Here is a 56,908-nt window from a genome sequence, read left to right as displayed (position 1 = left end):
AATCTGAAGAACAGACAGGCACCACCTTTTATTTAACTTTGCCAAATCTTCAAACTGAGCATGAAATAACGCAGAGCGATGATATAGAACCTCTTTAGTATTCGCTTTTATAGAACGTTAGATGCTTATTTTACTCATGGTTGTTAGTTAAAATAGCGCCTAAAATCACTTCATACAATTTACGGGAGTAAAGTTATGAAAGTGATTCAACAATTAAATAGCCATGCCACACAAGATGGTGATGGTGTAAACATCAGCCGTATTCCAGGTTTTGATGGCAAGTACTTAGACCCTTTCTTAATGATCGATGAGCTTAAATCCGATGATCATAGTGATTTTATGGGCGGCTTTCCTGCGCACCCTCACCGTGGTATCGAAACCTTTACTTATATTATTAAAGGTGGCTTTGAGCACCAAGATCAAATGGGTAACAAAAAAGCAATTCGTGCTGGCGATGTGCAGTGGATGAGTACCGGTTTTGGTGTGATCCACAGTGAAATGCCATTAGCAGATGCTAAAGAAGGTATGCATGGCTTTCAGATTTGGTTAAATATGCCAAGTGCCGAGAAGCTAAGAGCGCCGCGATATCAAGATACCACTGAAGCGCCAGCACCAACGACTCAAAATGAGCAAGGTGTTGAGCTAAAAGCATTAGCTGGAAGCTGGCAATTTGCAGGTGAAAAGCAGGACTCTAGCCTACAAGATCTCGCCGCTGATGGCATGCTTGCTGATGTGACTTTACCGGCTGGCACGCAGTTTTACCATACACCGCTTACACAAACTAAGGTGATGATCTATATCCATACCGGAGAAATTCATACTGAACAGGGCGGACCAGTTAAAGCAGGTAGCTTATTGATTTTAGAGCCTGGTAGTGACATTGAGTTTAACTCGCAAACGGGTGCAGGGGCGTTAATTCTGGCCGGTGAGCCGCTTAAGCAACCAATCGCTCATATGGGCCCGTTTGTAATGACAACCCAAGCTGAGTTACAACAAGCAGTACGTGACTATCAGCTAGGTAAATTTGGCACACTATAGGAGGTTATTGTGGGATTACTAGTAAATGGCCAATGGCAAGATAAATGGTACGACACCGATAACAATCAAGGTGAGTTCAAACGTGAGGCAGCCCAGTTACGCAACTGGGTTACAGCTGATGGTAGTGCAGGGCAAAACGGTGATGCGGGCTTTAAAGCTGAGAAAGATCGTTACCATCTATATGTCTCTTTAGCTTGCCCGTGGGCTCATCGCACTTTGATTTTTCGCCATTTAAAAGGCCTTGAAGATTATATCAGTGTGTCGGTTGTCAGTCCTGACATGTTAGAGCATGGCTGGACCTTTGATAAAGACAGTCACAGCACCGGTGATGCACTTTTCGATAGCGAATTTATGCATCAAATTTATACGCGTAACAAAGCCGATTATTCAGGTCGTGTTACGGTTCCCGTGCTTTGGGATAAAAAAACGCAGCGTATTGTTAGCAACGAATCTGCTGAAATTATCAGAATGTTTAATAGCGCGTTTAATTCCCTAACAGGTAATGAACGCGACTTTTATCCGCAATCGTTACGTTCTGAAATTGATGAAGTTAATGAGTTTGTTTATCACAACATTAATAATGGGGTGTATCGTGCTGGCTTTGCGACAACGCAAGAAGCTTACACTGAAGCCTTTGATGATCTCTTTGCAGCTCTTGATAAAATTGAGCAACGATTATCAGCTAATCGTTATTTAGTGGGGGACACACTGACTGAGGCCGACTGGCGTTTATTTACCACTTTAATTCGCTTCGACAGTGTTTATGTGGGCCACTTTAAATGTAATTTGCGTACTATTGAGAGCTATCCGGCGATCAGCAACTATTTACGTGAGTTATATCAAGTTGAAGGTGTAAGTAAGACTGTTGATTTTTATCATATAAAACGTCATTACTATTTTAGCCACACCATGATCAACCCAACTCAAGTTGTGCCAAAAGGGCCTGATATAGACTACGCTCGGTCTCATAACCGTGGTTAATAAACCTTGATAACTAACAGTTTAATGACTTGATTGAACTGTTAGTTATAACTATCCATGACCTTGCGGATAGTGTCGATGCCAAACACCACCTTTTGGATAAATGACTCAGAACTTTTCACCAAATTAAAATTAGGGTGCTGAGACCAAACTGCTTGCAGTTTGTCATCAAGCAATATGGCTTGCTGATCAGATTCGTTTCTAACTGGGTTATTAGAATGAATACTTTGCCCAGACTTCGCTGCTGTTTCAAAAAAAATCACTGCATCATATTGATTAAGCTCGGTATGTAGGTTGGTATTCAGACACTCAAAAAACTCATCTTGCTCACCGGGCCAATAGGCAAGCCCATCTAAACTACCACGATCGCAAAGCATTAAACGATCTGGGTGCATGGTTCGCTGAATATGTTCAAGGTGTTTTTGTAAGCTGAAGATAACTTGTTGGTGAGCTTTGATCAGGTGAGTTGCATCACCACGTTCTATACCACCGCTGAACAGCATGGTCGCAGATTCTGGTACAACAACAATTTGATTAGAAAATTCACGTCTTAATAGATCGATGGCTGTTGTTTTACCACCGCCAGGGCCACCAGTTAGTACAATCCTTTTCTTCACCTTACATCCTCACAAATTGCTCGTTTGTGTTTAAGGTAATGAAAATAGGTGGCAAAGAGAAGTAAAAAGCAAACATTACATGATAATGATCACAACAAACGCAGTAACCAGCTGAAGCGGCTGACTTGTTTCAATTTACTGTCCTTGTGGTCTGAGTTATTAAGTGCTTCATAACCCATACCCGCAGTGAAGGCACTGGCAACACCCACTTTACTTACCGCAAAGCGTTTTAAACGGTATTTGAACGCTTGATGGTGTTGACGTTTAAGCTCATCTTGTAAATCCATTTGCTGGCTTAGCTTAGTTACTCTGTGTTGCGGTTTATTAATAAAATAATCAATTAACATCATTCATCCTTACTAATATTCAATAATTGACGAATACTTTTTAGCGTATGATCAAAACCTATTTTACTGCTGACATAACCAATGTTCTTCCAAAGCCATGCAAGACAAAGCAATTGTAATGCAATCAGTGAAATAGCGGCTAACCACAATGATTGGCTAAAGCTGAATATCGCGATACCGACAGTAGCAAGTAAACCAGCCCAAAGTAACACTAAACCACCGGCAAAACAGACAAGTAGTATAATAGTTAAGGCGAGTGAACGTGTTGATAAGCGCCACTCAGCAGCTGCAAGCTTTTTGCAAGTCCCAGTTTGTTTGCGATAGTCAATGTATAGCTGTTTGCCGTAGTCAGATAATTTAGCAAGGTGATCTTGCCACTGATCAGCGTTTAATGGCTGATCAGTGGCATCTTGCGTTTTCTCATCTGTAGATTGAGAAGTTTGCATAACAATTACTTACGACGAATAAGTGCAGTTACTAACATGCCTGCAGCAAATGCAATACCTGCTGTTGCAAGTGGGTTTTCTGATGCAAGTTTACGAGTTTTACCACTGTATTCATTAATTTTAGCGCGTGCTATTGCTTGCTTTTCCGAAAGCGTTTGAGCAGAGCTAGATGCACCCTGACGTACACTATGTTCAGCACTAGCAGCGCGTGTTGATAATGCATCTACTGCGTGGTGAGCTGCCTCTGTCGCTTTTTCTGTGAATGGCGCCTCTACTTGAGCCGCGTTCGAGTTTGCACTGTTACTTGTTGCCGTGCTTGAATTCGATTTTGAAGTTGCGGTAGTCATAATCATTCCTTAAAAATTGCCATTTAATTGGTGATTAATTCATCGCAACCTTCATACCAAAATATAAAATCAATAATTTTCAGCTGTTTATTCTTTTTATTGCGTTCTTGGTTAGTGGTTTTTCGTAACTCTTGCAGGGTGATTAAGTAAAAATTACAGAATAAGATAATTTTGTAATTGTTCATTGGTTATTCATTAACCATTTTTCCCCATTAGATTGCCAATAAAATTGGAAAAAAAATTTTTTTCTATGTTTTCCACTTTTTCCCACGTAATTCAGAGGCTTTGCTTGAGGCCTTATTTTTTCTGGCTTTAGAAGGCACTGAAGATGATCTAGTTACTTGACAAAATAGCTTGTCAAGCCCTAAACTGGAGCACTGTGGTAAAAAGTGGTTTTTAGTGGATCAAATTGGATCAGAGATAGTCAGTTACAATAAATAACCTAATTTAAGGCATGTTATGTTTCGGGGTGCGAGCTCACTGAGTTTGGATGATAAAGGACGTTTTGCGGTACCAACTAAGTACCGAGATGCGATCTTGTCTGAAGATCAGGGAACGGTTATTTGCACTGTTGCTTTAAACGAGCCCTGCTTGTGGTTATACCCGTTAGCCGAGTGGCTTGAAATAGAAGAGCGACTATTAAAAATTTCAAATATGAATCCACGCGCTCGCCGCATGCAACGAATGTTGCTCGGCAATGCCACAGAATATCAATTAGATAAAAATGGCCGAATTTTGCTGGCACCTTCGTTACGAGCCCATGCAGAACTAGGAAAAAAAATTATGTTGGTTGGCTTGATGAACAAGTTCGAAATTTGGGATGAAGATCGTTGGCATGAACAAATGCGCCAAGATACTGAAATAGAACGCCTAGGCGATTTTGAGGCGAATCCTGAGTTCGATAACTTCTCACTCTAACGACACAAAGAAAAAGGCAAATAATAGCTAATGACAGCGCAATTTGAACATGTCTCTGTACTGATGGACGAAACCATAGATGCTTTGGATATTAAACCTGAAGGCATTTACATGGATGGCACATTTGGTCGCGGTGGGCACTCGGGGCAAATTCTTGCGCGTTTAAGTGAACAAGGTCGCTTACAGGCGATTGATCAGGATCCACAAGCTATTAAAGCCGCCGAAAAATTTGCCGATGATGCGCGTTTTTCAATTGCTCACACTCGTTTTTCAAACCTAAAAGCGGTTGCTGAAGATAACGATTTAATCGGTAAAGTTGACGGTATTTTGTTGGATATCGGTGTTTCTTCACCACAGCTTGATGATGCTGAACGCGGTTTTAGTTTTATGAAAGATGGCCCACTTGATATGCGTATGGATCCAACTAGTGGTCGCAGTGCTGCACAATGGCTAGCTGAAGCTGAACTAGAAGATATCACGCATGTGATTAAAACCTATGGCGAAGAAAAATTTGGTCGTCGAATTGCTCATAAGATCATTGAAACACGTGAGCACACTGCAATCACAAGTACTAAGCAGCTTGCTGATTTAGTCGATGAAGCTGTGCCAGTTAAAGATAAGCACAAACACCCAGCTACACGCACATTCCAAGCGATCCGTATTTATATCAATAGTGAGCTCGAAGAAATCCAAACTGCATTGCAAGCCGCTGTTGAGGTTTTAAAACCAGGGGGACGTTTAGTGGTTATTTCGTTCCACTCGTTAGAAGATCGCATTGTTAAGCAGTTTATTAAAAAACAGAGTAAGGGAGAGGCGATACCCAGAGGTCTGCCTTTGACGGACGCACAAATAAACAAAAACCTGACGTTAAAGGCAGTGGGTAAAGCCATTAAGCCGAGTAAGGCGGAGATTGAAGCAAACCCGCGTTCACGTAGTTCAGTGTTAAGGGTTGCGCAGAGGTTGTAATGAAAGCTAAAGCGACACATCGCCAACCAAATTTATTTACAGAAATTTTCAAAGGCCTAGGAGCTAATAAGCTGACCTTGGCCTTGTTGGTTGTGATCCTCGCATCTAGTTTGAGTGTGGTTCAGGTGACGCATCTAGCGCGTCAGCAATTGATTGAACAAGACAAATTATTGCAAGAGCGTGATGAGCTCGATCTTGAGTGGCGTTACTTGCTCGTAGAAGAAGAGTTTTATTCACAGCATGCGCGCATTGAAGAAGTCGCGACTATGCAATTAGAAATGAAACGGCCAACTAGCCAAGACGAACAGGTGGTAATACTGCGATGAGAAGCAGAGGGAAAAAGCCAACAAATACCTTAATCACATGGCGTTTTTTGCTGGTGTGCTCAGTGGTGTTTTTAGTCTTTATGACGCTGGTTGCGCGTGCTGCTTTTTTACAGGTTATTGAACCAGATAAAGCGCGTTCTGAAAGTGATAAACGAACTGTGCGTGTTGAAAAACAACATGTGCAACGTGGCATGATCTTCGATCGCAATGGCAAAGAGTTGGCGGTCAGCGTACCTGTGGTAAGTGTGTATGCGGATCCGAAAGCGCTGCATAAATCACTGATCAGTAAGGTACTGCGTCAAGCTAGAAAAAATGGTGAAGATCAACAAGCACTGGCTGAAAATACGGTTGAGTTAGATAAACGTATTGCCGCTTATTACAATAATGATATTCGCTGGCGTGAACTTGCGGATGTATTACGTATTGACCCAAGTAAAGTTAACTCTCGCCTTCGTGATAATCCAAAGCGTCGTTTTGTCTACTTAAAACGTCAGGTTACCCCTGCTGTTGCTAACTATATTGGTGATCTTCGTTTACCAGGTATCCACTTACTTGATGAGTCAAAACGTTATTACCCTGCCGGTGAAGTAACAGCCCATGTTATTGGATTTACTAACATTGATGGTCATGGTATTGAGGGAATCGAAAAGCTTTATGAAAAGGCGTTAACGGGTGTTGAAGGTCAGCGCACCATTCGTAAAGATGCCCAAGGCCGTGAAGTAGAAGTGCTTGATGAGCGTGAACGTGTTGAGCCTGAAAACATTCATTTAAGTATTGATCAGCGCATTCAAGCGATTGCTTATAAAGCAGTAAAATCAGCAGTTCTAACCTATAAAGCTACTTCGGGTTCAGCCATGGTTGTTGATGTAAAAACCGGCGAAGTATTAGCTATGGTGAATAGCCCATCGTTTAACCCTAATAACTTGAATGATGCCGCACCGCATAAGCGTCGTAACCGTGCTATCACCGATTTGTTTGAGCCAGGCTCTACTGTTAAGCCACTAGCCATTTTAGCTGGTTTAGACTACGGCGCAATTCAACCGGATTCAATTATTGATACTTATCCTGGCTGGATGCGTGTGGGTGGCAGCCTTGTGCAAGATACCCGTAACCATGGTGAGATGACCTTAAGAGAAATCTTAAAGTATTCAAGTAATATGGGTGTAACTAAGGTCAGTCAAGAAGTACCAAAAGACTATTTTGTAGGGCTTTACCAAAAGGTGGGGTTTGGCAGTGATAGTGGTACAGGCATGGTTGGTGAAAGCAGCGGTTTATTTTACCCAAATCGACGCTGGTCAGATCATGAAATTGCTGCATTATCATTTGGTTATAACTTAGCTGTAAGTACCGCTCAAATGGCTCGTTTTTATGCAATGTTAGGCTCTGGTGGCGTTATGCGCCCGCTAACAGTTCTTAAACAAGAGTCAGTGCCAGAGGGTGAACGTATTTTCCAACAAAAAGACGTTGAAGCAGTTGTTCACATGATGGAAAGCGTATTCGAAAAAGGTGGTACTGCACAAAAAGTTCATGTTGATGGCTATCGTGCTGCTGCCAAAACAGGTACCTCTAAGAAAGCCGCTGTGGGCGGGTATGGTGACGAATATGTTGGCTATTTTGCTGGTATTGCGCCAGCGAGTAACCCACGTTTAGCGGTAGTAGTAATGATTAATGAACCGGGTGGAGATGTTTATTACGGCGGTGCGACGGCAGGCCCTGCATTTGCAGAGATTGTCTCCAATGCCTTAAGAATTCTAAACGTTGCACCGGACAAAGATGCGGTTGCGTACGTAGAAGGCAAAGATAACGATGCGTGATTTAAAACCGATTCTTAATCAAATTGATGTTGAGGCCAATAGTTTATTGGTTAACCAACTACGTCTTGATAGTCGAGATGTAAAAGCTGGCGATGTGTTTGTCGCCATTAAAGGCCATCAGCTTGATGGCGGACAGTTTATTGACAAAGCCATTGAAAATGGTGCGGTGGCAGTTATTGCTGACCGTTTATGTGAGTTCGAAAGTGAGTTTGAACCACTTTACTTAGTTACCGATTTAGCGAAAAAGCTGCCAGCACTTGCAGCAGCTTTTTACCAGCAACCATCAAAGCAGCTTGAGTTAGTGGGTGTGACAGGCACCAATGGCAAGTCAACAACCACAGCAATGATTGCGCACTTAGCACAGCACTGTCATAAACGCGCAGCAGTGATTGGTACGCTCGGTTATGGGCACCCTGATAATCTAACTGAGCTTGCAAATACCACGCCATCGAGCGTTGATTTACAGCGTATTTTATCTGAGCTTGTCGCAGAGCAGAATGATGTTGTGGCCATGGAAGTCTCGTCTCATGGTTTAGTGCAGCATCGCGTTGATAATTGTCAGTTTAAAGCAGCAGTATTTACTAATCTTACACGCGATCACTTAGATTATCACGGCACCATGGATGCTTACGCTGATGCCAAGTTAATGTTAATGCGTGACCATATGCCACAGCTTGTGGTGCTTAATCAAGATGATGCGCAAGTTGAAGCATGGTTAGAAAAATACGACTTCAATAATCTAATTTGTTACGGCCATAAAAACCTCACGCCTGAAAATGCGCGTTTTGTTTATTTTAGCGATGTAACTTATGATAACAGCGGTATTTCGGCGAAGTTTGATACCAGCTGGGGGCTAGCCGAAGTTAATTGCACACTGTTTGGCGAGTTTAACTTATATAATTTAGCCGCTGCTATGGCCACTTTATTAGGCATGGGTTACCCACTTGATTTACTCGTTGAAGGGTGTAAGTCATTGCAGCCTGTTGCTGGTCGCATGCAGGCATTTAGTGCACCAGGTCAACCGACTTGTATTGTTGATTATGCCCACACTCCTGATGCATTAGCACTGGCATTACAAGCATTGCAAAAGCACGTTCCAGGTGGCGTTAGCTGTGTGTTTGGCTGTGGTGGTGACAGAGACAAAGGCAAACGCCCGATGATGGCAAAAGCAGCTGAAGGCAATGCAGACCGTATTATTGTCACCAGCGATAACCCAAGAAGTGAAGACCCTGACGAAATTATTGCTGATGTGGTTGCGGGGCTTGAGCAGCCTGGACGCGCACATTGTGAAGCAGACCGAGCGCAGGCTATTAGTTATGCCATTGCGCAAGCGAGTGCTGATGATGTCATCCTTATTGCGGGTAAAGGCCACGAAGATTATCAAATTATTGGCGACCAACGAATCGACTTCTGCGATCGTCAGTATGTACAACAACAATTAAAAGAAAAATCGCAAGGGGCGCAGTTATGATCCCTATGGATTTTGATTGGCTAGCTAAAGTTCTAGCAACCGATTACCAAGGTGGTAATCAAACGGTAAAAAATATTAACACTGACACCCGTACTTTGTGTGACGGTGAAGTGTTTTTAGCGCTACAAGGGCCTAATTTTGATGGCCATAAATTTGTTGCGCAAGCAAAAGAAAAAGGCGCGACAGCTGCTATTGTAGCGCGCCCTGTTAATGTCGATATTGTGCAGTTTGTGGTTAGTGACACACGTATTGCGCTAGGTCACATCGGCGCAGCTGTGATGGCACAGGTTGCACCGAAAACAATTGCTATTACTGGTAGCGTGGGTAAAACGACCGTAAAAGAAATGTGTGCGGCGATTTTATCTGGTCATGGTGAAGTACTCGCAACAAAAGGCAACTTTAATAATGACATTGGCGTACCACTCACGTTATTACGCCTTGAACCACAACACCAATATGCGGTGATTGAGTTAGGTGCAAACCACATTGGTGAAATTGCTTACACCGTTGCAATGACGAAACCTGATGTTGCTGTGGTATGTAATGTTGCAGCTTCTCACTTAGAGGGCTTTGGCTCATTACAAGGTGTAGCAACGGCCAAAGGCGAAATCTATGATGGCTTAAAGCCTGATGGTGTTGCTATCGTCAATTGCGATAGCGATTATGCCGATTTTTGGCTTGAAAAGTTAACTAATCGCAATGTAAAACGTTTTTCTACTAGCCAACAATTAGATTATTGGGCAGAAGATGTGGTGCTTGGTGAACAAGCCCGTGCTTCTTTTGTGCTTTGCAATAAAAATAAAAAAGTACCTGTCACTCTGGCATTACCGGGCAAGCATAATATTGCTAATGCATTAATTGCCACCGCCTTAACCACTGAGCTCGGTGTAAGCCTCGAAAGTGTCGCATCGGCGCTGGCAACCATGGGTGAAGTTAAAGGTCGTGTAAACGTCCTTAAAGTGTCAGACTCATTGACGGTGATTGATGATACCTACAACGCGAATGTGCAATCGGTTAAAGCAGCAATTGATTTATTAAGTGATATGCCGGGGCGTCGTATTTTTGCGTTAGGTGATATGGGCGAGCTGGGTGAAGAAGCGCGTTTTTATCATCAACAAGTCGGTGAATATGCACAGCAAAAAGGCATTGATGAGCTTTACAGCCTAGGCGTATTAAGCAAGTCAGCCAGTGATGTATTTGAAAAGCCAAACCGCCACTTCTCAAGCCGTGAACAATTATTACAACAATTACAAAGCGAACTAGCTCAATCGACGCAAAAAACCACAGTTGTTGTAAAAGGCTCGCGCAGTTCTCGTATGGAGCTTGTGGTCACAGATTTAGTAAATAGCCAGCAAAATGGCAATAATGGAGTATCGTCATGTTAGTTTGGCTGGCAGAGTATTTAACACAGTATTACAGTGGTTTTAATGTTTTTTCTTACCTAACGCTGCGCGCAATTTTAGGTATTTTAACAGCGCTACTTATCTCACTTTATTTTGGTCCTAAGCTAATTCGTGCATTGCAAAAAATGCAGATTGGTCAGGTGGTTCGTCACGATGGTCCAGAATCTCACCTATCTAAAAAAGGTACGCCAACTATGGGCGGTATTTTGATTTTAGGGGCGATTTTTACCAGCACATTACTGTGGGCAGACCTTTCAAATAAATATGTTTGGGCAACCTTATTTGTCGTGGGCTCGTTAGGTGTGGTTGGTTTTATTGATGACTACCGTAAAGTGATCCGCAAAGACCCTAAAGGCTTAATTGCTAAATGGAAATACTTTTGGCAATCAGTGATTGCGTTAGTGGTTGCCAGTGCACTTTATTTTACCTCGCAGCAAGGCAGCGAAACCTCGTTAGTTGTGCCGTTTTTTAAAGACGTGCTACCACAGCTAGGGTTGTTTTATATCGTGATGACTTACTTTGTAATTGTAGGTACGTCGAACGCGGTAAACCTAACAGATGGCCTTGATGGTTTAGCGATTGTACCAACCATTTTAGTGGCGGCAGCACTTGCTATTATTGCTTATTTAACAGGTAACGTTAATTTCTCAAGCTACCTACATATTCCGCATTTGCCACTCGCCAGTGAGCTTGTGGTTGTGTGTACAGCAATTGTGGGAGCTGGACTTGGTTTCTTATGGTTTAACACCTACCCAGCACAGGTTTTTATGGGTGATGTAGGCTCATTAGCCCTCGGTGGTGCACTGGGTATTATTGCGGTGCTGGTTCGCCAAGAACTAGTACTTATCATCATGGGTGGTGTGTTCGTAATGGAAGCATTGTCGGTGATTTTACAAGTAGGCTCTTACAAATTACGTGGTCAACGTATTTTTAGAATGGCGCCTATTCACCACCATTATGAATTAAAAGGTTGGCCTGAGCCGCGCGTAATTGTGCGCTTTTGGATTATTTCAATCGTGCTAGTGCTTGCTGGCCTTGCGACATTAAAGATCAGGTAAATGACAGTTATTAACGAGATTAAAAATAAACAAATTTCAGTGCTCGGACTCGGTGTAACCGGTCTGGGCATTGTGCGTTTTTTATTATCTCAGAATATTAAGCCAATTGTTGTTGATAGCCGCACAGCGCCGCCGGGTGCTGATTGGCTAAATGAGCATGCCAGTGAGTTAACGACTCACTTTGGTGATTTAGAACAGGCAGACTTAGCCAGCAATGACATTATTATTATCAGCCCAGGTTTAAGCCTCGCGACACCCGCTGTAGCAAAAGCGATTGATGCTGGTGTTGAAGTGATTGGTGACGTGGAGCTTTTTGCCCGTTTAACCGATAAACCAATTGTTGCGGTGACAGGTTCAAATGGTAAGTCGACAGTGGTCACATTGGCGTTTGAAGTACTGAAAGCGGCCGGTTATAAAGTTGGCCTTGGTGGCAACATTGGTACTGCGGTACTTGATTTACTATCGCAAGACTATGATGTGTATGTACTTGAACTGTCGAGTTTTCAACTTGATACCACGCATAGCTTAAAAGCGAAAAGTGCCTGTGTGTTGAATGTGAGTGAAGACCACCTCGATCGTTATTCAAGTTATCAAGCATACATAGACTCTAAACAAAGTATTTATAATGGCTCAGAGCTTGCTGTAGTTAATGCCATTGATGTGGCAACACACACTGCAAAGCAACCCCAAGTAAGCTTTGCGCTCGCCAATGCAGATTTTGCCTTGGTTGAACATCAAGGCGAACAATACTTTGCAGCACACGGTAAACCAGTATTACCAGCAAGCTGCTTAAATGTTGTTGGTTCACACAATCAACAAAACGCTTTAGCGGTGATGGCATTACTGAGCCCGTTTGATATTGCTAAAGGGCATTACCAGCAAGCGTTTAGTGCTTTTACTGGGCTTGCACACCGTTGCCAGTTTGTCGCTGAAATTAATGAAGTAAAATACTTTAACGATTCAAAAGCGACCAATGTAGGTGCAACTATCGCAGCGATTGAAAGCTTAGCTGATCAAGCAAAGCAATTGGTTGTGATTGCCGGTGGTGATGCAAAGGGGGCTGATTTAGATGCCTTAAAACCATACTTAAACAACAAAGTGAAAGCGCTTATTTGTTTTGGTAAGGATGCTAAAGCTCTCGTAGCATTAACCGAAAAAGGCCACCTAACCACCAACATGCATGAAGCTGTGCAACTAGCAAAACAGTTAAGCAGCAGTGGCGATATCGTTTTATTAGCACCTGCATGTGCCAGCATTGATATGTACAACAATTACATGCAACGTGGTGATGATTTTGCGCAGTGCGTATTGGCGGAGGCAGTATGATTGCATTTGCTGACATCCGTGACGCATTAACACCAAAGCAATCGCCACAGCTTTATGATGTGCCGTTATTGTATTGCATGTTGATGTTGATTGGCGTTGGCTTTGTGATGGTAACCAGTGCCTCTATGCCAACAGCAGAGCGATTATTTGATAATCCGTATCACATTATTATTCGCCACGGCATGTTCTTAATTATGGGCTTTTTCTTATTTTGGATTGCCACAAACGTGCCTATGGATTGGTGGAAGCGCAGTAACGCCTATTTATTGTTGCTGGGTTTAGGTTTGCTGGTTTTAGTGCTGATTGTTGGCCGTGAAGTGAACGGTGCAAAGCGTTGGATACCTATTGGCCCAGTTGGCTTTCAGGTCGCTGAAGCCGCCAAGTTGTATTTCTTTAGCTATATTGCCGGTTACTTGGTACGTAAACGTGAAGAAGTACAAGAGAACTTAAAAGGTTTTTTCAAGCCATTAGCTGTATTTGGTGTGTATGCATTTTTGATTTTGATGCAACCAGATTTAGGGACCGTAGTTGTACTGTTTGTGACGACAGTTGGTTTGTTGTTTTTAGCGGGGGCTAAGTTATGGCAGTTTTTTGGCCTTATTTTAACGGGTATTGCTGCCGTAGTAGTGCTAATTATCGCTGAACCATACCGTATGGCTCGTGTCACTGGCTTTTTAGAGCCGTGGGAAGATCCATTCGGTAAAGGTTATCAGTTAGTGCAATCGCTAATGGCATACAGTCAAGGTGGTTGGTTTGGTCAAGGCTTAGGAAATAGCGTGCAAAAACTTCAATATCTTCCTGAAGCACATAATGACTTTATCTTTGCAGTGATTGGTGAAGAGCTTGGCTTTTTTGGCGTATTAAGTATTTTGATTGTGCTTGCTGTGTTTGTATTCAGAGCCCTGTTAATTGGTCAAAAAGCATTGAAATGCGGCAAAGAGTACGAAGGCTATTTTGCTTTTGCTATTGGTATCTGGTTTGCGTTTCAAACCATGGTAAATGTTGGCGCAAGTGCGGGTATTTTGCCAACCAAAGGTTTAACACTGCCGTTTGTTTCTTACGGTGGCTCTAGTTTATTAATTATGACCATAGCAACAGGTGTACTTTTGCGAATAGATTTTGAGACAAAAATGGCAACTAAGCAGGCAACCTCTCGAGGAGGTAAGCGATGAGTAAAAAATTACTTGTTGTTGCAGGCGGTACTGGTGGTCATATTTTCCCGGGTATTGCAGTTGCTGATTTTTTAAAGCAGCAAGGCTGGCAGGTTAGCTGGATTGGCACGCCTGACAGAATGGAAGCAACGGTAGTACCTAAGCACAACATTGAGATTGATTTTATCAATGTGAAAGGTGTGCGTGGCAATGGTATTAAACGTTTGGTCAAGGCACCATTTATGGTGATGAATGCCATTTTTCAAGCACGCAAAATTTTAAAAGCACAAAAGCCCGATGTTGTTTTAGCTATGGGTGGTTATGTGACTGGACCTACGGGCATAGCAGCAAAGAGCTTAGGTATTCCTTTGGTTATTCATGAGCAAAATGCTGTTGCAGGCATGAGTAATCGTTGGCTAGCAAAGTTTGCCAATAAAGTTTTAGCTGCTTTTCCATCGGCTTTTGCAAAAGAACAATGTGAAGTAGTCGGTAACCCAGTCAGAGCAAGTGTCGCTAATGTCACTGTAAAGCAAACAGCGACACCGATTAATGTGCTAGTAGTTGGCGGTTCACTCGGTGCGCAAGTTCTTAATGATACTTTACCAGCTGTATTCAGTGAACTTTCAGCGCTAACAACGCTTAATATATGGCACCAAACAGGTAAAAATAATGAACCGAATGTGACTGCCAGCTATCAACAGTTAGGGTTAACTGAAAATAGTAAAGTCGCTGAATTCATTGATGATATGGATAGCGCATATCAATGGGCTGATTTGGTAATTTGCCGTGCTGGTGCGTTAACGGTGAGTGAGATAGCTGCAGCCGGAAGAATGGCCTTATTTGTGCCTTTTCCACATGCTGTCGATGACCATCAAACTGCCAATGCAAAGTATTTAGTGACTGAGCAAGCTGCATTGATTATGCAGCAAAGTGAGTTTAACCAAGCGACGGTTGTTGAGTTATTAACGCCTTACTTAAATGCACCAGAAAAAATTTCAACAATGGCAAGTAAAGCAAAACAGCTTGCTATTTTAGATGCCACAGCCAATGTTGCAAAACGCTGTGAGCAACTAGCAGATAGAAGAGATTAGTAGTGAAAGAAAGCACGATGAAAGAAAACAACACTCGTCCTGCGATGCGTCGTATCGACACCATCCACTTTGTGGGTATTGGTGGTGCAGGCATGGGTGGTATTGCCGAAGTACTTGCTTTTGAAGGCTACCGCATCACAGGTTCAGACATTGCGCACAGTGCGATGACTGAGCGCTTAATACAAGTGGGTGCAGAAGTATTTATTGGTCATGATGAAAACAATGTAAAAGATGCCAGCGTTGTCGTGGTATCAAGTGCGATTAACGAGCAAAACCCTGAGATTAAAGCAGCAAAAGCGGCACGTATTCCAATTGTTCGCCGCGCCGAAATGTTGGCAGAATTAATGCGCTTTCGTCACGGTATTGCTGTAGCGGGCACTCATGGTAAAACAACAACAACCAGTTTAATAGCAAGTATTTATGCACAAGCGGGCCTTGATCCAACCTTTATTATTGGTGGCTTGTTAAACAGCGCTGGAAGTAATGCCAAGGTCGGTAAAAGCGACTTTTTAATTGCAGAAGCTGATGAGAGTGATGCGTCATTCTTACACTTACAGCCTATGGTGTCGGTGATCACGAATATTGAAGAAGATCACATGGATACATACGGCGGTAGCTTAGAAAAAATGAAAGACACGTATGTTGATTTCATTCATAACTTACCGTTTTATGGTTTAGCTGTTGTGTGTATTGATTCTGAGGTTGCAGCGGAGTTGATCCCTCGCTTTGGACGCCCTGTGATTACCTATGGTGAGTCGGCAGAAGCTGATTACCGCATGGTTGATTTTAGCCAAACAGCGAATACTTGTTCATTTAATGTTGTAAATAAGCAAGGTGAAAGCCTAGCCGTTACGCTTAATATGCCGGGTAAGCACAATGCGCTTAACGCGACAGCTGCGATTGCGGTGGCTAAAGATCAAAACATAGCTAACCATGCAATTTTAGAAGCGCTGACAAAATTTGAGGGCGTAGGCCGTCGTTTTCAGCATTATGGAAGCTTTGAGAATGAACGCGGTAATGTGATGTTAGTTGATGATTATGGTCATCACCCATCAGAAGTTGCAGCAACAATTGCGGCGGTTCGTGAAGGGTGGCCAGATAAACGTTTAGTGATGATTTATCAGCCGCACCGTTATAGTCGAACCCGTGATTTATACGAAGACTTTGTCAAAGTACTGGCTGATGTTGATCAGTTATTACTCCTTGATGTGTACTCAGCGGGTGAAGAGCCAATCGTGGGAGCCGACAGCAAGAGTTTATGTCGCAGTTTACGCCAACGTGGCAAAGAGCCATTACATGTTGCTAGTAACTCTGAGCTTGCCGGTGTCCTAGCGAATACACTGCAAGATAATGATTTAGTTTTAACACAAGGCGCTGGTAACATAGGCCAGTTAGTGAAAAAGTTAGCAGCAACCGAGTTGTCTATTGAACAACTAAAGCAGGTAAACGTATGAGCCAGTTAAGTGACAAATTTGGCAAAGTAGCGGTACTTTTTGGTGGCACATCTGCCGAACGAGAAGTCTCTCTTAAATCAGGCCAAGCTGTATTGAATGCTTTGCAAAGTGCTGGCGTTGATGCCATTGCTTTTGATCCGAAAGATCAGCCGCTATGGCAATTAAAAGAGCTAAACATTGAACGTGTGTTTATTGCTCTGCATGGTCGTGGTGGCGAAGATGGCACTATTCAAGGTGCACTTGAATTTATGGGTATCCCATATACTGGCAGTGACGTTTTAGGTTCTGCGCTTGCGATGGATAAAGTGCGTTGTAAGCACTTATTTAAAGCAATGGGGCTAAGCACAGCGCCTTACACTGTTGTTGATAGTCGCCATGAGTTTGATAGCCAAGCGATTATTAATGAATTTGGTAAAGTGATGGTAAAACCCTCACATGAAGGTTCAAGCATTGGTATGGCAGAAGCAAACAGCGCAGAGCAACTCGATGCGGCGCTTAACGCTGCATTTAAGTTTGATAGCCAAGTGCTTGTTGAGCAATGGATCACTGGCCGTGAATTTACTGTTGCTGTACTTGGGCAAGATGTCCAGCCTGTCATTGAGATGACGACGCCAAATGGCTTTTATGACTATCAAGCTAAGTATCAATCGAATACAACTCAGTATCATTGCCCTGCAGATATATCTGCGCAAGAAACTGAATTGTTGCAAGATATGGCATTAAAAGCATTTGATTTAGTGGGTGCAAGTGGTTGGGGGCGTGTTGATGCGATGCGTGATCAGCAAGGTAACTTTTACTTATTAGAAGTAAATACGGTACCAGGCATGACAGAGAAGTCTTTAGTGCCCATGGCTGCAAAAGCGAATGGTGCAAGCTTTGAGCAATTAGTTGTTCGCATTTTGGAGCAAACCCTTTAATATGCATCCTTTTTTAGAAAAAGCGCAACAATTAAAACAGCAACTAAATTGGTCGTTGATTTTTGGTGTGAGCTTTTTTCTAGTCGTGATTTTCGCATTAGTAAAAATCACCACGGGCGTCTCAGATTGGTTGGTAGAAAACAAAGACGCACAAATAAAGCATTTATCAGTACTTGGACAGCCCCAATATACTGATGAGAAAGCAATTATTGGTGCAATAAAAAAAGCCGACTTATCGAGTTTTTTTGAATTAGACGTAAAACATGTGCAACGCTTAGTACAAAGCTTGCCGTGGGTGGCAACGGCATCGGTCAGAAAGCAATGGCCAGATACCCTGCAAGTATATGTTGTTGAACATCAAGCTGTAGCTCATTGGAACAGTGATATGCTGTTAAACCAAGCAGGCGAAGTGTTCCAAGCAAGTAGTGATAAATTACCCACAAGCTTGCCACAATTATACGGCCCTGAAGGCAGTGAGATTGAGGCGTGGACAGCATTTAGTCAATTTCAAGAAATGCTCAAAGTGAATAACTTAGAGCTGACTAGTTTAGCGCTTTCTGAGCGCTTTTCGTGGCAGTTATGGCTTGATAACGGCATTCGCCTGAACTTAGGCCGCAAAGAAAAAGCAAAGCGTGTACAGCGTTTTATTGACGTGTATCCGCGCATGGAACAACGTGCAGATGCACAAATCGATGTTGTTGATTTACGGTATGATACCGGTCTTGCAGTGAGCTGGAAGCCAGTGCAAGAAGAACAATTAGAAAATAAGAGTAAGGCATGACCAAGTCAGCAGAAAGAAACCTAGTGATTGGATTAGACGTTGGCACATCGAAAGTTGTGGCCACCGTTGGTGAAATCACCGCAGATAACAAACTAAGCATTGTGGGTGTTGGCAGCCAAGTATCGCATGGTATGGATAAAGGCGGCGTTAACGACCTTAACCTTGTTTCTGAATCGATTCGTCGAGCTATAGATGAAGCTGAGCTAATGGCTGATTGCCGTATTAGCTCTGTTTATTTAGGGATTTCTGGAAAACATATCCAGTGCCAAAATGAAAGCGGTGTAGTGGCAATTAACAACACGGAAGTGACAGACGAAGATATTGAAAATGTCATCCACATTGCGCGTTCAGTGCCTATTTCGGCAGAACGAAAAATGCTCCATGCATTGCCACAAGAGTACAGCATCGATATGCAAGAAGGGATTAAAAACCCACTTGGCATGAGCGGTGTACGTATGGAAGCTCGCGCGCACATTATTACTTGCTCAAACGATATGGCAAAGAATATCGAGAAATGTGTTGAGCGTTGTGGCCTTGAAGTCGATCAGTTGATCTTCACGGCACTGGCATCATGTTACTCAGTACTTACAGATGACGAAAAAGAACTGGGTGTAGCCGTGTTAGATATTGGTGGCGGTACCATGGATATCACCATTTATATTAATGGTGCGCTTCGCCACTCAGCCGTTATTCCTGTAGCCGGTAACCAAGTGACTGGTGATATTGCAAAAATATTTAGAACGCCTATATCACATGCCGAGTCACTCAAAGTACAATATGCGTGTGCGAGTAGCCAGATGGCAAGCAACGAAGACACTATTGAAGTACCGAGTGTGGGTGGCCGACCAGCGCGTATTATGTCGCGCCATACCTTAGCTGAGGTTGTTGAGCCACGTTTTAGAGAATTATTCGAGTTGGCGATGGAAGAAATCCGCCGCTCAGGTTTTGAAGACCAAATTGCTGCAGGTCTCGTCATTACTGGCGGAACAGCAAAAATGACGGGTGCAATGGAAGTGGCAGAAGACATTTTCCAAATGCCGGTCAGAATTGGCAAACCAATCGGGATTGTTGGTTTGACAGATTATGTAGATGATCCTTCGTACGCAACCGCGGTTGGTTTGTTACAATACGGCCGTACAATGCAATCGATGAATGCACAAAAGTCGAAAGCAGAAGGTGATAATAATTGGTGGAACCGTATTACTAAATGGTTCCAAGGTGAGTTTTAAGACTCAAGTCGGAGAGTAAACATGTTTGATATGATGGAACAGCACAGCGAAGAAGCTGTCATTAAAGTAATTGGCGTGGGCGGTGGCGGCGGTAACGCTGTTGAGCACATGGTAAAACAACAAATTGAAGGTGTACGTTTCATTGCTGCGAATACGGATGCACAAGCATTACGTAATTCATCTGCTGATGTAACAGTGCAGCTAGGTACACAAATCACCTCTGGTCTAGGTGCAGGTGCTAACCCTGAAGTGGGTCGTAACTCTGCTGAAGAAGACGCTGAGACTATCCGTGCCAGCTTAGAAGGTGCTGACATGGTATTTATCGCAGCTGGTATGGGCGGTGGTACGGGTACAGGTGCTGCGCCAGTGGTTGCTAAAATTGCTAAAGAGTTAGGCATTTTAACGGTTGCTGTAGTAACGCGCCCGTTTGACTTTGAAGGTAAAAAGCGTGCTGCAGCTGCTGAACAAGGCATTAATGAATTGTCAGAAACTGTAGACTCACTTATTACAATTCCGAACAATAAATTGCTTAAAGTTTTAGGCAAAGGCACTACACTATTAGATGCCTTCGCAAAAGCGAATGACGTGTTATTTGGTGCGGTACAAGGTATTGCAGAACTAATCACACGTTCTGGTCTAATCAACGTGGATTTCGCCGACGTACGTACAGTTATGTCAGCGATGGGTACTGCGATGATGGGCACAGCATCTGCGTCTGGCCCTGACCGTGCGCAAGAAGCTGCAGAAGCGGCTATCTCAAGCCCGCTACTTGAAGATGTCGATTTAACAGGTGCTAAAGGTATCCTAGTTAATATCACGGCAGGTATGGATATCGCGATTGAAGAATTTGAAATTGTTGGTAACCACGTTAAAGCACTTGCGTCAGAAAACGCAACAGTGGTTGTGGGTGCGGTAATTGACCCTGAAATGAGCGACGAGTTACGTGTAACGGTTGTTGCAACAGGTTTAGGCGGCGATCGTCGTCCACAGTTTGGTATTGTTGATAATGGCTTTAAGAAAGCATCAGGTTCTGATGTACAAAGCTCAATGAACCAAACAACTAGCAGCATGTATGTACCAAGCTTTGCAAGTCAAGGCAGCGGTGATGATGTAAGCATGTCATCTGCGTCTGAAAAGCAAGAGCCAGTACAGCAAAGTACAACGAGCAGCTCAGTATCTAGCAGCACTGAGAGCAGCAAAAAGTCTGATAAATCAGAGGGTGGCGATTACTTCGACATTCCAGCTTTCCTAAGAAAGCAAGCTGACTAAGACAGTTTTTGTTGGTAATTTTGTTCGATAAATAAACAAATTGGCAGTTGAATGTATTTATGATACAATTCGCCGTCTAACTGTAACTATAAGTGAGCGAACCTATGATTAAACAGCGTACGATTGCAGAAGTAGTCAAAGCCATAGGAATTGGACTTCATAAAGGTGAGAAGGTCACTATTACTCTCCGACCTGCGAGCGCAAATACTGGGATAGTATTTCGTCGCGTAGACCTTGATCCGGTTGTTGATTTTGAAACAACACCAGAAGCCGTTGGTGATACGCAACTGTGTACCTGTTTAACAAACAAAGATGGTGTTCGTTTATCAACGACTGAGCACCTTATTGCGGCGGTAGCGGCAATGGGTATTGATAATCTAATTGTTGAATTAGACAGCTCAGAAGTACCAATCATGGATGGTAGTGCATTACCATTCATCTATTTGTTACAAAAAGGCGGCATTAAAGAAGTAAATGCAGCTAAGCGCTTTATTCGTATTAAAGAAAAAGTACGTATTGAAGAAGGCGATAAATGGGCTGAGATCGAACCATACGATGGTTTCCACATTGATTTTGAAATTGCGTTTGATCACCCAGCAATCAATGAAAGCCGCCAACGTATCGGTTTAGATATCACGGCACAAAGCTTCACTGAAGAAATCAGCCGCGCACGTACTTTCGGCTTTATGAAAGATATCGAGTATATGCACGCTAACAACCTAGCATTAGGTGGTAGCATGGATAACGCAGTTGTATTGGATGAGTTTAAAGTACTAAATCCAAACGGCTTACGTTATAGCGATGAGTTTGTTAAACACAAGATCTTAGACTGTGTGGGCGATATGTTTATGACTGGCCACAACATTCTAGGTAAAATCACGGCTTATAAATCAGGCCATGATTTAAACAATAAACTACTTCGTAAAATTATGGCGACTGAGTCAGCATGGGAATGGGCAACTTTCGATACCCCAGTGACTATGCCAGCACCAGGCTTAGAAGTAGCGACAGCTTAATCGCAAGCATATTACAGTTATAAAAAATGACGCTTTAAGCGTCATTTTTTTTGCCAAACTATTATCAAGAATTATAAGCCTAGAATAGCTTCAAGCTCGACCAACTGATTGATTTGATAAGTTGGTTTAATATCTTCAGGTAGCTCAACTCCTGGGTGTTGTAACCAACACGTGTCGATACCCACATTGTGACCACCTAAAATATCACTGGCAGCTGTATCGCCTACCATTAAAATCTGCTCTTTTGGTGGATTGCCCATTAATTGAAATGTATGTTGAAAAATCTCTGGGGCAGGTTTTGCTTTACCGACTAACTCTGAAATAACCAGCCAATCGAACATATCCTGTAAACCGGTGTGCTCTAGGCGTTTTTGTTGTAACTTAGCAAACCCATTGGTAATAATGCCTAGCTTGGCGTGTGGTTTTAACTTTGTAAGCAAGTCAACTGCACCAGGTAATGGCACACAAATAGAGGCCATAGCATCCAAGAAGCCATCGTTAAGCTCTTTTGCTGGTACATCGAGTTTATTTGCCCACTCGGTAAAGCGAGTTATCTGTAGTTTACTGGCGGTAATTTCGTGCTTTTGATATGCAACCCACAGCGGCTTATTGGTTGCTTGGTAATGATGATAATCTGACTCAGTAAATTCTACGCCGTAATGTGCAAACATCACTTTTAAACCTTCAAATGCATTAAAGCTAAAAAGCGTTTCATCGGCATCGAATAATACGTGGCTATACTTCATGGTTATCCTAATTACTGGTTGAATAGGGTAGGGTGTGAAAATGGCGCCATGGCCAATGTCAGCGCTTGTGCATAAGTACTTTCGCGCGTGGCAAGATGATTGGTTAATAAGCCAATAGCACCACCTTGTTGTTTGATATTAACTGTATTGAATGCCTCATCCATGACATCACCTAGTTCTTTACCAGCTAGCAAGGCATCGTAAAAAGGTTGCGGTAACGGTAGGTTGCTACTGCGACCCACGCTAAATTGCTGCTTGTTTGCAATCACTACAAAGGCAAAGGTTGCAGCGCCATAACTAAATTGTTCTGCGCCACCTTCCATTGCTGCATAAAAGTCGGCATCAAAGTGATCTTGGCAATACTTAACACGGTTCTCAGCGCCGATACGAGTTTCATCTTCACCTAGTGGCTGATCAGGTACGCCAGATGGCGCATCTTCACCTTTGCACTCAATGATATGATTTGGGAAATAAAGACTAAAGACATGTTTAGCCGCGTTAATTTTAACGGGGTTCTTTGAACCAACAATAACACGTAAAGTTTGTTTCAAGCCGACGACTCCATTGTTTTCACCAGAGTCAGCAGTGTACCCGAGTGAGTTAAATCGGCAAGTCAACCGGGGCTAAATTTTCAAGAGCACGTTTTTTCAAAATAATATCTTTGATCAACGGCGTTAGCACAAGCTCCATTGCTAAGCCCATTTTGCCTCCAGGTACCACAAGCGTATTGATACGAGACATAAAGCTGCCTTCAATCATGCTCAAATAGTACGGAAAATCGACGTCATCTATGCCACGAAAGCGAATAACAACAAAGCTTTCGTCTAAAGAAGGAATATCTTTTGCGCTGAACGGGTTTGAGGTATCAACGGTAGGCACTCGCTGGAAGTTGATATGAGTACGTGAAAACTGCGGGGTAATGTGGTTAATGTAGTCATCCATTGAACGCACAATAGAGCCCATTACCGCTTCTCGCGAATGGCCTCGTTCAGAGGTGTCGCGAATGAGTTTTTGGATCCACTCAAGGTTGATAATTGGCACCATGCCAATCAATAAATCGACATGCTTAGCAACATCATGATTCTCATCGACAGCACCACCATGAAGACCTTCATAGAATAAGATATCAGTATTTGATTCTAAATCTTGCCAAGGGGTAAAAGTTCCTGGAAGTTGGTTATAAGGCACCGCTTCGTCGAAAGTATGTAAGTAACGTCTGATTTTACCTTGGCCGGTTTCGCCATACTGGTAAAAAAGCTCTTCAAGGGCACCAAAATCATTAGCTTCTCGGCCAAAGTAGCTAATGTGCTTACCTTCTTGTTGTGCTTCACGGATTTTTTTATCCATTTCAGGGCGAGTATAACGATGAAAGCTATCGCCTTCGATGAAGGCTGCATCAATGCTTAAGCTTCTAAAAATGTGCTTAATTGCATTGGTGGTTGTGGTAGTTCCCGCCCCAGATGAACCGGTAATAGCGATGATAGGGTGTTTAGCTGACATAATTATTCTCGTTATTGTTGATACCAGTCGGCTTAAAAATTTAACCATTCTAGTGTGTTAAATGGTCAGTGGCATAACTCGATTGGTATTATCGTGCATAAAATCAATCAGTAGAAACCGATAAAAAACGAACACGTCCTAGTTATAAAGGTCGAGCATGGTAAGGTCAAGTGACTGGCGGATTAATTAACGCTATCATGGGCTGATAAAAATTAAAACGAGAGAACAACATGAAATTGATTTCGTCTTTACTTTTCGTCGCAGCAGGGACATTGTTTACCAGTCACGCACATGCAGCGATGCCTAAAAGCGAAATATTACTTGCCGACTTAGACACCCCATATGGTATGCAGGTGTCGCGAGTAACCGATGATAAAACTTATAATAATCAACCATTTTTAGTTGATACTGGGCTTTACTACACCCATGAAGTTGTTGGCGAAAATGGCCAGTCACAAACCGATATTGCGTTTTATGACTTTGCATCTAAGAGCAGTGTGAATATCACCAACACTCCTGTCAGTGAATACTCGCCAACGCTAATGCCAAATCAGCAAGCCTTGTCGGCAATCGTGGTCGAAGCAGATGGTAAGCAAAAGTTATGGCAGTATCCATTAGCAGAAGAGCCTGCCGCGAGCCGAATTTTTGAATGGATTGAGCCTGTTGGCTACCATGCGTGGGGCGCTGATGAAGACCTGATCATGTTTATCTTAGGTGAGCCGCATACATTGCAATACACTCGTGTTGCTGCGGCTAAACCGCGTGTCATTGCTGATGATATTGGCCGAACTTTAATTTTTGATAAACACACAAACAGTTATTTATTTAGTTATAACAAAAACAACCAACATTGGGTTGCACGCTTTGCGCCGCAAACTGAGGAAGTGAGTGATTTATTTAGATTACCTGAGTCGGTGCAAGACTTTGCTTTAATTGATAAAGACACTGTGGCTTATGCGGTTAATAACCGAGTTCATAAGCGCAGTTTGACTGAGCCTGAAGTGGTATCACAGTGGCTTGATTTAAGACGCTTTTGTGAAGGCTCAATCTCGCGTTTAAATTACAAACAGAGCAAACTGGCATTTGTATGTAATAAGTGAAATGACCCGTTTTCCAACTCGCATTTATAAAAGTGCACAGCCCATTCATTATGGTATTGCATTTAAAGTCACCTCACCTGAAGCGGCTGAGCAATTTATAACTAAATTAACTGCTATTTTAGCGCAATAAAAAAGGGCCACATTGTGGCCCTTTTCGTATTTGCTTTAATTAGCGCTTAAGGAAGCTATTCACTGAGTTTAATTCACGGTTTTTCAGTGCAATACAATCATTGATGCTTTCTTCAAGCTTACTAAGAGAGCGTGCATAACCTGGTACTTCAGTGATTTTATCGTTGAAGAAGGTTTTGGTTTTCTCTAGGCTTTTCGCATCGCAGCTTGCCGTTGTGAAGAATGGTAAATTTGGTACAAAGAACGGTGGTAAGTTCTTAGTGATGGCATCGTAATTGTTGTAAATCCACTCAATAAACAGTGCTTCACGCTCTTTACCATAGCCTAAACCACCTAATAACGTACGCATATCAGAGGCTGTTACGTTATCTGTTAAGCTGTATTCTAGAACCGCTTTTTGTAACTCAGGTTTACCAAAGTACCCCATCGCTGCCAGCATCTTAGTACGCACTTGTGGATCTTTGGTGGTTTTAAAGGTTTGTTTGTACTTTTCAAGTAACTTTGCATCGCCATGGTAAGCCGCAAGGTTTAAGTAAGTTGAGGCTAAATATGGGTCAACATTTTCAGGGTTGTTTAAGTACAGTGCCGCTTGTGCTTTTGCAGTATCAATGACTTTTTGGTCTTGACCATCAAAACCTAAACGGGCAATAACTTGCGCACGCAATTGCGATACCGCCGCGTCTTCACCTGTTTTTGCTGTTAAACCATATTGCTTAGCAGCAGGTGCAATGCTGTTACGGATAAACTTAGGCCATAGGTCACGGTTACTATCGTCTTCGAATACGCGCTTTTGAGAAGCAAGGTAACCCAATGCTGTGTTTGCTACTAATGGGTGAGCATCACTCACAAAGGCTTCTAAAGTTTGCATTAAGTGAGCCGCAGAGATAACACCTGCATCAAGTAATGAATCAACCGCAGAAAGTAGCGCTAAGCGCTCACGTACCGTTAGCTTGTCAGCAGCGTTCTCTAACAGGGCATTAAACTGTGCATCATTTAATACCCAGCGGTAATAACCCATGGCACCTTGATCTGGGTAGATCCACTCAGGTTCAAAGTCGAGAGTTAGTTGCTGTGTTTCTTTATTCAGCAGAACACTTGCGGTTTTAACTTTGTCGCCCGCACCATACTTAATTGCAACCGGAACATTCCAAAGTTGTGCAGGTGCATCAACGCCAGCATTTACAAAGCGGCTTTGGCTGATATTAATTTTCTTGCCGTCTTGCGTTACTTTAATAAGCGGGAAAGATGATTGTTCGATAAACGATTTAAGAACGCTTGCTACATCTTTATTAGACGCTTCGCCTAGTGCTTGCCATAGATCAGCAGCTTCTGCATTCTTGTAAGAGAATTTCTTCAAGTAAGTACGAATACCTTGCTGGAATGCCTCTTCGCCAATCCAGTTTTCAACCATAGATAAAACCGCGCTACCTTTACTGTATGCAAGGCCAAGGCCATCCATGATGTCAGCTTCAGTTTTGATTGGTTTACGAATAGGTTTAGTACTTAAACGCGCATCCAGTGCCATCACATGGTTTTGTGGTAAGTCTAAGTGCGACTCAAATTCTGGGTTGATTTGTGCAGTGATTTTCGCTGCCATCCAACTTGCGAATGCTTCGTTTAACCATAAATCATTCCACCACTTCATAGTCACTAGGTTACCGTACCACTGGTGAGCTAACTCATGGGCAATGATTGATACATTACGCTCTTTTTTGCTGCGAGTTGCTGTTGCTAGGTCTACTAGTAAAATGTCTTCACGGTAAGTCACTAGGCCTGCGTTTTCCATTGCGCCAAATGGAAACTCTGGCACTGCCACTGAGTCTAGCTTTTTGTATACGTAAGGAATGCCAAAATAATCTTCTAGGGCTTTTAACACACGCGGCATATTTTCTTTTGCGTAATCAGCAAGGTGAATTTTACCTTGTGGAGTCAATACGCGGCCAGGGATTGGCATGCCTTTAATTTCAAGCTCTTCAAACGGGCCAACAGCCATAGCGACTAAGTAAGAAGGAATCGGTGGTGTTTTGTCAAAAAAGTGCGTTGTCATATCGCCATCAACTTTGGTTTTTAAAACCGGTGTATTGGCATACACTTTTTGTGATGTTGGCGCTGTGATAGTTAGCTGAAATGGAATTTTATAACTTGGCTCGTCAAAAACGGGGAATGCACGACGCGCATCGCTCATTTCAAATTGCGTGAAAAGATAAGGGGTGCCTTGATCTAAAGTTTTATATAAACCAACACTTTGGCGGTTATAAGGTGCGGTAAAATCAACTTTTAAAGTGTATTTGCCTGGTTGGATTTTTTCTTCACAAGTGAATTTAACTTTGCCTGTTTTTAGCATTTCAGCACTTAGGTCACAGTTTTCTGCACCTAAAATTTTCGCCATGCTAACCGCATAATCAATACCGTTTAATTCGATATAATTGGTTGCTTTTAGAACCTCTAAAGCAATTTCGGTATGACCAGAAAAATTGTCTTTGGCAGGATCAAGCGTAAGTTCTACTTGTTGTGAGCTGGGCTTGGCAAGCTTTTCGATAACATATTCATTGGCATGGGCAGAGCTAACAGCAAGTGCAACACTCACCGTTAATAGGCTTTTTAAGAACATAAGTATCCCTGATTTTTTGTTGTTAGAAAGGCACCTGCTATGAGGGGCGAATAACTATGCTATCAGGTTTTAATTTGAACAGTAATAAATAGTTAGTAACAAAGTTTGTCAGTTAATTATGGCGGTCAATGAAACGCTGCCAATGCAGTTGCGGGTTTATTTGTCGTATGTTTTGCAGCACGGTATTTAATAATTGTATATCAGCAAAGCGTTGTTCGTTGAAATCTTTAAAACCAAGCAAGTAGTTAAAGGCGTCTTTGCAGTTGGCTTGCAGTGCATGAATTCGCACTTGTTGTTCAAAGTTGAGCCGTAAGCTACTAATTGCGGTTTTCATACCTTGCTGATCAACAGTAGGAATAGCACACTTTTGCAAATAACCAGCGCGTTCACCTTCACCCGAAAACCAAATGCGTACTTTTTCGCTATAGCGACCTGATTTTGCAGGTAAATCAAACATTAGTCGTTGTTGATTTTGACTTGTTAAAAAGTCTAAGTATTGATCAAGTCCAGCATCGAGTAATGCATTATGGATAGGCACATAGCGGGGTTTTATCTTGCCATGTGTATGAAAATCAAAGCAGCGAATGCCATCAAGGGTGACGATGTTATCTAGGGTTAAATGGCCAATTTCATCGCTGTAGGCACCAGTATAATAAGCAAATAAAGGCAGCCAAAAGTGCCAATGCTTAGCTTGTTCACGTGCTAAACGCTGATCACCATAAATGTAACCATTATACAGGGTATGTAATTCCATGGCCGAAAAGGGCCTACGACCAAGATGGGACTTCAACCTGATACCTTGATAATAAAGATGTGTCGAAGAGTATACCTGATAAGTATCAAGTTTCCAGCTTAACGACACTGCCATAAATACGGCCGTGTCGTTATAAGCTTAAGGATTGCTATTAATCGCAAAGAGCTTTAGCTAAACCAACCGGTTCGATTTCAACGCATACTTGATCATCGTTCCAGTTTAAACCAACAAGCGCATCATCTTCGTTAAGGTCTTCAACCCACTCATCAAGAAATTCGTCTAGGCCAATTTCAACAGGGGTATAGTCTTGCCACTCATCTTTACATTGTGCTTTTGCAGCGTCTTCAGTACCCCAAAGTAATAAGACATCAGTGTCGCTAAATTGGTTTGATTCACAGACAACAAAACCACCATCTTCGGCACCCAGTGCCCACATAGATTCGTTCAAACGAACTTTTTCTACAAAGCTAACTAATTCTGATTCAATTTCGATATCGCTCATTTGCGTAACCCTTATCTTTATATTCGTGGATCTGTTTGTTGTACCGCCGCTTTATCGGCGAATTTATGATAAAAATCAACTAAGTTTTCTAGTTGGCTAAAATCAGTTAATTCGCGGAAGCGGATCCAATCTAGCAAGCAGTATAAACTGATGTTGAGGTATTCACAGCTTTTAAATACTGGCTCCGATAAATGAGTATTTAAATAGGCTAATGTTTCAACAATTCGTTCATTCTGTAAATTAAAAAATAGTTTGTCGCTGTTGGTATCAAACCCAGAACGCTGACAAAGTAAAATTTCTACTAATGAATCATTGCAGGCATTGATAATGGTTAAGTAGTTCTCTTGCTGCCAGCTAAGTAATGGCTGATCTGCTTTTTCGAGCAGATAGCGAATAATGGAGTTGGAATCACATAAGGTAAAATCATGGTCGATTAATACAGGAATTTTTCTGGCAGGGTTATGAGCTATCATGGTTTGTCTGTCTTGCTCAGAGAAAATATCCAAATTAATAAAATCAATAGCTAGGTTATTAAGTGCAGCCCAAATCCGAATACGGCGCACAAAAGGTGAGGTGGTCGAGCCTAAAAGTTTCATTTTGAGATCCTTCGCAAAAAAAAGCCGCTATGAAGCGGCTTTTTGAAATCGATTTGTAAATTAGTCAGTACGGCTTGTTACTTCTAGAAGATGATAACCAAACTGGGTCTGCACTGGGCCTTGTACTTGGTTTATTGGTGCAGAGAAAACGACTTTGTCGAACTCTGGAACCATCATGCCAGGGCCAAACTCACCTAATGCACCACCATCTTGACCTGATGGGCAATTAGAATGAGCACGAGCAAGCTCTGCAAAGTCAGCTCCTTGCTCAATTTGCTGCTTTAAATCCAAACAGTGAGCTTCACTGTCTACGAGAATGTGTCTTGCACTGGCTACTGCCATAACATCTCCCTAATGTGTGTTTTAGTATTAAATCACTAGTTTAGTTCAATATTTACCGAACGAAAAATTAAATTTATTTTGCAGTCAGCTCAGCTTCAATTGCATCGCGTAAAGTTTGCGATTGTGGCTTAGTTTTACTATTAAAGCGTTGCACTGTCTTACGATCTGCAGACACTAAATATTTGTAAAAGTTCCAGTTAGGTGAGCTGGTTGCTTCATTTAGGTGTTTGAATATTGGGTTCGCATCGCTACCACGAACGGAACTGGTAGCCAACATATTGAAGGTTACGCCATAATTGATGAAACATACTTTTGCCGTGTCTTTTTCATCGTCTTCTTCTTGAAAAAAGTCATCTGATGGAAAACCTAGCACAACTAAGCCTTGGTCTTTATATTCTTTATGAATGGCTTCTAAACCTTCAAACTGGCCGGTAAAACCACAATTACTAGCGGTATTTACTATTAAGAGTGGTTTATCTTTGAATTCACAAAAATTAATAGACTCTTTTGAACGCAACTTTCTCATTGTGACATTGGTAAAATCATCACATTGGCTGCTTGCTTTAGCAGTTGGCGTAGCCTCTGTGGTTTGTGCTGCAAGGTTCGTTGTTATTAGGCCTGCTGCAAGTAACAAAGCATATTTATACATAGTTATTTCCCGCTAGTTATTTGTGATGAATATACGCTAATATGCAGCAAAGTGATCATTTAATTTCAGCTATTTATGACGATTCGCAAAGCAACACAAAACGATTTAACTGATATAGTCGCGATTTATAACGAGACCATCCCTGGGCGTATGGTTACCGCAGATACCGAAGAGGTGTCGGTGGCAGACAAACAAGCTTGGTTTGATAGCCATACAGAAAAAAGACCTATCTTTGTTTTTGAGCAACAAGGTAAAGTAATTGCTTGGTTAAGTTATAAGTCTTTCTATGGCCGCCCAGCTTACGATGGCACGGTTGAGATTAGTATTTACATCACCCAGCAGGCTCAAGGGCAAGGGCTAGGAAAGCAACTGCTTATATTTTCAGAACAGCATGCAAAAACACTTGATATCAAGGTGTTATTAGCTTTTATATTCAGCCATAACCTACCGAGCATAAAACTGTTTAATCGCTTTGACTACAAGGTTTGGGGAGAGCTTCCAGAAATTGCAATTATGGATGATAAAGCTTATGGCTTGACAATTTTGGGTAAGCACTTGCAACCTTAACCTTCTCAAAAAACTAGTAAAAAAATACGGTGTAAATTATGCGGTAAAAGATTTTTAGACTACGCTAAAAAGGTCAGTTTTTATAGTGAGTCTTATTTACGGTGCGAAAAATATTAATAGTTGATAGTAATAGTGTACTTGCGATGCGTGTAAAAGTTCTACTCGAGCTTATCGGTTGCGAAGTTGAGCTATTACACTTTTCAATGATAGATGATACCGTTCTAAAACAGCAATATGATCTCGTTGCTGCTTCACATGGGGTGCCAACGAGTATCATTGAAGAACTAATGAATGACTTTTCTCAAGAGCATTTCTTATTACTCGCACCGAAAGCACAACGCAGTGACTTACTTGAACATTTTAGTGAAATTAACCGTCTCTTACCTAATGCCGTTGTTATATACCCTTTTTTCGCAAATAAAGAGATAAGCACGCTTCTAGAGGGAGTATTAGAATTAGACAGCGACAATATTCTCAAACTTCCTACTGTATTGCTCGTTGATCATTGTCCCGACCGGTTACAAAAAATAGCGCAAAACTTAAAGGGCGCGCATATCAAAACCATCACTGCTGATAACATGAGCTTTGCAATGGAGTTAATTCATGAGCATGCAATTGATTTATTGATTAGTGATTTTACTTTTGAAGATGGAACAGGGCTTGAATTGTTTATAAAGCTGAAGTCGTTGCAGCCTGAAAGTCGTTGTTTATTGTATACCTCAAAGCCTGATCAAGTTTCCATGGTTGCTGCCATTCGTCAGGGTGTTGAAGATGTTTTGATCAAACCGATTGATGATAATGGTTTATTGCAATCAGTTCATAAACTATGGCAAACAGAGCTTCTCAAACGTCATAATTCAGAACTTGTTGAAAGACTTCAGAGTACCGTTGATGCGCTTATAGAAAAGGACAGTTTATTAAGAGTTATTTTTAAGCATACTCCCGACGCTATTATTTTATTTGAACGATGCGGAAAGGTAATCGAAACTAACGATGCCTGTGAACAATTATTTGATAAACAGCACCATGAATTTGAAAGCTGTTCGGTATTTGATTTTTTTGATGCGCCTTCAATAACACGTATTAAAGAAAAAATTACGACGCTAAGTAAAAACCGCCAATTTAGCTGTGATCTAAGAATGCTTAAAAAAGATGGCAATGATATTCCATTAGTGGGATCGTTTAATGAAATAGATCATCACGGCGAGATTGCGTTAGCGGGGATCTTTAAAAACGTTACACACTTAAAAGAAAAGGAAGATTTGCTACTTGAAGCAAAAGATTTGCTTGAAGAAGAGGTAAAAGCGCGAACAGCTCAACTAGAGCACGCAAAAGATGTGGCTGAAGCTGCAAACTTAAGTAAGTCTGAATTTTTAGCGAATATGTCTCATGAACTCAGAACGCCAATGCATTCAATCTTAAGTTTTGCTCGTTTTGGACTTGATAAAGTTGCCAACAATGATCTGAGTAAAGACAAGTTAAATAAGTATTTATCGCGTATAGAACAAAGTGGTGAGCGCTTATTGTCACTGCTTAATAACTTGCTTGATCTTTCAAAACTGGATGTTGGTAAATTTCCCTTTAATCCACAAAAGCATAACCTTAGCAGTATTATAAAAACCAGTATTGATGATGTCTCAGGGACTGCTCTTGAGAGAAATATTGCTATTCGTTTAATTGGCTTTGAGAAAAGTATTTTGCTCGATTGTGACGAAGAGCAGATAAACCAAATAATGCGCAACTTGCTTGGTAATGCACTTAAATTTAGTGAACCTGCCAGTGAGATAGATATTCAGCTAACTATGAATAATGAAATGGCTGAAATATCAGTAATAGATCGTGGCATAGGAATTCCCGAGTCTGAACTTGAGAAAATTTTTGCGAAGTTTGAGCAAAGTAGTAAAACCAATAGTGGTGCTGGAGGTACAGGACTTGGTTTAGCTATTTGTCGTGAATTTGTAGCCTTACATCAAGGAACGATTACGGCAAGAAATAATGAATATGGAGGTGCAACTATTTTAGTAAAGCTTCCATTGAGGATAGATCTACCTCAACACTTAGCGAATGAAGATAGATCTGTAAAGTTAAATTAATAAAACGGAAGTGTTAGACATGGCCTTAAAGAGAATTTTAGCCGTCGATGATGAACCATTTAACTTAGAAATAATTGAAGAGATTCTTGAAGAGCTCGACTTTGAACTGAAAATGGTCAGTAGCGGTCCAGAGTGTTTGGCAGTAGTTGAAGAGTTTGATCCTCAGGTTATTCTGCTTGATGTGAGTATGCCACAAATGAGTGGTTATGATGTTTGTCGAAAACTAAAAGAGAATCCAAATACCGAGAAAATCATCGTTATGTTTGTTTCAGCAAGAGGAACGGTTGAAGAGCGTATGGAAGGCTATTCAGTCGGAGCTGAGGACTATATAGTTAAACCATTCGGGCATGAAGAATTAAAGCTTAAACTGCAGCACTTACATCAAGTATTGATAGAAAAAGAATCGCTAGAGCAACAAGTTGAAGATGCGACTTCAACAGCATTTAATGCCATGGCGAACAGCAGTGAAATGGGGCAAATAGTCAACTATATCGAGCATATAGGTGCTATTGAAGATGAGCAAGAGCTGGGTAAGGCTCTGCTTAACTGTCTAAGCTCATTTGATTTACAAAGCAATGTTGAGTTTCGCTTAGAGTCTGGCATTGAGCACTTTTCAATTTCGGGCATGTGTTCGCCAATCGTTATTGAGTTATTTGAAATGCTCAAAAATAAAGGCCGACTCCATGAATTTTCGAATCGAATTTTAGTCAATTACGACATGATCAGCTTACTAATCTTAAATATGCCAGATCAAGACCCTGATAAGCATGGCCGAATTCGGGATCATATTTGCTTTTTAGTCAGTGTTACAGAACAGCAGCTTAAAGCGATCATCACAAAAAAAGAATTGCTCAGACAACAGCAACAACTTAATGATGCTGTAGGTAAAGTTCACAGCAAGTTTTCGGGACTCATCGAACTTCTAAATGAAAATCGTGTAAATAACGAGGCTGTATTTAAGCAGCTTCAAGAAGACTTAGAACGACGTATACCAACCATGGGCTTAGATGAGGACCAAGAGGTTTTTATCTATCAAAAGGTCGACGAAACCATTCAAAACTCTGTTGCACGTGAAGAGTCAGTTCAGGGAGTAAAAGCGGCCTTTAAAGAGATTGAAAATGATTTATCGCAATTATTAAAGCAGTAAGTTACAACTTAAGCTATCAAGCATCTCTGGGCAGTCCTTTTTCAACAATGCGAATTAAGCGCGCCGTTTTACGAAGCTTTAACTGGCGCTTATTTTTTTGCTGATCAAGCGCCCATTCAATATGCTCAGCGACCAAAGCTGTAGCGGTTGTTAACCTTTGCTCTAAAGCCTCGATTATTTGCTCGTTGTAATCAGCGTTACCTAATCCGACAGCGAGGTTCCTTAACCAGCGCTCGTGACCAATGCGGCGTATAGGGCTGCCTTCAGTATTTTTTAGAAAGGTTGCCTCATCCCAAGCAAATAAGGTCAGTAAGTCTTGATCTTTAAGTTGTTTTCTTGGATGAAAGTCAGCTTCATCGGTGAGCTGACCATAACGATTCCATGGGCAAACTAATTGGCAGTCATCACAGCCATAAACGCGATTACCCAACAGTGGGCGATACTCTTCAGGAATAGCGCCTTGCAATTCAATGGTAAGGTAAGAGATACATTTGCGGGCATCAACTACATAAGGCTCGACAATCGCACCAGTTGGACACAGTGTCATACAGGCAACGCATTTACCACAGCCCTCAAAGCTATTTTCTTCATCAATAGGCAGGGGGATATCAACAAACAGCTCACCTAAGAAAAACCAAGAGCCCGCTTCTTTATTGATTAGCAAACTGTTTTTACCACGCCAGCCTAAGCCTGCTTTTTCGGCTAGTTGTCTTTCAAGCACTGGGGCTGAATCAACAAAGGGACGAAAGCCGAGTTGGCCTATATGCTGCTCTATTTGTTGGCCTAATTTTTTTAGGCGGTTGCGAATTAATTTATGATAGTCACGACCTAATGCATAGCGACTGATGTACGCTTTATCAGTTTGCTTGAGGTTCTTAGCAAAGCTTGCATCAGGCGGAAGGTAGTTCATTTTTACTGAGATGACTCGTTGCGTGCCAAGTACCAGCTCTGCGGGGCGCGCTCGCTTCATACCATGGGCTGCCATGTATTCCATCTCACCGTGATAGCCTAAATCTAACCAGCGCTGCAGTTGAGCTTCATGTTTCGTTAGGTCAATATCAGTGATCCCGACTTCTGCAAAGCCAAGGTCTTTACCCCATTGCTTTATTTGCAGTGCGAGGTGTTCATAATCGATAGCGGGTGTTGTCACGGTCAATAAAAAAGTAGCCAAGAAGCGGCTACTTTAACATAGTTTGACTCAGAGCAGCAGTTAAAAGCCGATTACACAAAGCGTTTTAATTGCTCTTGGGTTTGTTGGCTCAGTTTGTGTGATTGCTGGCAGTCAGCGAGTGATTCATCAATCTGCTGTTTAGCTTGCTCACCCAGAGCAACTATTTGCTCAACAGTTTGATGAGTGTGGGTTTGGGTTTGCTCAAGTAAATGCACCGCACTAACAATCTGCTGTAGTTGTTGTTGGTTTTGCTCAAATTCGCTAAGCATATTACTAAAGCCTGTAGAGGTATTGCTAATCGCTGTTTCAGCTTCACTCGAGTGGCTAATTAGTTGCTCAGATTCTTTATTGGTTTCGCTAACAAGACTATTCATTTGATTAATAAAATCAGTTATTTGGCGGGTTGCGTCGTTTACTTTAACCGATAGTGATCTAACTTCATCGGCAACCACAGCAAAGCCTCGGCCAGCTTCACCTGCACGTGCCGCTTCAATTGCAGCATTTAGTGCAAGTAAATTGGTTTGGTCAGAAAACTCTTCTACCATTTTTAAAATGGCGCGAATGTTCTCGCTGTTTTCTTTTAGGCCAGACACCGTTGCAGAAAAGTTACCTAAAATTTGGCTAATCATCGCGACCTTTTTAACTAATGCTGATAACTCAGTGGCTGAGTGTTTTACAAAGTTTAAGTGCTCACTATTAACATGGTGCACGCTATCAGTGTTCGCTGAGATATTCTCAAGGCTTGAAGTTATTTGGTTACTCGAATCAGTAATGGTTTGGCTAAACTTGATTTGCTGGTGGCTCATTTCTGCGGTTTGCTGCATTGAATGAGTCATCTTTGAACTACTATCTGCACTGGCTTGTGCACTTTGGTATGTGGTGGCTAATAGATTTGCTAAATGAACTGTAAAGGTATTGTACTGCTCACTTAAATCACGAAATTCATCGTAGGTAAAATGCGGTAACTTGGCAGATAAATCTGCATCATGACGGTTGATTTGCTCAAGTGTATCGCGCATTGCTTGCACTGGGCGCACAATCAAAAAGCGCATGTAGAAAATAGTAAAAATAAAGCTCGCGATGATAACAAAGGTCATTAACCAAAATAGTCCCATACCAGCTTGTTGCTCTGACAGGCTGCTATAAAGCCAGATCAAAGTAATGGCCTGAAACGCAAATACAAAACCTAAATTACCGACAATCTTACGTGTAAGAGTGTAAAAGAAAGTTTGTTCGATAAAATTATAAATGCGCATATAGCTACTCATTAAGGTGTTGTGTTGATTCATTTTGGCGTAATTTTTTATTATTCAATGTCACATAATTCAACAGTATAGCTTAGTTTTGTTGAGTTACAGTGACTGCAGTGTCATTTGTGTATGACACGGAAAATTAGTAAAAATACCATCTACGCCATACTCTAGCATTAATTCGATATCTTCCACTTTATCGACCGTGTAAGCATAAACTTGAAGGCCGCGTTGTTTTGCGTCAGCAACAAACTCATGGTTTATAAAGTTTTTATCTACATGAATGCTATAGGCATGCAGTTTTTGCGCAAACTCGCTGTAATTAATTGGGATAGAAGCGGTAAGTGCACCAATCTTTACCCACGGCAGTTTTTGCTTTAGCCACATCAGTTGGTGGTGATCAAATGAAGAGACTAACAGGTTATCCCGAGATATTTTCCCTGCACTGACATTTGACTCAATAAGCTCTACAAACTTGTCTAACGAAAAAGTATGTTTAAGCTCTAAATTAAGTAAAGTTTTATTACCAACCCAATCGATTGCCTGTTGTAAAGTGGGCACGCATTCGCCATTGCCTGCATCGTATTGTTGAATTTGCTCTTTTGAGCAGGCGTTTACTTTACCGCGACCTGAAGTTGTACGATCAAGCCAAGTGTCGTGAATAATCATGTAATCATCAAGGCAGCTTTGCACATCAATTTCGATGCCATCTACTGCTAAATCAACAGCGGCGATAATGGCGCTTTGAGTATTTTCTGGGTAGGTACCACTGGCACCTCTGTGAGCGAATACTTTCATCATTGCTTATACCTACGAGTCACTGACCATGTTTCATAAAAAGCGGCGCTAATAACTAGTGCGCCACCAATAAGAGTGCTAATTGAAGGTTGCTCATGCAAAATTAAAAAAGCGAAAAACGTACCGTATAAAGGCTGCAAACACGATATTAAACCAGCGGTTGAAGCTGATAAGTTTTTTAGGCTTGCTGCAAACAGTGAATGCGGTGCTGCTGTAAAAATAACCCCTACAGTAATTAATAGCAGCCAATTTATTGTATCAACTTGTAATGGCGGTACCTCGACAAAGGCACACAGCATAATGCAGGCGATCCAAGTTTGGTAAAGCATGGTTTGTGGGCCGCTATATTGGCTAAAGTAACGCTTATGAACGATATTTCGAAACGCAAAAAAGAACGCAGACAAAATACCAATAGCAATACCTAGGGTGACATCATTGCCTAAGCTGGCATCAGGAATAAGTAAATAAATACCAAGCATTACTACTAAGGCGCTAAAAATATCTTTGAGCTGTGGTTTGCTGCCATGAAAAAAAGGCTCTAAAAACACCGTGATAACAGGGTAAGTAAAAAAGGCAATCATACCGACAGCAATACCTGCTAACTGCATACCTGCGAAATAGGTGAGCCAATGTATTCCAACAGTGACGCCAAGTAACAAGGCTATAAGGTAGTCGCGACGCGAGTGAAGCTTAATCGCTTTGTGTTGAATTGTAAGTAAGATCAGTAAGGCACAGCCAGCAATTGCTGTTCGGTAAACGGTAATATCTAATGCACTTAGGCTGACTAGTTTAGCGAATAATGCAGTCCCCCCAAATAGGAGTACTGCAATATGTAAGTATATTAGGCTCTGTTTGTGCGCCTGCATTACAAACCTTGTTATTGTTGTTATTAACTCTCTTTGTAACGGTAATCCTTTACTTTGTAAACTCCCCAAATGGGCTAATCCATTCGTTTAGTTCCAATATTTCCATCCCTGCAAGTAATAGTGCAGCACATTAGGCTCATCAAGCGTCGATACTTTTTCATTGTTAGCGCTAATATCCGGGGTAAAAATGAACAATTGTGCGTCATTTTCTGGGCGGTAAAAGCGGGTTTTAACCGGTAATACTTGTTGGTTACTACACATCAAGTTGCAAGCCATAACAAATCCCCATTCGCCAAAAGAGGGCACATTCAAATGGTAAGGCAAGGTGTGCGCAAAGCCTGCTGCACTGAGCGTATTATTGATAGACCAAAATGCGTGTTTCGCAAAAAATGGGCTGGTGGCCTGGGTCACTACAATACCGTTACTTGGTAATCGTGTTTTTACTATTTGATAAAACTGCTGACTGTAAAGCCGTGCTAAATTGATTGCTTTTGGATCAGGTAAATCAATAAAAATAATATCGAACAGCTGTTCGCTTTGCTCAATAAACACATAAGCATCTTGGTGAATAACAGTCACTTTAGGGTCACTGAGTGAGTGCTTGTTAAGTGTTGTCAGGTTGTGATTAGTTTGCGCAAGCCTAGCTACTGCAGGGTCTAAATCGACTAGAGTAACAGACTCAATTTGCGGGTATTTCAAAAGCTCTCTGGCCGCCAAGCCATCGCCACCACCTAAAATTAGAATACGTTTTGCATTACCATGGCGCACCATAGCGGGATGAATAAGCGCTTCGTGATAGCGATACTCATCAATCGATGAAAATTGCAAGCCACCGTTTAAATAAAGCCGAATATCATCTTTATGACGAGTGAGTACAATTTGCTGATAGGGCGTTTGCTCTGAGTGTACAACACGGTCATCGTAGATTTGGCTTTGCCAAAGATGGGTGAGCTGTTTACTCGCAAATAAACAAAGCACCAATATTAAGCTAACTAAAACAAGCGTGAGCCTAAGCACTTTTCGACGATTTGGGCTGATATGGTCGATAAAGTACCACAGCAATAACAGCGCAATACTTAGATTCATTAAGCCAAAACTTAACGCTGTTTTAAAAACCCCAAGCCAAGGTAAAAATAGAAAAGGAAACAGTAAAGTCGCAAGTAGGGCGCCAAAGTAGTCAATAGATAACACATTGGCGAGGTTTGCTTTTAGCGCATAATGTTTTTCCATTAGGCGACTTAACAGCGGTATTTCTAAGCCAATCAAAATCCCTATTAGCGTGGTGAGTAAAATACTAATTGCTTGCAGTGGTAAGCCATAGGCATACGAAAAGTACAACAAGGGCACACTCAAACCACCGAGTAACGCGAGCGCTAACTCAAAACCAATAAAATAAGCTAGCAATGGTTTATCGGGCACAAAACGCGAAAAATAAGAGCCTATGCCCATTGCCGCCATATAGACGCCAATCGTCAGAGAAAATTGGGTGATGCTATCACCCAAAAAGTAGGCACCCGTTGTTGCGATCAGTAGCTCATAGATAATTGAGCAAAGGCCAGCAACAAAAATACTAAACAGTAAAATGTGGCTTTCGCGAATTGACTTATTTACCACCAGGGCCGCCTCGTGAACGGAAACCTGCACTACCAATACTTTGCTCACGCAATTGTTTATCAACGCTTATCGTGAGGTGGTGATAGGAGTAAACTTGCCAATCTTGCTCTTTGTCACCTTTGCTATATGCCAAGAAGGAAAAGAAGAGCACGGGTGCTAAAAACAGTAACACAATAGGCCAAACTGAGATGCGCGATTCCATTGCTTTTATAGCTTCTGGGTTTAACTTATTAATTGGTTTATAAGTAATATCAGAGCCTTCACGCTCAGCTTCTAAACGATGCAGCATTACAAATAGCGCTACACCGCCGATGAAACCAGAAATCCATAACAGCGGTAGCATGAAATTACTGTTACCTTTGATTGGAATAATACGAAACGTATAACTAAAATGTTCGGCACGCTTATTTGGGCCAAACGTACTACTGACGTAGGCGCTATATTGTCCCTTCTTAGGGAAGTGAACATCGTGATGAGTATAATCACGGTACTCAGTCCATTTACCATCTGAATCGTGTCCGGTTTCGGCCCAAAGTTCATCAGAGTAACTAAATAAATAGTTACCATCAGGGTCAAAAATTTCGATATCAATGGCTTTCCAAGAGTTTAAAGGCAGTCTGCCTTTAATTTCTAAGCGCATCATTTGGCCATCTTCTGGCACTGTAAATAGGTAAGGTTTGTCTTGTCCGTCGTAGTCTTTAAAGTTGCCATATTGGCCACTAATAAGTGGCGCTTGTAGATCTGCACGTATCACTAAGCAAATAACAAATGTGATAGCGGCAATAATACAAAGCTTATAGATGTTCATCCATTACTCCATAAATAAGCTTAAATAGCGATAGTGATGATAACAGCAACACAGATTGCAATGCTGCTTTCAATAACCGCTACGGCGGTGTTTTTGTCGTGCATTGCTTGGTCGAGCGAAATTTTACTAAAGATAATTTTATCAACGAGGTAACGTACAATTGGTAAAATTAAAAAGCCAAATAACGCGTCAATAAAGAATAAGCTTAAGCTTTGTTGCCAGCTATGAAAGCCACCAATGAGCGCATGACACAAGATAATAGCTAGCGCCAACATGGTGCCAGAAAAGCTAAGTGCTACGGCTTTATTGCCTTTTTCGAGCTGTTCGTGAAGATTAAAAGCAGTGAGGTGATCATAGCCTTTGGCAAAAATGATCAGCATTAGTTGCCCTAAAAAATAAAACACAATGGCCGATAACCAGCTGCCTTCGCCGGTTAATGCACCACCAATGATCAGCGCAGCAGCCATATAGTTTGCCGCTTGTACTAAGCCTACGGCCTCGTTTTGTTGGTTAATTAATTGCTCTTGGTTACAGAACAAACGCAGCAGTAACTTGTCATTCAAAATACGTGAGCAGGTTAGCAGCACCATACCTAATACACTGTACAGTGATACATTCATCAAATCGCTTAGCAAACCTTGACTAGGCCCAGCTAAAACAAAGCCATAAATAATGGTAATTGCCCCTAAATAGCCACCAATAGATAAACCTAAAGCACTGTTGGCATTGTCGGTTAATTGGCTGGTGGTGTTATAAGGGGTTGCTAAGTTATACGACAGTTTTGCAACGGCTATAATCGCAATGAATAGACCAATGTAGGCGCTGTTATAGGCCATCGTTGCGAGGTAATGGGTTAAGTTAATATCCATATAATTATGTTAGCTTGTTGTTATTTTCCGAAAATATTAACACAGAGTGTTTGTTGCAAAGAATATCAAAGCTTCATTTTTGGCAGAATTAATCAATTTCTTAAAAGTTTCATCGCTTTTTTATGACAATTGTCAGTTCAATCAATGACAAAATTCACTTATTCCAGCAAGTAGAAAAAGTAATAGTTAAGCCTCTACTTTTTGGAGGAATAAAAATGAATAATGCGGCGTGGATAAGTTTATTAATTGCAGGAATTTTTGAGGTTATTTGGGCACTTGCTATGAAGCAGTCAAATGGCTTTACTAAACTATGGCCTTCAGTTGTTACATTTGCAGCTATGTGGGCCAGCTTTGCCTTTTTGTCATTTGCTTTAAAGTCATTACCTCTCGGGATTAGTTATGCGATTTGGGTCGGTATTGGTACTGTTGGGGTATCAATATTTAGTGTGATATGGCTTAGAGAGTCTATTACCATATTTCAGATAATCTGTATTATATTAATTTTAGTCGGAATAATTGGGCTAAAATTTCAAACCAACTAAAAGAAGCAGGTATATGTTAAATAGTCGGCTTAAGGATAAAAAAACGAATTTGACCTCTTTTTGGAATTGGGGGCCACTGCTTTTTTCGGGATTCTATTTGCTTCCGAGTATTTTCCAAATTGAAAGCACTGACTTTATGCAGATGTTCACGATTGTTCTGTTGTACTTAATTTTTATTTATTTGTATGTGAAAGCAACACTAAGAGGAACAGAACAAGTTTGGCAGCAGCTAATGTCGCTTATTTTGGTTTGTGTCATTGCTAGTTATCTAACAGTTGGCTCCGCGACTTTATTTGGCTTTGTAGCATATATTGTAGGCTATAACTTTTCGAACCGTGCGCGTATTTTTGCAATTTCGATACTACTTTTAGCTTTGCTATCTAGTAGCCAAATAATCAATGAAAATTATGCTGAGTATTTTCTCAGTGGTTCTCTTATATTGCTTGTCGCTTTATTTAGTTATGGCATTGCAGGGCGTAATGAATTTTTCCATAAACGCCGAGAAAAGCAAAATAGCAAACAGTTAGAGCAGTTTGCAGCAATTGCAGAGCGAGAGCGCATAGCTAGAGATTTGCATGATGTGTTAGGCCATTCTTTATCTTCAATCGCTTTAAAAGCGGAGCTCGCGAGCAAATTAAGTCAAGCTAATAGACAGGCTCAAGCAAGGTCGGAAATTTTTCAGGTTGCGGAGTTGGCTAGGGAGCTATTAAGCGATGTAAGAAAAGTTGTAACTGATTTAAAAGAATTGGATATAGATACACAAATTAATAGGTTAATTGTTCGGTTAGAGGAGAGTGGCTTCAAAGTTATTCGTAATATTAAGGTTGTTGACTTGCCGGCAAAATTAGAAGGAGTTGTTAACCTAATAATTAAAGAGGCTGTAACCAATATATTGCGCCACAGTAGTGCTAAATATTGTGAAATATCAATATTACAAACACTGGATAGTGTTGACATTAAAATGAAAAATAATGCAAATGAAACTAGCCAAATTACACTTGGAAATGGTCTATCGGGAATTAAAGAGCGATCTCTACAGCTAGGGGGAAAGGCCGAGTTTAGTTTTTGTAATCAACAGTTCGTTGCATCTATTAAATTGCCTTTGAGTATTAAATCGGAGCGGGCAGAATGATAAGAGTCTATCTTGTTGAAGATCAAGCGTTAGTTAGAGGAGCTGTTGCTGCTCTTTTAGGCCTTGATGAAAATATTCAAGTAATTGGTCAGGCTGAAAATGGCAAGGTGGCGCTTGCTGAAATACCAAAGTGTAAACCTGACATCGTTCTTACAGATATTGAAATGCCGGAGTTATCAGGAATTGAACTTGCTGAAAAATTGGCAATAGAAAAGAGTGAAAGTCGTATAGTAATCATGACTACTTTTTCTAAAGCAGGCTATATCAGGCGCTCTTTAGATGCTGGTGTAAAGGGGTTTATTCTTAAAGAGGCATCAAGTGATAGTTTAATTCTAGCACTTAAAAAAGTCATGTCTGGGCATAAAGTGATAGATCCTGAATTAGTTTTAAGTGCTTTAGATGATAGAGACCCACTAACTGAAAAAGAGCGGGCATCATTAAAGTTAGCTGCAGAGGGGTTAAAAACGCAAATGATTGCAGCTAAATTATACTTAAGTGAGGGAACCGTACGTAATTACTTGTCAGAGGCGATTAGTAAATTAAATGCAAGTAACCGTATCGACGCTGCGAGAATTGCAAAGAGAAAAGGGTGGTTATAAGGTCCTTAATTTTGCTATTAAATTATTGAGCAAGTTTGAGTGCGAAAACAGGTTTAATTAATTTCTTAAAAGTTTCATAGCTTTTGCCTGTCTCATTGTTAGGTTATGGGTTAAAATAACAACATAACCAACTAACAAGATAGTGAATGTCAAAACAGGATCCAAATCTCAGTCGAGAACAAGAAAAGTACGAAAACCCCGTCCCTAGCCGTGAGTTTATACTTACTCACTTAGAATCTCGCGCCAAACCAGCAAACTTCACACAACTTTGTGACGAATTACATGTGAATGATACAGAGCGTCAAATTGCGTTCAAACGTCGTTTACGTGCTATGGAGCGCGATGGTCAACTGTATTTCAATAAGTTTAAATGCTACGCATTGATTGATGAATCTGGCTTAGTTAAAGGCAAGGTCATTGGTCATCGTGACGGATTCGGCTTTTTAGAAGTTGAAGGTGAGAGTAAAGATTGGTTTATCGCCAAGCACCAAATGAATATGGTGTTGCACGGTGACATTGTGCTTGCTAAAGGCAATCGCAAAGGATCTAGCGGCAAATGCGAAGCACGTATCATTAAGGTCTTAACCAATGAACGTGCACCGATAGTTGGCCGCTATTTTGTTGAGCATGGTATTGCAGTTGTTGTGGCTGAAGACCCTCGCATAACGCAAGACATTATGATACTACCGGGTAGTGAAAATGGCGCGCGCCACAACCAAATGGTGCAGGTGCAAATTACCCAAAACCCTAGCCGACATATGAATGCGGTAGGTAAAGTCACTGAGGTACTAGGTGAGCACTTAGCACCGGGTATGGAAATTGAAGTTGCACTACGCAATCACGATATTCCTCATGTGTGGCCAGAAGCGGTTGAAAAGCAAGTTGCTCATTTAGGTGAGTTTGTTGATGAGCAAGCAAAGCAAGGTCGTGTTGATTTACGTGACTTACCGCTGGTGACCATTGACGGTGAAGATGCCCGTGACTTTGATGATGCCGTTTATTGTGAGCGCAAGCCTTCAGGTGGTTGGCGTTTATGGGTGGCCATTGCCGATGTGTCGCACTATGTAGGAATGAACACGCCTCTGAATAAAGAAGCGATCGAGCGTGGTAACTCAGTGTACTTCCCTGAGCAAGTTATTCCGATGCTGCCAAAAGTGTTATCGAATGGCCTATGCTCATTAAACCCGAAAGTTGACCGCTTGTGTATGGTTGCTGAGATGACAGTATCAGAAGCAGGTAAGTTGTCTGGGTATAAATTTTACGAAGCGGTGATGAATTCACACGCTCGTTTTACCTACACGAAAGTGAATGCGATTTTACAAGGCGATGAAAAGCTGCGTGAAGAATATGCCGAGATGGTGCCGCATTTAACTGACTTACAGCAAATGTATATGGCACTAAAAGCAGCACGCCAAGAACGTGGTGCGATTGAGTTTGAAACCTTAGAAACGCGTTTTGTGTTTAATGCACATCGTAAGATTGAATCAATCGTGCCAGTGGTTCGCAATGATGCACACAAACTTATCGAAGAGTGCATGATTTTAGCGAACGTATCGGCAGCCCGATTATTAGAAAAGCACGAGGCAAGTGCGCTTTATCGTGTGCATGATGAGCCTGATGCTGAAAAGCTTGGTTTCTTCAGAAACTTTTTATCAGAGCTTGGTATCGAAACCGCGATTTCTGATGAGCCAACACCAAAAGAAATCACTCACGTGTTAACTAAATTAGGCGACCGCCCAGAAGCTGAGCTTATTCAAACCATGCTGCTCCGTTCAATGAAGCAAGCGGTGTATCAGCCTGATAACATTGGCCACTTTGGTTTAGCTTTACCGGCGTATGCCCACTTTACGTCGCCTATTCGTCGTTATCCTGATTTAGTGGTGCACCGTGCAATTAAAGCGGTACTTAAAGCGCAAGGTCAGCAAACATCGGGTGAGTATGCCTACACTGATGACGAAGTTGATATTTTAGGTGAGCAGTGTTCAACCACTGAACGCCGTGCTGATGATGCGACTCGTGAAGTCGCAGATTGGCTTAAATGTGAATTTATGCAAGACCATGTTGGTGACGAATTTGGTGGGGTGATCTCATCGGTAACTAACTTTGGTCTATTTGTACGCTTAGATGATTTACAAATCGACGGCATGATCCATGTAACTAACCTAGGCAATGAGTACTTCCATTACGATGGTGCTAAGCATTGCTTGATTGGTGAACAAACGCACACCGTTTATCGTTTAGGCGATAAACTAACGGTTCAGGTGTCATCTGTCAGTCTCGATGAGCGACGCATAAACTTAGTGTTAGCAGGTGAAGCGCAACAAGATCGTTATGCGCGTCGTCGTGGCCGTAGTGCCCCTACAAAACCAAGTGTTCGTGCCCAGCTTAAAGCAGGTAAAATTCCTGGTAAAAAAGCGCAGTCAGGCAGCTTTGAGGCAAAATCAGGCGATAAAGACAACGAAAAACGTGGCAAGTCTTCACCTTCTAAAGGGCGTAAAAAGCCTAATAGTAAACAAGCTGATGCTGTAAAAGCTGGCAAAAAGAAGAGTAAGAAAAAAACCACCAAAAAGGCAAAAAGACCGGGTAAGAATGCCCGTAAACGTAATGGCCGAGGAGCAAATAATACGTGAGTAATGAATTAATTTTTGGTTTTCACTCAGTTGAAGCAATATTAGCAAAAGAGCCTGAGCGCTTTTTAGAAATATACGCTTTAAAAGGACGTGAAGATAAACGTTTAAACCCGGTTATTGACCAAGCACGTAAATTCGGTATTTCGGTACAATTTATGCAGCGTAAAGCGCTTGATAATAAAGCAAATGGTGAGCAGCACCAAGGCATTATCGCTAATGTAAAAGCGGCGCGCATGTACAACGAAAAAGATCTAGATGAGATCATAGCCCGTGAAGAAACGCCTTTCTTATTGGTGCTTGATGGCATTACTGATCCGCATAACTTAGGTGCCTGTTTACGTAGTGCAGATGCTGCGGGCGTACACGCGATTATCGTTCCTAAAGATAAATCTGCAAAACTAAACGGTACAGCGCGCAAGGTAGCGTGTGGTGCAGCAGAAACAGTGCCATTGGTACAAGTAACCAATCTTGCGCGTACGCTACGTGAAATTAAAGATGCAGGCGTTTGGGTTGTTGGTACTGCCGGTGAAACAGATACTGAGTTATTTGATGCAAATCTAACAGGGCCAATGGCTGTTGTTATGGGTGCTGAAGGGGATGGTATGCGCCGTCTTACACGTGAGCATTGTGATTTATTAGTTAAAATCCCAATGGCTGGTACGGTATCTAGCTTAAATGTGTCAGTTGCGACCGGTATTTGTTTATTTGAAGTGTTACGTCAGCGTAATGCAACGCAAATCTAACTACCGCGAAAATTTCAGACACAAAAAAAGCCGATGTAACATCGGCTTTTTTGTATCTATTTCGTAAGATTAGATCTTTGCAAAAGCGTCTTGTAGTGGTGGTACTACTTGCTTCTTACGGCTTAATACGCCATCTAACCATACGCGACCGTCTTCTGATTTAACATCATAGGCAGCTTCGATTACTGATACGTCATCAGACGCAATTAGCATTTCAGAGCCTTCTTTCATGATATCAGTTAACAGGAGTAATACTGAGTGGCGACCGCCTTCTTCTTTAAGCTTTGCGATGTCAGCTTCAAGATCTGCTTTGATCTCATCAAATACAGCAAGGTCGATAACTTCTAGCTGGCCAATACCTACTAACTTACCGTTCATGTTGAAGTCTTTGAAATCACGCATTACTAAATCACGTGCAGGTGTGCCTTCCACTGCTGATTTAACCTTGAACATTTCCATGCCCAGTTCTTTGAAATCTTCGATGCCAGCGATTTCAGCAAGTGCTTCAACACACTTGATATCAGCTGTTGTACACGTTGGTGATTTAAAGATTACAGTGTCGCTTAAGATTGCGCATAACATGATGCCTGCGATATCTTTTGGAATCTCTACGTTGTAGAAGTCATACATCATTTTGATGATAGTGTTTGAACAACCCACTGGGCGGATCCAACACTCAAGTGGTGTTGACGAAGTTAAGTCGCCTAATTTGTGGTGATCAACAACACCTACAACACGTGCTTCATCGATGTCATCAGGTGCTTGTGTTTTTTCTGTGTGGTCAACGATATAAACGTCTTCGCCCGCGTAGCTAAGTTTTAGCTCAGGTGCTTCGAAACCGAATTTATCTAGAATAAATTGTGTTTCAGGTGATACTTCACCTAAACGCGTCGGGATCGCAGGTTCATTGATCTGGTTTTTTAAGTAAGCAAGCGCAATTGCACCGCAAATTGAATCTGAATCAGGGATCTTATGACCCACTACATACATTGACATTGACGGAACTCCTTTAAATTTGGCGGATATTTTAGCAAAGTATCGACAGATTGATACATAACAGACATGAAATTTTGTTGATCAATTACAACTGCCAATTAATGTCCTTTTTGGTTACACTTTAAGATATTGAAAACTGAGGAAGATACTGATGCGCTTGAGCCGAAAAGCATGGAATAATGTGGTGATTATTTCGATGCTATTGATGATTTTTTTCTTCAATGGCCTACATAAAAAGCTCAATACACAGCCCGTTGAAGAAGGAGTACAAGCATTACTCCCAGAGCAAAGCTTCATTTTAGCAATGGCATTTCCAGAATTAAAAATCGAGCGTATCGGCACCTCTTGGCGTAGCCAATCACTGCAAGAAACCACATGGCAAGGCGATGAGCAGCAGCTCGAACAACTCGTTGAACTTTGGCAACATCAAAAACTGACTATTGCCAGTCTCCCTGTTAGTAAAATTTCACAGACATCGGCTGATTATGTTGCCTCCGTGTGGCTAGCCGGGGAGCAGTTGCCAGCGGTGTATCAGTTGTACAACATAGATCAGCAATACTATTTATTAGATAAGCGGTTACAACGAGTATTTGAGCTTGAACAAGCTGATGCTGCTAAGTTATTTCCGTTATACCCGTTTTAAGAGAGTCACAGATGCCTGAATTACCAGAAGTTGAAGTTAGCCGTTTGGGAATAACGCCGCATGTGCTTAACCAAACAGTGACCAAAGTAAATATTCATAACGCCAGTATGCGTTGGCCTGTGCCTGATGATGTATATCAATTACAAGGACTTAAAGTTACCTCAGTAGAGCGTAGAGCAAAATATTTATTACTCGGTTGTGAGCTGGGTAGTGTTATTTTGCACTTAGGAATGTCGGGCAACTTACGAGTTGTGAGTGCTGATGAGCCATTAAAAAAGCACGACCATATCGAATTTATTTTAGCCTCAGGTAAAGCGCTAAGACTCAACGACGCGCGTCGCTTTGGTGCCTGTTTGTGGCAAGCGCCAGGCGAATGTCATACCTTGCTAACCAAGCTCGGGCCGGAGCCACTTACCGATGAGTTCGCTGCAAAGCGTGTTTACGAACAGTCTAGAAATAAAAAAGTACCGATAAAACAGTTTATTATGGATAACGCTGTGGTCGTTGGTGTGGGTAATATCTACGCCAATGAATCGTTATTTAAGGCCGGAATTCACCCGAAACGAGAAGCTGGCAAGGTGTCTTTAAAGCGTTATCAGCAATTAGTGCCTATTATTAAAGAAACACTTGCTGCGGCTATCACGCAAGGCGGCACAACATTAAAAGATTTTGCTCAAAGTGATGGTAAGCCCGGTTATTTTGCCCAGCAATTACTAGTTTATGGTCGCAAAGGTGAGCCATGTGTAACGTGTAAAGAGCCATTAAAAGAAATTAGATTAGGGCAAAGAAGCACTGTGTACTGCTCTAATTGTCAAAAATAACAATGAAGAAGCACGCCAAGGCGTGCTTTTTCATTACAGTTCAAATGGTGCTACACCAACGGCTTTCATCTTGTAGCCTACTTGAGCAATTTCACCAGACCAGGTTTCGGTGCTGATAACGCCTGTCACGACAATCGCATCGTAGAGGCTTTCGATTGGCACGCCATCTTTAATCGTGACATGCACAATTTGATTTGGTGGCGGTGGTGGCACGTGGATACATGCACCAAAATAAGGAACCAATAAAAACTCGGTGATCACTTCGCTGTCGCCTTCAAGCGGAACAACAAAACCAGGCAAACTTACTGATTGACCATTAAGTTCTTTTACCACGGGAGCATCAAGGTCTGGTTGCACCCAGTTTTGCTCAGAGCCTTCATGGTTTGCTTGCGCTTGGGTATCGATTTGCACATGACCTTTTGGAATTAAATCTTCCCAGAAGATTTCTTTAGGTGCGCCAGCATTAGCTCCAGCACACACAACTAATGCGACTAAAGCGACGAATTTTCGAAAAAACGGCATAACATTCCTTAAATTTTAATACTCATGCCATCAGCAAGAGAGTAGAAATACGCACGGGTTGCAGGAATTAACCCAACAATAAAGCCTGCGACCATTATCGCAGCTAAGAGCATGAGTTCATAGGATGACAATAAAGCAATATTTAGGCTTATTCCGGCATGGCTTTGCAAGTAATCTGCGCCGAGTAGCATTAAAGCATAGAATAATGCGATGCCAACAATGCAGCCTAGCCCTGTAATGAGTAATGATTCGACACTGATCAAGGTGAAAATATGCCAAGGTCTTGCGCCAACAGAGCGCAAAATTGCAAGTTCTCTGCGGCGTTGATTTAAACTTGAAAGCAGGCTAGTTAACATGCCAAGCAAACTGATCAGCACCACGACGATAGAAAATAGCAGTAAGATTTTTTCAACGATAGAGAGCATTTCCCAGAGTTCACGCAAAGTAACACCCGGCATGATGGCAAGCAGTGCCTCATCTTTGTATTGGTTAATATTACGACGCACTTGTAAGGTATAAAGTGGTGAATCAAAACCAAGTAAAAAAGCGGTTATTTGTTTTGGTGTGCCAACTAAATCAACATCATCATGCTGGTCATGGTCATGGTCATGGTCATGGTCATGGTCATGGTCATTTGCATCAGCCTGAGCGGCTTCATGCTGATGAGCATGACCGCCATGAATCGCGTCAATTGCTGCAAGTGGGATATGCAGGGTTTTATCAACAGGTGTCCCCGTTGGTTTTAAAATACCAACTACTTTAAATGGGTTATCGTCATGATTATGAAAGCTGGTATTGCCCATGCCGTGTGCAATCACCACTTCATCACCAAGTTGATAGCCAAGGGTATTGGCAACCTCAGCCCCTAGTACAACCTCAAATAAATGATTAAACTCATGACCTTGTGAAAAGCTTAACGGCTGTTTTTTAGCAAAGCGATAGTGCTCAAAATAGTCTTTATTTGTACCAAGTACAGCTAAACCTTTATGGCTGTCGCCAAGCGACATAGGGATAGCCCATTTTACACCGCGCTGCTCAGAGATGTATTGGTAGCTTTTCCAACTCACACCATTATTAGCATGGCCAATCCGAAATACCGAAGACAGCAGTAGTTGGATATCACCGGTACGCGCACCGACAATTAAATCAGTACCAGAAATTGTATTGCTAAAGCTACTTTTAGCATCGACACGAACCCGCTCAATCGACATGAGTAGCATTACGCTGATAGCAATGGTAAACAGGGTGAGAAGGGCGCTGGCCTTTCGGTTTAATAAACTTTTTGTGGCGAGTTTAATGAGTAGCATCTGTGCCTCCTTGTAACTCAACAAGGCTGATACTGCGGGTAAATAGCGTTTGTAATGTTTCATCATGGCTAACAAAAATTAGCGTGCTATTTGCTGCGTTTGCCTGTTCAAATAATAATTTTACGAAGGCTTGGCGATTTTGCGTGTCGAGTGCTGAGGTAGGTTCATCTGCAATGATAATTTCAGGGCTGCCGATAAAAGCTCGCGCTGCGGCAACTCTTTGTTGCTGACCTATACTCAGCTGTGCAACGGCTTGATGTTGCAAGGCGTCGTTTAATCCTAAAGCAGTGAGTAGGCGGCTTGCCTCCGCGGCTATTGCTGCACTATTTTTTAATGCGTTTTTTTGCCTTTGCTTTGAAAATTGGCAACCCAAAGTCACGTTTTCAATGGGCGATAAATAGGGCAGTAAATTAAAGTTTTGAAAAATATAGCCAATATGGTCGGCACGAAAACGGTCACGTTTACTATTACTCAGTTGGTTAATCGCTTTACCAAGAAGCTGGATATTGCCTTGTGTTGGCACTGTGACACCAGCAAGCAGGGATAATAACGTTGATTTACCACAACCACTTGGACCGTGAAGAAAAACATGTTCGCCTTGATCAATATCTAGCTTAGTAATATTGATCGTCGGCTCAGGTTGTTTTGCGTGCCATTTAAAAAGCACATTTTCAAGCGTGATCATAACGACCTATGAATTGTTACCATCGCCAGTAATTTAACTCTTTGCGCATTTTAAAATTACGAATAAAATTACGTGGTTTCGGCTTAAGTGCAGGATTGCTCAATAGTAATTCATTGCTAGCAGCAAGTACACGTTGACTCGATAAGCCGTCTTGGTAAGGATGCAGTTGCTGGCAGAAGTGTTCGATTTTTGCCATTAATTCCGCAGGCTTACTCAATGCATAGTCAATTGCCTCGGCAACTTTATCTGCATCTGTAATATCAACTAAATGTTCACCAGCACCATGATTACAAAAAGTCACCACAGGTTTTCTTTGTAAGATAAACATGAGCAAAATAGACGAGGTATCACACAGCATAACATCCGCTGCTTGTAATAGTGGTAATACGTTATCAGTCTCGACAAAGGTTAGATTGTCGTTTTGTAGAGCCTTGTATTGTTCAACAATCTCGCTTGGCATTTTTGGGTGAAATTGCACCAAAATTCGCCACTTGCCTTGTTCACTGTATGCTTTTATTTGTTCGTATAATTTAGGTGCAAGAGAAAGGCGCTTTGAGAAAGTCGAGCAAATCAATAAGGTTTTTCTGTTGTCATCATGATTTTTGTATGGATTGTTTTCAATCTCACTAAAGTAAGGATCGAGCGTCGGCCAGCCCGTTTCTTTTACTTTAAAGAATCCATGTTGCTGGGCAAGCTCTAAAAAAGTAGTCGTGGTTGTTGGCCCTTGAGTGCAATATAAGTCGAAGCACCCTCGAATATTAAAGTGATTATCAACACCTTTATTCATGCGCTTTCCTGAATTGAAACCATGGAAAACAGCCACTTTTTTTCCAGGGATGAAATCCGGCACCACATTCCCTGGTACATACACGATATCTGGGCGCCAGTCTTTGAGCTCATCTACTGATAATAATCGAATCTCATCTTGGTGAAGGAAGTTTGGATTTACTTCATCGCCGTACAAAAACCAGCGAACTTCGCCACCTCGGGCTAAAATCTCCCGTTGTAATGGGCGTAAGATCGCGTACGAATAGTTCTGCGAAATAAACATTAAGTATTTTTTGTTTGCGGTAGCTGCTAAGTAATCCAAGAAAACCTCCTATTGCGAGGTCGCTATTATAGCGAAATAATGTTTATGACAGCAAAATTACTGGAAGTTTAAATTTTTATGTTTTTTATCACGTCCGTAGGCTGCTGATGATAGTGCAATGATTGAGCTTTCAAGGCGTCTAGATTATTATAGGCGGCCATAACCCCAATCCCATACATGTGCTCACATGAGCATGCCAAATACTATCGGAGATAGCATGACTAGCTATAAAGTTTTAGACGTAAACGATGACTTACCGATCCGTACCAAAGGTGCGGTACACAGTGGTAAAGTGCGTTCAGTTTATTGGTTAACTGATGAAGACAGTGCTCGTTTAATTAATGAAAAAGGTTATCAAGTTCCAAAAGGAACTGAGCTAGCTATTATGGTTATTTCTGACCGTATTTCTGCGTTTGATTGTATTTGGCAAGGTGAAAACGGTTTAAATGGGGTGCCTGGTAAAGGCATCGCGCTAAACTCTGTTGCGTCTCATTGGTTTAAGTTATTTGATAAAGCAGGTCTTGCTGGTAACCATATTGTTGATATTCCACATCCATATGTATGGATTGTGCGTAAAGCAAGTACAGTAAAAGTTGAAGCCATTGCGCGCCAATATATTACTGGCAGTATGTGGCGTGACTACGCGAAAGGTACACGTAGTTTCTGTGGTATTGATTTACCAGAAGGCTTAGCTGCGAACCAAAAGTTAGATGAAGTGTTAATTACGCCATCAACGAAAGGCATTATTACCGGTGTTGCTGAGATCCCCGAAGTAGATGATGTAAATATTACCCGTGAAAATATTACGAATAACTTAGCTGTTTTTAACTTCAAATCTGAAGATGATGTCGCTAAATATGAGCAATTACTTGTTGAAGGCTTTAAGCTGATCAGTGATGAACTTGCACAGCTTGATCAAATCTTTGTCGATACTAAATTTGAATTTGGTTATGTTGAAGACATTGATGGTTCAGATAAGCTTATCTATATCGATGAAGTAGGCACACCAGACTCATCACGTATCTGGGATGGTCCAGCTTACCGTGACGGTAAAATCATTGAAAACTCAAAAGAGGGTTTCCGCCAGTTATTAATTAATAACGTGCCAGACAGCGACGTGTTATTAAATAAAGACCGTATGGGCGAGCGTGAGCAGCTTGCTAAAGACTATACCTTGCCAGAATCAGTGATGCTTGAAGTGTCTGATACCTACGTTGGCATTGCGAGTAAAATTATTGGTCAAGAAATCACTATTCCTAGTGACCCAAGAAGTGAAGTAATCGCAATTTTAGATAGTGATTACGGCTTAATTAAGCACGATTAATAGGCATTTACTAATTTTATTCATAGCTAAAATGCTATTTTTAAAGCCAAGCTGTCACAAATAACATTGCTTGGCTTTTTATTACCTTCTGTACTCATTTCTGAATGATGTATAAGGTAATTAAACGGGATAAACATGATCCCAATAGTCTCCACCTTTCTGACATTACAGATTAATTGATAACGAAAGTAATACTAAGCAAAGTTATTACTGTAACTAATTCACTAAGTTTTAAGTTTTTCGTCAATACTTTCTTGCCTAAAACCGGTCTCTATCAATGAAATGATTAGGTATAACTTAACAATAGATTAATCTATACTGAATTGTGAACTAAGAGCGGAACTAATTAATTATGTTGATGTTTGCGAATTTTTTTAGCCGGGTATGTTACGTTGCTTTGTTATTAAGCTCAACGAATGTACTTTCAGCGGACTTTTCCTTTGTTGTACGCGATCAATTTGGAAAGCCATTAAAAGATGCTGTTATTGAGTTTAAGGATCAGCAGTTAAATCACCAAGATAACTTATCAGTTGCCGTCATGGACCAGGTTGATAAGCACTTTACCCCTAAAGTACTTGTTATTCAAAACGGGCAATTAGTTGACTTCCCAAATAGTGATAATATTCGCCATCATGTGTACTCATTCTCGACTGTAAAGCAATTTGATATCAAACTTTACTCTGGTCGGCCTGAAAAACCCGAAAAATTTGAATCACCTGGGATTGTTGTTCTCGGTTGTAATATCCATGATTCAATGGTCGGATACATTTATGTTGCAGATAGTTCAGAAGTGCTAAAAACGAGCGTAGATGGAAGAGTTCAATTAAATGTGAGTACATTTCCTGTTAGCTTTACGGTATGGCAACCAAACCAACAGAGTGATATCGATCAGAAAAAAACAATTACATTTGCTGATTCTTCGCAGGTTGCAGATATTGTCATTACTACAATAGAGCCGAAACCACGAAATACATTTGGAGAAATGTTTAAGGGTACTAATGATTAATAGTTTAAGAGGGCGAGTTATTGCCTTATGTGTTGGTCTTGTTCTGTTAACAAGCTTAGTCAGCCTAGTTAGTTCTTGGTGGTCTGCGAATCGTTTTAATGACCAAAAGCTTCTAGAAGATATTAATGTTGCTGAGAATGTTTTTAACCAGTATTTAAGTGCGAAAGAGAGCCTTCTTCTAACTGCTGCAAAAGTGTTAACAGCAGATTTCGGTTTTAAACAAGCTGTCGCAACTCAAGACGCCGATACTATCAGCAGTGTCTTAAATAATCATAGTAGGCGGATTAATGCTGATTTAATGATGCTCATAAACTTATCTGGGGAGCTCGTTTCTGCTAATACGGATTTCGCTCACATGCCAAATGAGTTTACGGCATTAATGAAGCAGTTATTAGATAACCCTGAGCAGTCAAATTTCATTGTTATCGAGCAGACTCTTTATCAAGTTATTATATTGCCAGTTCGCGCACCGAGAACAGTTGCATATAGTTTGGTTGGTTTTGAAATCACAGATCTAGTTGCCGAAGAGTTAAAAAAACTTACAACTATGGATGTAAGTTTTATCGGAGAGGATGATGATGTCGTTGAAACCTCTCTTGTTGATAAGCCAGAAGATAATGCAGTACTTAGGCATTTTGAAAATAAATCTACACAGCGAATTTTTGGGGAAAAGCCAGTTTATCGTAATCGCCTTGTTGAGCTACCTTCGGTTTCTGGGCATAAAGTATCAGTGCTACTAAGTGCCGATTTAACTCGAAGTTATCTTGAATTTGAGCAGCTCTTTTTTACT

The 56,908-nt window shown here is 41.5% G+C and carries 59 protein-coding genes (2 of these 59 running past the window's edge); 34 read left to right on the top strand and 25 right to left on the bottom strand.

Annotation, left to right across the window (positions count from 1 at the left end):
- The 3 genes from AOG27_RS21910 to AOG27_RS09300 form a co-directional block, all read left to right on the top strand.
- Positions 1 to 98, top strand: partial view of a sensor histidine kinase gene (locus tag AOG27_RS21910; protein ID WP_054552746.1) — the final stretch only. It extends 1,552 nt beyond the left edge of the window; only the last 98 of its 1,650 coding nucleotides appear in the window; its start codon lies beyond the left edge, outside the window; the stop codon is at positions 96 to 98.
- Positions 99 to 195: 97 nt separating this feature from the next.
- Positions 196 to 1,038, top strand: a complete 843-nt coding sequence (locus AOG27_RS09305; protein WP_054552745.1) for a pirin family protein — start codon at positions 196 to 198, stop codon at positions 1,036 to 1,038.
- Positions 1,039 to 1,047: 9 nt separating this feature from the next.
- Entirely contained in the window at positions 1,048 to 2,019 is a 972-nt protein-coding gene (locus AOG27_RS09300; RefSeq protein WP_054552744.1) for a glutathione S-transferase family protein, read from the top strand.
- 41 nt (positions 2,020 to 2,060) lie between these two features.
- On the opposite strand, the gene AOG27_RS09295 is transcribed toward AOG27_RS09300, so the two are convergent.
- From AOG27_RS09295 to AOG27_RS09280, 4 genes are all read right to left on the bottom strand, one after another.
- Positions 2,061 to 2,636 carry an AAA family ATPase gene (locus tag AOG27_RS09295; RefSeq protein ID WP_054552743.1) on the bottom strand — a complete coding sequence of 192 codons (576 nt, stop codon included), beginning with the start codon at positions 2,634 to 2,636 and terminating at the stop codon, positions 2,061 to 2,063.
- Between the two features lie 89 nt (positions 2,637 to 2,725).
- A complete protein-coding gene (locus tag AOG27_RS09290; RefSeq protein ID WP_054552742.1) occupies positions 2,726 to 2,983 on the bottom strand; it encodes a hypothetical protein in 258 nt (85 codons plus the stop codon).
- Positions 2,983 to 3,429, bottom strand: coding sequence for a hypothetical protein (locus AOG27_RS09285; RefSeq protein ID WP_054552741.1), 447 nt, complete (start codon positions 3,427 to 3,429; stop codon positions 2,983 to 2,985). The genes AOG27_RS09290 and AOG27_RS09285 overlap by 1 nt, the downstream gene beginning before the upstream one ends.
- A 5-nt stretch (positions 3,430 to 3,434) precedes the next feature.
- Positions 3,435 to 3,776, bottom strand: coding sequence for a hypothetical protein (locus tag AOG27_RS09280; protein ID WP_054552740.1), 342 nt, complete (start codon positions 3,774 to 3,776; stop codon positions 3,435 to 3,437).
- 459 nt (positions 3,777 to 4,235) lie between these two features.
- Here AOG27_RS09280 and mraZ point away from each other — a divergent pair, with 459 nt between their 5' ends.
- The 16 genes from mraZ to lpxC all read left to right on the top strand — a co-directional run bounded on the left by mraZ (position 4,236) and on the right by lpxC (position 21,966).
- Positions 4,236 to 4,694, top strand: a complete 459-nt coding sequence (gene mraZ, locus AOG27_RS09275; RefSeq protein WP_054552739.1) for a division/cell wall cluster transcriptional repressor MraZ — start codon at positions 4,236 to 4,238, stop codon at positions 4,692 to 4,694.
- A 30-nt stretch (positions 4,695 to 4,724) separates the two neighbouring features.
- The gene (gene rsmH / locus AOG27_RS09270) at positions 4,725 to 5,660 is read left to right on the top strand and encodes a 16S rRNA (cytosine(1402)-N(4))-methyltransferase RsmH (RefSeq protein WP_054552738.1); all 936 of its coding nucleotides are present in this window, start codon (positions 4,725 to 4,727) and stop codon (positions 5,658 to 5,660) included.
- Positions 5,660 to 5,986: a cell division protein FtsL gene (ftsL, locus tag AOG27_RS09265; protein WP_054552737.1), complete on the top strand. Its 327-nt coding sequence runs from the start codon at positions 5,660 to 5,662 to the stop codon at positions 5,984 to 5,986. Before rsmH ends, ftsL begins: the two co-directional genes overlap by 1 nt.
- Positions 5,983 to 7,800 carry a penicillin-binding transpeptidase domain-containing protein gene (locus AOG27_RS09260; RefSeq protein ID WP_054552736.1) on the top strand — a complete coding sequence of 606 codons (1,818 nt, stop codon included), beginning with the start codon at positions 5,983 to 5,985 and terminating at the stop codon, positions 7,798 to 7,800. The genes ftsL and AOG27_RS09260 overlap by 4 nt, the downstream gene beginning before the upstream one ends.
- Positions 7,793 to 9,271, top strand: a complete 1,479-nt coding sequence (gene murE / locus AOG27_RS09255; protein ID WP_054552735.1) for a UDP-N-acetylmuramoyl-L-alanyl-D-glutamate--2,6-diaminopimelate ligase — start codon at positions 7,793 to 7,795, stop codon at positions 9,269 to 9,271. Before AOG27_RS09260 ends, murE begins: the two co-directional genes overlap by 8 nt.
- Positions 9,268 to 10,656 (top strand): UDP-N-acetylmuramoyl-tripeptide--D-alanyl-D-alanine ligase, encoded by a 1,389-nt coding sequence (locus AOG27_RS09250; protein WP_054552734.1) that lies wholly within the window; start codon positions 9,268 to 9,270, stop codon positions 10,654 to 10,656. The genes murE and AOG27_RS09250 overlap by 4 nt, the downstream gene beginning before the upstream one ends.
- Positions 10,650 to 11,732 carry a phospho-N-acetylmuramoyl-pentapeptide-transferase gene (gene mraY / locus AOG27_RS09245; RefSeq protein ID WP_054552733.1) on the top strand — a complete coding sequence of 361 codons (1,083 nt, stop codon included), beginning with the start codon at positions 10,650 to 10,652 and terminating at the stop codon, positions 11,730 to 11,732. Before AOG27_RS09250 ends, mraY begins: the two co-directional genes overlap by 7 nt.
- Positions 11,733 to 13,058, top strand: a complete 1,326-nt coding sequence (gene murD / locus AOG27_RS09240; protein ID WP_054552732.1) for a UDP-N-acetylmuramoyl-L-alanine--D-glutamate ligase — start codon at positions 11,733 to 11,735, stop codon at positions 13,056 to 13,058.
- Complete coding sequence (ftsW, locus tag AOG27_RS09235; RefSeq protein ID WP_054552731.1) at positions 13,055 to 14,230, top strand: cell division protein FtsW; 1,176 nt, start codon at positions 13,055 to 13,057, stop codon at positions 14,228 to 14,230. Before murD ends, ftsW begins: the two co-directional genes overlap by 4 nt.
- Positions 14,227 to 15,300, top strand: a complete 1,074-nt coding sequence (gene murG / locus AOG27_RS09230; protein ID WP_054552730.1) for an undecaprenyldiphospho-muramoylpentapeptide beta-N-acetylglucosaminyltransferase — start codon at positions 14,227 to 14,229, stop codon at positions 15,298 to 15,300. The genes ftsW and murG overlap by 4 nt, the downstream gene beginning before the upstream one ends.
- A 17-nt stretch (positions 15,301 to 15,317) precedes the next feature.
- The gene (murC, locus tag AOG27_RS09225) at positions 15,318 to 16,754 is read left to right on the top strand and encodes a UDP-N-acetylmuramate--L-alanine ligase (protein WP_419177727.1); all 1,437 of its coding nucleotides are present in this window, start codon (positions 15,318 to 15,320) and stop codon (positions 16,752 to 16,754) included.
- Complete coding sequence (locus tag AOG27_RS09220) at positions 16,751 to 17,671, top strand: D-alanine--D-alanine ligase (RefSeq protein WP_054552728.1); 921 nt, start codon at positions 16,751 to 16,753, stop codon at positions 17,669 to 17,671. Before murC ends, AOG27_RS09220 begins: the two co-directional genes overlap by 4 nt.
- 1 nt (position 17,672) lies before the next feature.
- On the top strand, positions 17,673 to 18,452 hold the full coding sequence (locus tag AOG27_RS09215; protein WP_054552727.1) for a cell division protein FtsQ/DivIB: 780 nt from the start codon (positions 17,673 to 17,675) through the stop codon (positions 18,450 to 18,452).
- On the top strand, positions 18,449 to 19,681 hold the full coding sequence (gene ftsA, locus AOG27_RS09210) for a cell division protein FtsA (RefSeq protein ID WP_054552726.1): 1,233 nt from the start codon (positions 18,449 to 18,451) through the stop codon (positions 19,679 to 19,681). The genes AOG27_RS09215 and ftsA overlap by 4 nt, the downstream gene beginning before the upstream one ends.
- Positions 19,682 to 19,702: 21 nt before the next feature.
- The gene (ftsZ, locus tag AOG27_RS09205; protein WP_054552725.1) at positions 19,703 to 20,950 is read left to right on the top strand and encodes a cell division protein FtsZ; all 1,248 of its coding nucleotides are present in this window, start codon (positions 19,703 to 19,705) and stop codon (positions 20,948 to 20,950) included.
- Positions 20,951 to 21,054: 104 nt separating this feature from the next.
- Positions 21,055 to 21,966: a UDP-3-O-acyl-N-acetylglucosamine deacetylase gene (lpxC, locus tag AOG27_RS09200; protein ID WP_036971181.1), complete on the top strand. Its 912-nt coding sequence runs from the start codon at positions 21,055 to 21,057 to the stop codon at positions 21,964 to 21,966.
- A gap of 71 nt (positions 21,967 to 22,037) precedes the next feature.
- Here lpxC and yjjG read toward each other — a convergent pair whose 3' ends face one another.
- From yjjG to AOG27_RS09185, 3 genes are read right to left on the bottom strand one after another with little or no spacing between them, the layout of a single operon-like run.
- Positions 22,038 to 22,712: a pyrimidine 5'-nucleotidase gene (yjjG, locus tag AOG27_RS09195; RefSeq protein WP_054552724.1), complete on the bottom strand. Its 675-nt coding sequence runs from the start codon at positions 22,710 to 22,712 to the stop codon at positions 22,038 to 22,040.
- Positions 22,713 to 22,723: 11 nt separating this feature from the next.
- Positions 22,724 to 23,263: an inosine/xanthosine triphosphatase gene (yjjX, locus tag AOG27_RS09190; protein WP_054552723.1), complete on the bottom strand. Its 540-nt coding sequence runs from the start codon at positions 23,261 to 23,263 to the stop codon at positions 22,724 to 22,726.
- 49 nt (positions 23,264 to 23,312) lie between these two features.
- Entirely contained in the window at positions 23,313 to 24,212 is a 900-nt protein-coding gene (locus tag AOG27_RS09185; RefSeq protein WP_054552722.1) for a phosphoribulokinase, read from the bottom strand.
- A 230-nt stretch (positions 24,213 to 24,442) separates the two neighbouring features.
- On the opposite strand from AOG27_RS09185, the gene AOG27_RS09180 reads away from it, so the two are divergent.
- Together AOG27_RS09180 and AOG27_RS21865 are read left to right on the top strand one after the other, a co-directional pair.
- Positions 24,443 to 25,312 carry a hypothetical protein gene (locus AOG27_RS09180; protein WP_054552721.1) on the top strand — a complete coding sequence of 290 codons (870 nt, stop codon included), beginning with the start codon at positions 24,443 to 24,445 and terminating at the stop codon, positions 25,310 to 25,312.
- A 1-nt stretch (position 25,313) separates the two neighbouring features.
- The gene (locus AOG27_RS21865) at positions 25,314 to 25,442 is read left to right on the top strand and encodes a hypothetical protein (protein ID WP_268795038.1); all 129 of its coding nucleotides are present in this window, start codon (positions 25,314 to 25,316) and stop codon (positions 25,440 to 25,442) included.
- Positions 25,443 to 25,481: 39 nt separating this feature from the next.
- On the opposite strand, the gene AOG27_RS09175 is transcribed toward AOG27_RS21865, so the two are convergent.
- The 6 genes from AOG27_RS09175 to AOG27_RS09150 all read right to left on the bottom strand — a co-directional run bounded on the left by AOG27_RS09175 (position 25,482) and on the right by AOG27_RS09150 (position 30,895).
- Entirely contained in the window at positions 25,482 to 28,052 is a 2,571-nt protein-coding gene (locus AOG27_RS09175; RefSeq protein WP_054552720.1) for a M1 family metallopeptidase, read from the bottom strand.
- A 112-nt stretch (positions 28,053 to 28,164) separates the two neighbouring features.
- Complete coding sequence (locus AOG27_RS09170; protein WP_054552719.1) at positions 28,165 to 28,842, bottom strand: hypothetical protein; 678 nt, start codon at positions 28,840 to 28,842, stop codon at positions 28,165 to 28,167.
- Positions 28,843 to 28,957: 115 nt separating this feature from the next.
- A complete protein-coding gene (locus AOG27_RS09165) occupies positions 28,958 to 29,308 on the bottom strand; it encodes a DUF2750 domain-containing protein (protein ID WP_054552718.1) in 351 nt (116 codons plus the stop codon).
- Between the two features lie 17 nt (positions 29,309 to 29,325).
- A complete protein-coding gene (locus AOG27_RS09160) occupies positions 29,326 to 29,904 on the bottom strand; it encodes a glutathione S-transferase family protein (RefSeq protein WP_054552717.1) in 579 nt (192 codons plus the stop codon).
- A gap of 60 nt (positions 29,905 to 29,964) precedes the next feature.
- On the bottom strand, positions 29,965 to 30,246 hold the full coding sequence (locus tag AOG27_RS09155; RefSeq protein ID WP_054552716.1) for a peptidylprolyl isomerase: 282 nt from the start codon (positions 30,244 to 30,246) through the stop codon (positions 29,965 to 29,967).
- Between the two features lie 73 nt (positions 30,247 to 30,319).
- A complete protein-coding gene (locus tag AOG27_RS09150) occupies positions 30,320 to 30,895 on the bottom strand; it encodes a glutathione peroxidase (protein WP_054552715.1) in 576 nt (191 codons plus the stop codon).
- 75 nt (positions 30,896 to 30,970) lie between these two features.
- On the opposite strand from AOG27_RS09150, the gene AOG27_RS09145 reads away from it, so the two are divergent.
- The 3 genes from AOG27_RS09145 (at position 30,971) to AOG27_RS09135 (ending at position 34,702) form a co-directional block, all read left to right on the top strand.
- Positions 30,971 to 31,462, top strand: a complete 492-nt coding sequence (locus tag AOG27_RS09145) for a GNAT family N-acetyltransferase (protein WP_054552714.1) — start codon at positions 30,971 to 30,973, stop codon at positions 31,460 to 31,462.
- Between the two features lie 143 nt (positions 31,463 to 31,605).
- Positions 31,606 to 33,555, top strand: coding sequence for a sensor histidine kinase (locus AOG27_RS09140; protein ID WP_054552713.1), 1,950 nt, complete (start codon positions 31,606 to 31,608; stop codon positions 33,553 to 33,555).
- A gap of 19 nt (positions 33,556 to 33,574) precedes the next feature.
- Positions 33,575 to 34,702 (top strand): response regulator, encoded by a 1,128-nt coding sequence (locus AOG27_RS09135; RefSeq protein WP_054552712.1) that lies wholly within the window; start codon positions 33,575 to 33,577, stop codon positions 34,700 to 34,702.
- 16 nt (positions 34,703 to 34,718) lie between these two features.
- Here the strand turns inward: AOG27_RS09135 and queG are convergent, their stop codons facing one another.
- From queG to AOG27_RS09100, 7 genes are all read right to left on the bottom strand, one after another.
- On the bottom strand, positions 34,719 to 35,852 hold the full coding sequence (queG, locus tag AOG27_RS09130; RefSeq protein ID WP_054552886.1) for a tRNA epoxyqueuosine(34) reductase QueG: 1,134 nt from the start codon (positions 35,850 to 35,852) through the stop codon (positions 34,719 to 34,721).
- A gap of 71 nt (positions 35,853 to 35,923) precedes the next feature.
- The gene (locus AOG27_RS09125) at positions 35,924 to 37,141 is read right to left on the bottom strand and encodes a methyl-accepting chemotaxis protein (protein WP_054552885.1); all 1,218 of its coding nucleotides are present in this window, start codon (positions 37,139 to 37,141) and stop codon (positions 35,924 to 35,926) included.
- 84 nt (positions 37,142 to 37,225) lie between these two features.
- Positions 37,226 to 37,924, bottom strand: a complete 699-nt coding sequence (locus AOG27_RS09120) for a glycerophosphodiester phosphodiesterase (protein WP_054552711.1) — start codon at positions 37,922 to 37,924, stop codon at positions 37,226 to 37,228.
- Positions 37,921 to 38,787 carry a DMT family transporter gene (locus AOG27_RS09115; protein WP_054552710.1) on the bottom strand — a complete coding sequence of 289 codons (867 nt, stop codon included), beginning with the start codon at positions 38,785 to 38,787 and terminating at the stop codon, positions 37,921 to 37,923. The genes AOG27_RS09120 and AOG27_RS09115 overlap by 4 nt, the downstream gene beginning before the upstream one ends.
- 87 nt (positions 38,788 to 38,874) lie before the next feature.
- Complete coding sequence (locus tag AOG27_RS09110) at positions 38,875 to 40,401, bottom strand: polyamine aminopropyltransferase (RefSeq protein WP_235523688.1); 1,527 nt, start codon at positions 40,399 to 40,401, stop codon at positions 38,875 to 38,877.
- Positions 40,391 to 41,209, bottom strand: a complete 819-nt coding sequence (locus tag AOG27_RS09105; RefSeq protein WP_054552708.1) for a hypothetical protein — start codon at positions 41,207 to 41,209, stop codon at positions 40,391 to 40,393. The genes AOG27_RS09110 and AOG27_RS09105 overlap by 11 nt, the downstream gene beginning before the upstream one ends.
- A 20-nt stretch (positions 41,210 to 41,229) precedes the next feature.
- Positions 41,230 to 42,078, bottom strand: coding sequence for a DUF350 domain-containing protein (locus AOG27_RS09100; RefSeq protein ID WP_228290552.1), 849 nt, complete (start codon positions 42,076 to 42,078; stop codon positions 41,230 to 41,232).
- Positions 42,079 to 42,293: 215 nt separating this feature from the next.
- Between AOG27_RS09100 and AOG27_RS09095 the strand changes: the two genes are divergently transcribed.
- The 5 genes from AOG27_RS09095 to rlmB all read left to right on the top strand — a co-directional run bounded on the left by AOG27_RS09095 (position 42,294) and on the right by rlmB (position 47,724).
- Entirely contained in the window at positions 42,294 to 42,620 is a 327-nt protein-coding gene (locus AOG27_RS09095) for a DMT family transporter (RefSeq protein WP_054552883.1), read from the top strand.
- A 13-nt stretch (positions 42,621 to 42,633) separates the two neighbouring features.
- Positions 42,634 to 43,752 carry a sensor histidine kinase gene (locus tag AOG27_RS09090; protein ID WP_054552707.1) on the top strand — a complete coding sequence of 373 codons (1,119 nt, stop codon included), beginning with the start codon at positions 42,634 to 42,636 and terminating at the stop codon, positions 43,750 to 43,752.
- Positions 43,749 to 44,351 carry a response regulator transcription factor gene (locus AOG27_RS09085; RefSeq protein WP_054552706.1) on the top strand — a complete coding sequence of 201 codons (603 nt, stop codon included), beginning with the start codon at positions 43,749 to 43,751 and terminating at the stop codon, positions 44,349 to 44,351. Before AOG27_RS09090 ends, AOG27_RS09085 begins: the two co-directional genes overlap by 4 nt.
- A 146-nt stretch (positions 44,352 to 44,497) precedes the next feature.
- Entirely contained in the window at positions 44,498 to 46,981 is a 2,484-nt protein-coding gene (gene rnr, locus AOG27_RS09080) for a ribonuclease R (protein WP_054552705.1), read from the top strand.
- Entirely contained in the window at positions 46,978 to 47,724 is a 747-nt protein-coding gene (gene rlmB, locus AOG27_RS09075) for a 23S rRNA (guanosine(2251)-2'-O)-methyltransferase RlmB (RefSeq protein ID WP_054552704.1), read from the top strand. The genes rnr and rlmB overlap by 4 nt, the downstream gene beginning before the upstream one ends.
- A gap of 69 nt (positions 47,725 to 47,793) precedes the next feature.
- Here rlmB and AOG27_RS09070 read toward each other — a convergent pair whose 3' ends face one another.
- Complete coding sequence (locus AOG27_RS09070; RefSeq protein ID WP_054552703.1) at positions 47,794 to 48,720, bottom strand: manganese-dependent inorganic pyrophosphatase; 927 nt, start codon at positions 48,718 to 48,720, stop codon at positions 47,794 to 47,796.
- A gap of 151 nt (positions 48,721 to 48,871) precedes the next feature.
- On the opposite strand from AOG27_RS09070, the gene AOG27_RS09065 reads away from it, so the two are divergent.
- Positions 48,872 to 49,363, top strand: coding sequence for a hypothetical protein (locus AOG27_RS09065; RefSeq protein ID WP_054552702.1), 492 nt, complete (start codon positions 48,872 to 48,874; stop codon positions 49,361 to 49,363).
- Positions 49,364 to 49,374: 11 nt separating this feature from the next.
- Entirely contained in the window at positions 49,375 to 50,184 is an 810-nt protein-coding gene (gene mutM, locus AOG27_RS09060; protein ID WP_054552701.1) for a bifunctional DNA-formamidopyrimidine glycosylase/DNA-(apurinic or apyrimidinic site) lyase, read from the top strand.
- Positions 50,185 to 50,217: 33 nt separating this feature from the next.
- Here mutM and AOG27_RS09055 read toward each other — a convergent pair whose 3' ends face one another.
- The 4 genes from AOG27_RS09055 to AOG27_RS09040 are packed head-to-tail and all read right to left on the bottom strand — an operon-like array spanning position 50,218 to position 53,788.
- On the bottom strand, positions 50,218 to 50,706 hold the full coding sequence (locus tag AOG27_RS09055; protein ID WP_054552700.1) for a DUF3299 domain-containing protein: 489 nt from the start codon (positions 50,704 to 50,706) through the stop codon (positions 50,218 to 50,220).
- Between the two features lie 8 nt (positions 50,707 to 50,714).
- A complete protein-coding gene (locus AOG27_RS09050) occupies positions 50,715 to 52,013 on the bottom strand; it encodes an ABC transporter permease (protein ID WP_054552699.1) in 1,299 nt (432 codons plus the stop codon).
- Positions 52,000 to 52,698, bottom strand: a complete 699-nt coding sequence (locus AOG27_RS09045; RefSeq protein WP_054552698.1) for an ABC transporter ATP-binding protein — start codon at positions 52,696 to 52,698, stop codon at positions 52,000 to 52,002. The genes AOG27_RS09050 and AOG27_RS09045 overlap by 14 nt, the downstream gene beginning before the upstream one ends.
- Before the next feature lie 16 nt (positions 52,699 to 52,714).
- Complete coding sequence (locus AOG27_RS09040) at positions 52,715 to 53,788, bottom strand: CDP-glycerol glycerophosphotransferase family protein (protein ID WP_228482591.1); 1,074 nt, start codon at positions 53,786 to 53,788, stop codon at positions 52,715 to 52,717.
- Between the two features lie 217 nt (positions 53,789 to 54,005).
- Here AOG27_RS09040 and AOG27_RS09035 point away from each other — a divergent pair, with 217 nt between their 5' ends.
- The 3 genes from AOG27_RS09035 to AOG27_RS09025 all read left to right on the top strand — a co-directional run.
- Positions 54,006 to 55,112, top strand: coding sequence for a phosphoribosylaminoimidazolesuccinocarboxamide synthase (locus tag AOG27_RS09035; RefSeq protein WP_054552697.1), 1,107 nt, complete (start codon positions 54,006 to 54,008; stop codon positions 55,110 to 55,112).
- Positions 55,113 to 55,464: 352 nt separating this feature from the next.
- Positions 55,465 to 56,118 carry a methylamine utilization protein gene (locus tag AOG27_RS09030; RefSeq protein ID WP_054552696.1) on the top strand — a complete coding sequence of 218 codons (654 nt, stop codon included), beginning with the start codon at positions 55,465 to 55,467 and terminating at the stop codon, positions 56,116 to 56,118.
- Positions 56,111 to 56,908 carry the 5' end (the start) of an EAL domain-containing protein gene (locus AOG27_RS09025; protein ID WP_054552695.1) on the top strand. 1,518 nt of this gene lie beyond the right edge of the window, so only the first 798 of its 2,316 coding nucleotides appear in the window; it begins with the start codon at positions 56,111 to 56,113; the stop codon falls past the right edge of the window. Before AOG27_RS09030 ends, AOG27_RS09025 begins: the two co-directional genes overlap by 8 nt.

The sequence above is a fragment of the Pseudoalteromonas lipolytica genome (genome assembly GCF_001306915.1).
GTDB classification, from domain to species: domain Bacteria; phylum Pseudomonadota; class Gammaproteobacteria; order Enterobacterales; family Alteromonadaceae; genus Pseudoalteromonas; species Pseudoalteromonas simplex.
This window is presented reverse-complemented; position numbering and strand designations above follow the sequence as displayed.

What these genes read in the sequence shown, in the direction of transcription:
- AOG27_RS09305 (WP_054552745.1), top strand. Translation starts at nt 196, where the DNA reads ATGAAAGTGATTCAACAATTAAATAGCCATGCCACACAAGATGGTGAT.
- AOG27_RS09290 (WP_054552742.1), bottom strand. Translation starts at nt 2,983, where the DNA reads ATGTTAATTGATTATTTTATTAATAAACCGCAACACAGAGTAACTAAG.
- AOG27_RS09285 (WP_054552741.1), bottom strand. Translation starts at nt 3,429, where the DNA reads ATGCAAACTTCTCAATCTACAGATGAGAAAACGCAAGATGCCACTGAT.
- AOG27_RS09280 (WP_054552740.1), bottom strand. Translation starts at nt 3,776, where the DNA reads ATGACTACCGCAACTTCAAAATCGAATTCAAGCACGGCAACAAGTAAC.
- mraZ (WP_054552739.1), top strand. Translation starts at nt 4,236, where the DNA reads ATGTTTCGGGGTGCGAGCTCACTGAGTTTGGATGATAAAGGACGTTTT.
- rsmH (WP_054552738.1), top strand. Translation starts at nt 4,725, where the DNA reads ATGACAGCGCAATTTGAACATGTCTCTGTACTGATGGACGAAACCATA.
- ftsL (WP_054552737.1), top strand. Translation starts at nt 5,660, where the DNA reads ATGAAAGCTAAAGCGACACATCGCCAACCAAATTTATTTACAGAAATT.
- AOG27_RS09260 (WP_054552736.1), top strand. Translation starts at nt 5,983, where the DNA reads ATGAGAAGCAGAGGGAAAAAGCCAACAAATACCTTAATCACATGGCGT.
- murE (WP_054552735.1), top strand. Translation starts at nt 7,793, where the DNA reads ATGCGTGATTTAAAACCGATTCTTAATCAAATTGATGTTGAGGCCAAT.
- AOG27_RS09250 (WP_054552734.1), top strand. Translation starts at nt 9,268, where the DNA reads ATGATCCCTATGGATTTTGATTGGCTAGCTAAAGTTCTAGCAACCGAT.
- mraY (WP_054552733.1), top strand. Translation starts at nt 10,650, where the DNA reads ATGTTAGTTTGGCTGGCAGAGTATTTAACACAGTATTACAGTGGTTTT.
- murD (WP_054552732.1), top strand. Translation starts at nt 11,733, where the DNA reads ATGACAGTTATTAACGAGATTAAAAATAAACAAATTTCAGTGCTCGGA.
- ftsW (WP_054552731.1), top strand. Translation starts at nt 13,055, where the DNA reads ATGATTGCATTTGCTGACATCCGTGACGCATTAACACCAAAGCAATCG.
- murG (WP_054552730.1), top strand. Translation starts at nt 14,227, where the DNA reads ATGAGTAAAAAATTACTTGTTGTTGCAGGCGGTACTGGTGGTCATATT.
- murC (WP_419177727.1), top strand. Translation starts at nt 15,318, where the DNA reads ATGAAAGAAAACAACACTCGTCCTGCGATGCGTCGTATCGACACCATC.
- AOG27_RS09220 (WP_054552728.1), top strand. Translation starts at nt 16,751, where the DNA reads ATGAGCCAGTTAAGTGACAAATTTGGCAAAGTAGCGGTACTTTTTGGT.
- AOG27_RS09215 (WP_054552727.1), top strand. Translation starts at nt 17,673, where the DNA reads ATGCATCCTTTTTTAGAAAAAGCGCAACAATTAAAACAGCAACTAAAT.
- ftsA (WP_054552726.1), top strand. Translation starts at nt 18,449, where the DNA reads ATGACCAAGTCAGCAGAAAGAAACCTAGTGATTGGATTAGACGTTGGC.
- ftsZ (WP_054552725.1), top strand. Translation starts at nt 19,703, where the DNA reads ATGTTTGATATGATGGAACAGCACAGCGAAGAAGCTGTCATTAAAGTA.
- lpxC (WP_036971181.1), top strand. Translation starts at nt 21,055, where the DNA reads ATGATTAAACAGCGTACGATTGCAGAAGTAGTCAAAGCCATAGGAATT.
- yjjG (WP_054552724.1), bottom strand. Translation starts at nt 22,712, where the DNA reads ATGAAGTATAGCCACGTATTATTCGATGCCGATGAAACGCTTTTTAGC.
- AOG27_RS09185 (WP_054552722.1), bottom strand. Translation starts at nt 24,212, where the DNA reads ATGTCAGCTAAACACCCTATCATCGCTATTACCGGTTCATCTGGGGCG.
- AOG27_RS09180 (WP_054552721.1), top strand. Translation starts at nt 24,443, where the DNA reads ATGAAATTGATTTCGTCTTTACTTTTCGTCGCAGCAGGGACATTGTTT.
- AOG27_RS21865 (WP_268795038.1), top strand. Translation starts at nt 25,314, where the DNA reads ATGACCCGTTTTCCAACTCGCATTTATAAAAGTGCACAGCCCATTCAT.
- AOG27_RS09175 (WP_054552720.1), bottom strand. Translation starts at nt 28,052, where the DNA reads ATGTTCTTAAAAAGCCTATTAACGGTGAGTGTTGCACTTGCTGTTAGC.
- AOG27_RS09165 (WP_054552718.1), bottom strand. Translation starts at nt 29,308, where the DNA reads ATGAGCGATATCGAAATTGAATCAGAATTAGTTAGCTTTGTAGAAAAA.
- AOG27_RS09160 (WP_054552717.1), bottom strand. Translation starts at nt 29,904, where the DNA reads ATGAAACTTTTAGGCTCGACCACCTCACCTTTTGTGCGCCGTATTCGG.
- AOG27_RS09155 (WP_054552716.1), bottom strand. Translation starts at nt 30,246, where the DNA reads ATGGCAGTAGCCAGTGCAAGACACATTCTCGTAGACAGTGAAGCTCAC.
- AOG27_RS09150 (WP_054552715.1), bottom strand. Translation starts at nt 30,895, where the DNA reads ATGTATAAATATGCTTTGTTACTTGCAGCAGGCCTAATAACAACGAAC.
- AOG27_RS09145 (WP_054552714.1), top strand. Translation starts at nt 30,971, where the DNA reads ATGACGATTCGCAAAGCAACACAAAACGATTTAACTGATATAGTCGCG.
- AOG27_RS09140 (WP_054552713.1), top strand. Translation starts at nt 31,606, where the DNA reads ATGCGTGTAAAAGTTCTACTCGAGCTTATCGGTTGCGAAGTTGAGCTA.
- AOG27_RS09135 (WP_054552712.1), top strand. Translation starts at nt 33,575, where the DNA reads ATGGCCTTAAAGAGAATTTTAGCCGTCGATGATGAACCATTTAACTTA.
- AOG27_RS09125 (WP_054552885.1), bottom strand. Translation starts at nt 37,141, where the DNA reads ATGAGTAGCTATATGCGCATTTATAATTTTATCGAACAAACTTTCTTT.
- AOG27_RS09120 (WP_054552711.1), bottom strand. Translation starts at nt 37,924, where the DNA reads ATGATGAAAGTATTCGCTCACAGAGGTGCCAGTGGTACCTACCCAGAA.
- AOG27_RS09115 (WP_054552710.1), bottom strand. Translation starts at nt 38,787, where the DNA reads ATGCAGGCGCACAAACAGAGCCTAATATACTTACATATTGCAGTACTC.
- AOG27_RS09105 (WP_054552708.1), bottom strand. Translation starts at nt 41,209, where the DNA reads ATGAACATCTATAAGCTTTGTATTATTGCCGCTATCACATTTGTTATT.
- AOG27_RS09100 (WP_228290552.1), bottom strand. Translation starts at nt 42,078, where the DNA reads ATGGATATTAACTTAACCCATTACCTCGCAACGATGGCCTATAACAGC.
- AOG27_RS09095 (WP_054552883.1), top strand. Translation starts at nt 42,294, where the DNA reads ATGAATAATGCGGCGTGGATAAGTTTATTAATTGCAGGAATTTTTGAG.
- AOG27_RS09090 (WP_054552707.1), top strand. Translation starts at nt 42,634, where the DNA reads ATGTTAAATAGTCGGCTTAAGGATAAAAAAACGAATTTGACCTCTTTT.
- AOG27_RS09085 (WP_054552706.1), top strand. Translation starts at nt 43,749, where the DNA reads ATGATAAGAGTCTATCTTGTTGAAGATCAAGCGTTAGTTAGAGGAGCT.
- rnr (WP_054552705.1), top strand. Translation starts at nt 44,498, where the DNA reads ATGTCAAAACAGGATCCAAATCTCAGTCGAGAACAAGAAAAGTACGAA.
- AOG27_RS09070 (WP_054552703.1), bottom strand. Translation starts at nt 48,720, where the DNA reads ATGTCAATGTATGTAGTGGGTCATAAGATCCCTGATTCAGATTCAATT.
- AOG27_RS09065 (WP_054552702.1), top strand. Translation starts at nt 48,872, where the DNA reads ATGCGCTTGAGCCGAAAAGCATGGAATAATGTGGTGATTATTTCGATG.
- mutM (WP_054552701.1), top strand. Translation starts at nt 49,375, where the DNA reads ATGCCTGAATTACCAGAAGTTGAAGTTAGCCGTTTGGGAATAACGCCG.
- AOG27_RS09055 (WP_054552700.1), bottom strand. Translation starts at nt 50,706, where the DNA reads ATGCCGTTTTTTCGAAAATTCGTCGCTTTAGTCGCATTAGTTGTGTGT.
- AOG27_RS09050 (WP_054552699.1), bottom strand. Translation starts at nt 52,013, where the DNA reads ATGCTACTCATTAAACTCGCCACAAAAAGTTTATTAAACCGAAAGGCC.
- AOG27_RS09045 (WP_054552698.1), bottom strand. Translation starts at nt 52,698, where the DNA reads ATGATCACGCTTGAAAATGTGCTTTTTAAATGGCACGCAAAACAACCT.
- AOG27_RS09035 (WP_054552697.1), top strand. Translation starts at nt 54,006, where the DNA reads ATGACTAGCTATAAAGTTTTAGACGTAAACGATGACTTACCGATCCGT.
- AOG27_RS09030 (WP_054552696.1), top strand. Translation starts at nt 55,465, where the DNA reads ATGTTGATGTTTGCGAATTTTTTTAGCCGGGTATGTTACGTTGCTTTG.